Here is a 54539-nt window from a genome sequence, read left to right as displayed (position 1 = left end):
GGCGTGGCTGACGCTCTTCGTGCTTCTGATGATCCTGCCGGCCATCCTGATCACCTTGACGGCGAAGACGGCGAAGGAACTCATCCTGGCGCTGCAGCTGACCAGCCTGGGCGGGCTCGCCTACGCGGTCATCCTCGGGGCGGCGCTGGCGTTCTAGAGCGACGGCTCGCACGAGGCGGGCTCGGGTGGGCCGGGTTCGGAGGAGACCGGCTGATGCGCGCCGGGCCTGGTGCGAGCGGGCGCGCGTCCGAGGGGAGCCCTCGCCGGCGGGAGCGCCCGGCTCAGCGGTCGTCGCGGGTCGCGTCGACCGCGGCGTCCTCGACGTCGTCGTCGGTCGGGGCGCGCGGGACGTCCTTGCGGCGCTCGTAGATCGCCTCCGCGATGCGCTCGCGGGGCTTCCTCAGCAGGATGTAGGAGAGGGACAGGCTCGCGATCGCGGCGACGAAGCCCGCGGTGACCGCTGCCGTCAGCTCCGAGTCGACGAAGGTGCGCGCCGGCAGGTACACCAGCACGAAGACGCCGGCGAACATCGCCAGGCGCAGGAGCGAGTAGACGACGACCGCGCGGCTCAGTTTCACCGGTACAGTGTACGTCGGCCCCTGCACGCGCTTCCGTGAGCACCGTGGGAGCCTCCTGTCCAGCGTCCGTGCGGACCCTCCCCGACGGGGGTGCCGGACGTAGACTCGTGTCCATGATCCGCCTCGTCATCGGCCTGCTCGTGGCCCTCGCCGTCTTCACGGTCTACACCGTGATCGACGTCGCGATGAGCAACCGTCACGCCGTGCGGGCGATCCCGAAGTGGTCCTGGCTCCTGGTGGTGCTGATCCTCCCGGTCATCGGTGCGGGACTGTGGTTCTGGATCGGCCGCCCTCGCAAGCAGCGCGCCGCCGGCCGCCGCTACACCGCTCCGGACGACGACCCCGACTTCCTCGGCACCCTCCGCACCGAGCGCGACCCCGAGGAGGAGCGCCTGCAGGCCGAGCGCATCGCCCAGCTCGAGCGCGACCTCGCCGAGATGGACGAGCAGGGCGAGGCCGACGGCCCCGGCCGCCGGGATGCCTGAGCACCGGCCGGTCGCCCCCTCCACCCGATTCGCGGTCGACCTCCTCACCCGCTTCGTCGCGCTCGGCGTCCGCGACGTCGTCGTCGCTCCGGGCTCCCGCTCGCAGGCGCTCGCCCTGGTGGCGGCCGAGCTCGAGACCCGCGGCGACATCCGGCTGCACGTGCGGATCGACGAGCGCTCCGCGGGGTTCCTGGCGCTGGGCCTCGCCCTCGAATCCCGGATGCCGGCGCTCGTGATCACGACCTCCGGCACGGCGACCGCGAACCTGCACCCGGCCGTGCTCGAGGCGGACGCCTCGGACGTGCCGATGATCGTGCTGACCGCCGACCGGCCCGACGAGCTGCGCGGCATCCGCTCGAACCAGACGGCCGAGCAGCGCGAGCTGTACGGGCGTGCCGTGCGGCTGTTCGAGGACGTCGCTGCTCCAGACGACGGCTCCCGGCCCGAGGACGCGCGGGCGCTCGCCGATCGTGCCGTCACCGCGGCGCGACGCGGGCCGGTCCACCTGAACCTCTCCTTCCGCGACCCGCTCTCCTCCGCTCTGCCCTACATGGAGCGGATCGGACCGGTCTCGTCGCCCGCTGTCGGATCCGGGATCCCGCGTGCCGTCGTGACCGCCGGTCCCGGTGAGCCGCTCACGGTCGTCATCGCCGGGGACAAGGCGGGCGCCGCGGCCGAGGAGATCGCTCGCGCCGGCGACTGGCCGCTGCTGGCCGAGGTCTCCTCCGGCGCCCGCTTCGGACCGCAGCTCGTCGTCGCCTGGCGGCGCCTGCTCGGCGAGCCCGACTTCGGCGGACGCATCCGCCGGGCGATCGTGCTCGGACACCCGACGCTCTCCCGCGAGGTCCCCGAGCTGCTGCGGCGCGAGGACGTCGAGGTGATCGTCGTGGACGCCGTGCGCGAGCAGTTCTACAACCCCGGCCGGCGCGCCCGCCGCGTCGGAGGCGTCGACGTGGTCCGCCCCGAGGGATCGCCGCGTCCCGAGCGCGGCGAGCGCGCCTGGGCCGGATCCTGGGTGTCCGCGAGCCGCGCCCTGACGGTCGACCCCGACGAGCTGGACGAGGTCCCCGACGCCGGGTCGATGTCGGTCGAGGACCGCCGCGGCTACGCGCGCAACGCCCTCGCCGCGATCAGGGCACCGCTCACCCGCGACTTCGTCGTCGCCGCGGTCTGGAAGGTCACCTGGCCGCACGACCGGCTGCTGTTCGGAGCGTCGCGGCTGATCCGCGTCGCGGACGGGGCCCTGCCGGGCAAGCGGATATCCGTCCTGGCGAACCGCGGCCTCGCCGGCATCGACGGCACGATCTCGACGGCTCTCGGGATCGCGGTGGCTTCGCAGGCGACCGAGCAGGGAGCCGGCGGAGTCACCCGGGCGGTCCTCGGCGATCTCACTCTGCTCCACGAGGCCGGCGGCCTCCTCCTCCCGCCCGGAGAACGGCGCCCGCGCATGCAGCTCGTCGTCGTGAACGACGGGGGCGGCACGATCTTCGACGGACTCGAGGTCGCATCGAGCTCGCATCCCGATGCGTTCGACCGCGTGCAGTTCACCCCGCAGAACGCCGATCTGGAGGCTCTCGCGCGCGCCTACGGGTGGGGCCACCGTCGTGCGGCGACGCGCGGCGAGCTGGAGCAGGCGCTGACCTCGCCGGGTGACGGGCCGGGCATCGTGGAGATCCGGCTCGAGCGCTGAGTCCGCGCGGGTCCGGTCGGACGGTCCTCCACAGGTCGTCGTCGGACGCTGTTCTCCCGGGGATGCCTCGTTCGAGCTCCGCAGCTCGTCTGCTGCTGCTTCGCTGGAGGCATGGCTGATGCGGAGACGGTGCGAGGAGAGGTCCTCGCCCTCGGCGACCGGGCGTCGGCGCTCGCGAGGAGCGCCTCCCCGGTGCTCCTGTCCGCGGCGGAGGCGCTGCACGCGGGACACTGCGCGGCGCTGACCTGTCCCGACGCGTTCGCCCGAGGCTCCTCGGCGGACAGCGAGGATGCGACGGACCTCGTCGAACGGTCGATCCGAGCGGAGTTCGCCGTCGCCCTCGGGGTCTCCGAGCGCACCGCCGCCAGGGAGCTGCTGCACGCCTCGCTCCTGATGGAGGAGCTGCCGCGGACCCGCTCCGCGCTCGCCGACGCCAGAATGCGCTGGGAGGCCGGCCAGCTCATCTGCTCCGTCGCGGCGACCCTCCCGGCAGCGGCGCGCGCGGCCTACGACGACCGGGCCGTCGACCTCGCGGAGACGCTGACTCCGGGGCAGCTGCGCCACGCCCTCGCGCGGGTGCGGGAGGAGCTGCACGACGAGCCCCTCGCCGAGCGGCACGCTCGCGCCCGCGAGGACCGCCGGGTGTGGATGACAGCCGGGATCGACGGCATGGCGACGGTCTGCGCGCACGTCCCCGCGCCCGAGGCCGTCGGAGCGCTCGCCCGGCTCGACCGCATCGCGAGGGATCTGCGGGACGGCGCCGAAGGGGACCGCGATCTGCGGACGCTGGCGCGGCTCCGCGCCGACGCGTGGGCCGACCTGCTCTGCCACGGGGACGTGGCGGGGACCACTCCGGAGGGAGCCGCGGCGCCCTCGATCGGGCTGCGGGCCGAGGTGAGAGTCACCGTGGCGGCGAGCACCGCCGCGGGTGACGACGAGGCGGCCGCCGAGCTCGACGGCTACGGGCCGATCCCCGCCGAGGCGGTGCGAGCGCTCATCGACGACGCCGCCGCCTTCACTCCCGTGCTGACCGACGAGGAGACCGGCGCGGTCGTCTCCGTCGGGCGCCGCCACCGCCTCCCGCCGCCGAGGATGAGGCTGCTGGTCCGCCTCCGCGACCAGACGTGCCGCTTCCCGGGCTGCATCCGGCCGGCGTCCTCGACGGAGACCGACCACAGCGTCGAATGGCGGAACGGGGGAGAGACGACTCCCGACAACCTCGCCTCCCTGTGCGTCGCCCACCACCACGTGCGCCACGGCGACCGCTGGACGTATCTGCTCCATCCGGACGGCACAGCGGACTGGACCACACCGACCGGCCGCCGCGTGACGACCCGGCCGCCGGCGCTGCCCGGGCGACCGCCGGTGGGCGCAGGACGACGGCCGGGGGTTCCCCGGCTCGACGGGGACCGGGCGGGGTAAGCGGCGGGTAGCCGACGGCTTCAACGATTCCCGACGTGCGTCAGGCCAGAGCGTCGGTGATCGGGCGGAACTTCATGCGGGTCTCGGCGAGCTCGGACTCGGGAACGCTGTCGGCCACGATGCCGGCGCCCGCCCAGGCCGTGACCGCGCCCTCGGCCGTGACCTCGGCGCTACGGAGTCCGACGGCCCACTCGCCGTCGCCGTTGCCGTCGATCCAGCCGACGGGTCCTGCGTACCGACCGCGGTCGAAGGGCTCCAGGTGCTCGATGAGCGCAAGGGCGTCGGCGGTCGGAGTGCCGGCCACTGCCGCGGTCGGGTGAAGAGCATCGACGAGATCGAGCGCGGTGGAGGAGTCGCCCAGAATTCCTCGCACGTCCGTCGCGAGGTGCCAGAGATTCGGCAGGCGGAGCGTGAACGGGGCGGCGCCCGCCGTCAGCTCCCGTGTGTGGGGCTCGAGTTCCCGGACCAGACTGGCGAGAGCGAAAGCGTGCTCCGAGCGGTCCTTCGGACTCTCGAGCAGAGCGGCCTCCACGTCCGCGTCGGCGAGGGGATCCTCGCCTCGTGCGGCCGTGCCGGCCAACACCCTCGCCGAGATCTCGCCCCGATCGACCGCGACCAGCGTCTCCGGACTGGCGCCGAGGAATCCGTCCACGGCGAAGCCCCAGCAGTCCGGGTAGCGCTCGGTGAGCGCACCCAGCATCCGACGCAGGTCCGCCCCCGGCGGGAGCCGCCCCTGCAGATCGCGCGCGATCACGACCTTGGACAGCTCACCCGCCCGGATCGTCTCCACCGCGGCAGCGACCGCCGCGCGGTACCCGTCCGGCGGCAGCGCACCCGGCGAGAGCGGCACGTGGTACTCCGCCCCCAGCGGCTCCTCGCTCGGCGTATACGGTCTCTCCGCCTCGCCGATCGTGATCCGCGTCAGCCATGACCGGCCGTCGCGCGTCCCGATCACGGTGCGCGGCACGATCAGCACGCTCGTCGCCTCGGATCGGCTCGAGAAAGCGAAGGTCCCGAACGCGACCAGCCCCGTCCCGGGCAGTCCGACCCGGTCCTCCACCGTCGCCGCGTCGCAGAGCCGCCGCCAGGCCGCCGCCGCCTCCCGCAGCCGTTCCGGGCCCGAGAACTCGAGGCGCAGGGCCTCCCCGCGTCCGCTGAGCCCGGCGCCGTCGCGCTGCCAGAGGAGGGGCCGCCTCGGGTCGGAGTGGGAGAGGAGCGACGGCGGAGAGTCCAGTGGAGTCGTCTCCGCACGCAGCAGGGGGGTTCCAGCGCCGATGAGCGTCACCTCAGCAGGGTACGCCCGCGCCAGAGGATGGGACGTCCCATGCCGCGGGGCTCGGGGCGCAGGGCTCCGTTGCTACCGTGATCCGGTCCGGGGCCGCCGCGCGAGGCGGAGCGGGGCGGTCCCGGCGCTTCCCCAGGGGGGAGCGCGCCGACCGGGCGCGGGACGGCGGATGCACAGCCGCCGTCCCTCGTCTCGCCGTAGACTTGCGGATCGTGACGAAGGCAGACCTCACCAAACGGCCCGACGAGGTCGCCTCGATGTTCGACACCGTGGCTCCCGCCTACGACCTGGTGAACGGACTCCTCTCGGTGGGGAACGACCGGCTCTGGCGGATCGCGACGACTCGCGCCGTCAACCCTGCTCCCGGTGAGCGCATCCTCGACATCGCGGCCGGCACCGGAACGTCGAGCGCGTCGCTGGCGCGGTCGGGCGCCCAGGTCGTCGCAGCCGACTTCTCCCCGGGGATGATCGCCGTCGGCCGTCGCCGTCAGGCGGGCAACGACCGGATCGAGTTCGTCCAGGCCGACGCGATGGACCTCCCGTTCGAGGACGAGTCGTTCGACGCCGTGACCATCTCGTTCGGTCTGCGCAACGTGGCCGAGCCGAGGACGGCGCTCGCCGAGTTCCTGCGTGTGCTGAAGCCCGGCGGCCGGGTCGTGATCTGCGAGTTCTCGACTCCGCCGATCGCTCCGCTGGCCGCCGCGTACGACTTCTACCTGTCGACGGTCATGCCCGCCGTCGTGCGCCTCGCGTCGTCGAACAATCCTGCGTACGACTATCTCGGCGATTCCATCCGGGCCTGGCCGGAGCAGAGCGTCGTCGCCGCCTGGCTCCGCGCGGCGGGCTTCGAGCGCGTGGCCTACCGCGATCTGACCGCTGGCATCGTGGCGCTGCACCGCGGCGTCAAGCCGATCGCGGCGACCCGATGACGACCGGGGTCCGCACAGGCCGAGACGTTAGGGTTTCCCTGTGAACGCCACTGCGCCCGTCGCCCGTCGCAGCCCGTCTCTGACGGCGCAGCTCGGCCTCTCCGAGCGCATCTTCTCCTCCTCGTCGGACCGGGCTCTCGCCCGCGCGATCGACGCGGGTCTGGAGCAGGTCGAGGAGGGTCTCGTCCGGCAGCTGTCCTTCGCGGACGCTGTGGCCGATGTCTCCACCCGGTACCTCCTCGAGGCGGGCGGCAAGCGTGTGCGCCCGATGCTCACCCTCCTGGCCGCGTCGCTGGGCCGCGGCAACACGCCGCAGGTCCTGCTCGGTGCGCAGGCGATCGAGATCACGCATCTCGCATCGCTCTACCACGACGACGTCATGGACGAGGCGGAGAAGCGCCGCGGCGTCCCGTCGGCGCAGACCGTGTGGGGCAACAACGTGGCCATCCTGACGGGCGATCTGCTCTTCGCCCGCGCGAACCAGCTGATGGTCGAGCTCGGAGACAAGGCGATCCGGCTCCAGGCCGACACGTTCGAGCGGCTCGTCCTCGGGCAGCTGCACGAGACGGTCGGCCCGACCGACGGCGAGGACCCGGTCGAGCACTACCTGTCCGTCCTGGCCGACAAGACCGGGTCCCTGATCGCCGCGGCGGGCCGCACGGGAGTCGCGTTCTCGGAGGCTCCGGAGGAGTACGAGGAGGCCATGCGCGTCTTCGGCGAGAAGATCGGCGTCGCCTTCCAGATCGTCGACGACGTCATCGACCTCTCTCCCCAGCCGGAGGAGACCGGCAAGAACCCCGGCACGGACATCCGCGCCGGCGTGTCGACGCTGCCGATCCTGCGCCTGCGCGAGCGCGCCTCCTCCGATAGGGAGGCCGCGGCTCTCCTCGCCCGCATCGAGAGCTATGTGAGCCGCTCGAACGACGCCATCGCGCACACGGAGGAGCAGAGCGCCGACATCTCGGACGCCATCGCTCAGCTGCGCGATCACGACGTCACCGCGCAGACCCTCGCCGAGGCCCACCGGTGGGCCGACGAGGCCGTCGCCGCCCTCGCTCCGCTGCCCGACGGCTCCGTCCGCAAGGCGCTGACGCGCTTCGCCGACACCGTCGTCGAGCGCAACGGCTGACCCCGATCGTCGCGGCGCGCCCTGCGCCGCAGGAATGAGACCGGTTGTGCGCTGCGGCGCCCCGGCAGGAGGAACGCAATGACCAAGCTCAGGCTGGCCATCGTCGGCGCGGGTCCCGCGGGCATCTACGCCGCCGACCTCATGATCAAGGCCGAGAAGAAGTACGACGTCTCGATCGATCTGTTCGAGCACCTGCCCGCGCCCTACGGCCTGGTCCGCTACGGCGTCGCGCCCGATCACCCGCGCATCAAGGGGATCATCACCGCGCTGCGGGAGGTGCTCGACCGGGGCGACATCCGCATCTTCGGCAACGTGCACTTCGGGACCGACATCACGCTCGAGGATCTCAAGCGGCACTACCACGCCGTGATCTTCGCGACCGGCGCCGTTCGGGACGCTCCGCTCGACGTCCCGGGTGTCGAGCTCGAGGGCTCCTACGGTGCGGCCGACTTCGTCAGCTGGTTCGACGGCCACCCCGACGTGTCGCGCACCTGGCCGCTGGAGGCGTCCTCCGTCGCTGTCATCGGCAACGGCAACGTCGCGCTCGACGTCTCGCGGATGCTGGCGAAGCACGCCGAGGACCTCCTGCCCACCGAGGTCCCGCCGAACGTCTACGAGGGGCTGAAGGCGTCTCCTGTCACCGACGTGCACGTCTTCGGGCGCCGCGGTCCCGCTCAGGTGAAGTTCACGCCGCTGGAGCTGCGCGAGCTGGGCGAGCTGCGCGACGTCGAGATGATCGTCGCCGACGAGGACTTCGACCTCGATCCCGCTTCGGAGGCCGCCATCGCGACCAACAAGCAGGTCATGGTCATCAACCGGGTGCTCAACCAGTGGCGCACCCGTGAGGTCGGGAGCGCCTCGCGTCGTCTCCACCTGCACTTCTGGGCGAAGCCGCTCGAGTTCGTGGACGACGGATCCGGTCGGGTCGGCGCGATCCGGTACGAGCGCACCGAGCCGGACGGCGAGGGCGGAGTGCGCGGCACGGGTGAGATCCGCGAGGTCCCGGTGCAGGCCGTGTACCGCGCGGTCGGCTACTTCGGCTCGCCGCTCGACGGCCTCCCGTTCGACGAGATGCGCGGCGTGATCCCGAACCGCGAGGGCCAGGTCCTGGACGACGAGGACCAGCAGGTCCACGGCGTCTACGCGACCGGCTGGATCAAGCGCGGACCGGTGGGCCTCATCGGGCACACCAAGTCCGACGCCATGGAGACCGTTGCGCACGTGCTCAACGACCAGGCGTCCTGGTGGACGCCCGAGCACCCCGAGGAGGCGGCCGTGGTCGCCCTGCTCGAGGAGCGGGAGATCGCCTACACGGATCTCGACGGCTGGCACCGGCTGGACGAGCACGAGATGGCGCTCGGCGAGCCCGAGGGCCGTGCGCGCGTGAAGGTCGTTCCTCGCGAGGACATGATCGCGATCTCGCGGGCGGAGCCGGTCGCGCTCTGACGCGTGCTCTCCGAACGGCCCTCCGGTGCACTCCGGGGGGCCGTTCGTCGTTCCGGCGCGGACGCCGCGCACCTCCTCTAGGATTCGGGCACCGCTCTGGACGGAGACAGCATGACCACGGCCTCGCCCCACGACGTCATCCGGGTGCGCGGTGCGCGCCAGAACAACCTCCGGGGGATCGACGTCGACATCCCGAAGCGGAGGATCACCGTGTTCACCGGGGTCTCGGGCTCCGGCAAGTCGTCGCTCGTCTTCGGCACCATCGCGGCCGAGTCCCAGCGCCTCATCAACGAGACCTACTCCGCCTTCGTGCAGCAGTTCATGGGGTCGCCGGCCCGCCCGGACGTGGAGTCGCTCGACGGACTGTCGGCCACGATCGTCGTCGACCAGGAGCGGATGGGGTCGAACGGCCGGTCCACGGTCGGCACGGCGACCGACGCGTACACGATGCTGCGGATCCTCTTCAGCCGGATCGGCGATCCGCACGCGGGCACGAGCGGTGCGTTCTCCTTCAACCTGCCGGAGGGGATGTGCCCGCGGTGCGAGGGGACGGGCCGGGTGTCGAGCATCGACCTCGACGCGCTGATCGACCGCTCGAAGTCGCTCGAGGGCGGCGCTCTCGACGCGATCCCCAACTTCGTCGTCGGCGGCTGGTACTGGAAGGGCCTCGCCGAGTCGGGCCTCTATCCGGCCGATGTGCCGATCGCCGACTTCACGCCCGAGCAGATGGACGCGTTCCTCCACCGTCCGGCCACGAAGATGGCCATCGCCGGGATGACGATGACCTACGAGGGCCTCCTGGTGAAGGTCACCCGCCTCTACCTGGCGAAGGAGGCGGCGCAGCCGCACATCCGCGCCTTCGCCGAGCGGGTGGCCACCTTCGCCGCCTGTCCCGAGTGCGGAGGCGGCCGGCTCACCCGCGCGGCACTGGAGTCGCGCATCGGGGGCCGGAACATCGCCGAGTGCGCCGCGCTGCAGGCGACCGACCTCGCCGCGTGGCTCCGCGGGCTGCAGGCGCCGTCCGTCGCTCCTATCGTCGAGACCCTCCTCGGGACGCTCGACGCCCTCGTCCAGGTCGGGCTGGGCTACCTGTCGCTCGATCGGGAGTCGGGCACCCTCTCGGGCGGTGAGGCGCAGCGGGTCAAGATGGTGCGGCATCTGGGATCGAGCCTCACGGACGTGACGTACGTCTTCGACGAGCCGACGGCGGGTCTGCATCCGCACGACGTCTCGCGGATGATCGAGCTGCTGCGCCGCCTGCGGGACAAGGGCAACACCGTCCTGGTGGTCGAGCACAAGCCGGAGATCATCGAGATCGCCGATCACGTGGTCGACCTCGGTCCGAGGGCCGGTGCGCACGGCGGCGAGCTGCGGTTCGAGGGGACGGTGGCGCAGCTGCGCACGTCCGACACCCTGACGGGCCGTCATCTCGGTCACCGCGTCCCGCTGAAGGAGGCCGTGCGCCGTCCGACCGGGGCGGTGGAGATCCGCGGGGCCTCCACGCACAACCTCCGCGGCGTCGACGTGGACGTCCCGCTGGGCGTGCTGACCGTCGTCACCGGAGTCGCAGGGTCGGGGAAGTCGTCGCTCCTGCACGGCTCGCTCGCGGGTCGGCCCGGCGTGGTGGTGGCCGACCAGTCGCCGATCCGCGGCTCGCGGCGCAGCAATCCGGCGACCTACACCGGGGTCCTCGACGCGATCCGGGCGGCCTTCGCGAAGGCGAACGGTGTGAGACCGGCGCTCTTCAGCGCGAACTCGGCAGGCGCCTGCCCCGTCTGCAAGGGGGCCGGGATGATCTTCACCGAGCTGGGCCCCGCCGCGACGGTCTCGTCGGTCTGCGAGGAGTGCGACGGCAAGCGGTTCACCGCTGAGGTGCTCGAGTACCGCCTCCGCGGGAGGAACATCCACGAGGTGCTCTCGATGCCGATCGTCGACGCCGCGGAGTTCTTCGCGAGCGGACCGGCGCACACGGTGCTCGCCCGTCTCGTCGACGTCGGTCTCGGCTACCTCACGCTCGGACAGCCGCTGAACACGCTGTCCGGGGGCGAGCGTCAGCGCCTCAAGCTCGCGATCAACATGGCCTCGTCCGGATCCGTCTACCTGCTCGACGAGCCGACCACGGGCCTGCACCTCGCGGACGTCGACACGCTGCTCGGACTGCTCGACCGGCTGGTCGACTCCGGGAACTCGGTCGTGGTGATCGAGCACCACCGCGCCCTGATGGCGCACGCGGACTGGATCATCGACGTGGGGCCCGGAGCCGGGCACGACGGAGGGACGATCGTCTTCGAGGGGACTCCGGTCGGGCTCGCGGCGGCGGACACGCTGACCGGACGCGCCCTCGCCGAGTACGCGCGCTGACGCGTCCGCAGCCGCGACGCTCGCGCGTCAGCGCGAGAACGGCCCGGACAGGGCCGCCCACTGCAGGAGCATGATCGTCTTCGCGTCGACGATCTGCACGCCGATCTGGGTCAGCGCCTCGTCGAACGAGAGCTCGAGTACCTCGATGTCCTCGCCCTCGTCGGCGAGTCCCGCGAACGCTCCGCTGCGGGTGCCCGCGCGGTAGCGGCCGGCGTAGAAGTGCAGCTTCTCGGTGACCGAGCCAGGGCTCATGAACGCGTCGAACACGTGCTCGAGCCGGCCGACCTCGAGTCCGGTCTCCTCGGACGCCTCGCGGCGGGCGCCCTCCTCGGGCCCGTCCTCGTCCAGGAGACCGGCGGGCACTTCGAGGAGCATCCCGTCGAGGTCGCCGTTCACGTACGCGGGGTAGCGGAACTGCCGGATCAGGACGACGGTGCGCGCGTCGGCGTCGTAGAGCAGGACCGCCGCGCCGTTCCCCCGGTCGTACGTCTCGCGCTGCTCGCTCGTCCAGCTGCCGTCGCGGTGCCGGTAGTCGAAGCGGGTGGTGCGGAGGACGTACCAGTCGCTCGAGAGGAGGGTGACCTCCTTCACGACGACGTCGGGGTTCCCGACGAGGTCGAGCCCGTCCCTATCGAGTCCGGTGCGGCCCCGCCGGTCGGGGTCGTCGATTCCGGCGGTCACGCGCGTGCTCCCGTGTGCGTCATTCCTCAGCGGAAGTTGACGAACTGGAGGTCGAGCTCGAGGTCGGCTCCGCGCAGGAGCGCCATGGTCGCCTGGAGGTCGTCGCGGCTCTTCGAGGAGACGCGGAGCTCGTCGCCCTGGATCTGCGACTTGACCGACTTCGGCGCCTCGTCGCGGATGAGCTTGTTGATCTTCTTCGCGTGCTCCTGGTCGATGCCCTCCTTGAGGGTGGCCTCGATCCGGTACTCCTTGCCGGACGCGAAGGGCTCGCCCGCGTCGAGGCTCTTGAGGCTGATGCCGCGCTTGATCAGCTTCGACTGGAAGACGTCGAGGATGGCGTTCGCCCGCTCCTCGGTGTTGGCCTTGATCAGGATCTTCTCGCCGCTCCAGGCGATAGAGGCGCCGACGTTCTTGAAGTCGTAGCGCTGCTCGACCTCCTTGTGGGCCTGGTTCAGGGCGTTGTCCGCCTCCATCTTGTCGATCTTGCTGACGACGTCGAACGTTGAATCTGCCATGGCTCCGAGTTTAGCTTTCAGGCGTGGCGGAGCCCGGCCCCAGGCGCGGCTGGTACCTCTGAGGGGTGCGCCGCCTCCCCGTTCTCGTCCTCGTCCCGCTCGCCGGCCTCCTCCTGGCCGGCTGCGGCCAGCGGCCGCCCGCGCTGACGGTCGAGGAGGGCCTGTCCACCGTCCCTCCCGCGGCGACCGCTCCCGTCGCGGCCGACCCCGTCGTGCTGGAGGATCCCGAGCAGGCCGCGGCGACGCCGGTGCGACTGCTCGCCGACGAGGCGTGGCTGGGCACGGCGTCCGAGGGGAGCGGCATCCCGCTGCGTGCGCTCACCGCCTACGCGGGCACGGCCCTCCTCACGGCGTCGGTCGACCCCGACTGCCGGTTGGACTGGGCGACCCTGGCCGGCATCGGCTACGTCGAGAGCAGGCACGGCACGATCGACGGCGGCGAGCTGGGCGAGGACGGGCGGCCGACGGAGCCGATCTACGGTCCGCGCCTGGACGGAGCGCGCTTCGACCGGGTCCCCGACAACGACGGCGGGGCTCTGGACGGCGACGCCGAGGTCGACCGGGCGATGGGTCCGCTGCAGATCATCCCGGCGACGTGGATGGCGTGGGCGTCGAGCGGATGGGATCCGCAGAACGTGGACCAGCAGGCGGTGACCGCCGCCCGGTACCTCTGCGACGCCGGCGGCGACCTCTCGACGGAGTCGGGATGGCGGGCGGCGATCGCGGCCTACAACCCGGCCGGGAGCTACGCGGGGAAGGTCGCGGAGGCGGCGTCCCGCTACGCGGCGGAGGCGGACTGAGGCCGCGCGGCACCGATTTCCGATCCGCCGGTCGCGTGGGTATCCTTGCTGAGCGCCTCCGGTTGTGAACACGCGGTCGGGTGCGCCACGGCGAGTTACCCTAGCGGCCAAAGGGATCTGACTGTAAATCAGACGGCGTAGCCTTCGGGGGTTCGAATCCCTCACTCGCCACCGAGCAGGAACATCCAGCAGACGCCCCGGCATCACGAGATGCGCGGGGCGTTCCGCATGTCGGGGGATCGCCGTTCCGGCGGAGTGCCTTTCCGGGGGAGCACCGGTCCGGCCCGCGCCGTCGCCTCAGCCCCGCGCCTCCTGCTCCAGGAACCCCGCGAGGGAGAGCGGCGGCCGTCCGGTCAGCCGCTCGACGTCGCCCGAGACGTGCTCCAGCTGTCCGGCGGCGATCGCGGAGTAGGTGCTGACCCAGGCGTCCAGCTGCCAGCCCGGTGCGTTCCAGCGGCGGCGTGACGCGTACGCCTCCCCGAGGGTCTCGTCGACGTACACGGCGGGGCGGCCCGCCGCCGTCAGGGTCGCCGCGACCTCGTCGAGGGTGAGGGCCTCGGGCCCGGTCAGCTCGTAGGCGGCTCCGCGGTGCTCGGAGGGGGAGCGGAGGACAGCCGCGGCCGAGCGGGCCACATCCTCGCGCGCGACGACGGCGGCCCGGCCCGTTCCCGCGGGTCCGCGGATCGCGCCGTCCTCGCCGAGCATCGCGGGCAGGAAGTCGAGGTAGAGGTTGTCGCGGAGGAACGTCCAGCCCATGCCCGAGCGGCGGATCGCGTCCTCGGTGGCCGCGTGGTCTCGGGCGAGGGTGAAGACCGCGTCGGGTGCGGCTCCGGCGAAGGAGGTGTAGACGACGTGCTCGATACCCGCGGCGGCGGCTGCACCGACGAACGCGAGGTGCTCGGCGCGGCGCTCTTCGTTCTCGGAGGCGGAGACCATCAGGAGGAGGCGCACGCCCTCGAGCGAGTCGCCCGCGTCGGCGAAGGAGGAGCGCACCACCTCGGCCCCGGGGAGCTCGGGCGCGCGGGACGGGTCGCGGACCAGCAGGCGGAGGGCGTGACCGGCGTCGGCGAGCTCGCGCGCGACGCGACCGCCCACGGCTCCGGTGGCTCCCGTGAGGGCGATAGGGGTGCTCATCCCCCCATGATGGGCCCGATCCCTAGGCTGGGGCCATGAGCGACAACGCCCCCCTCCTCGCCATCGCCCGCTCGATCGCCGTCGAGGCGGCGCACCTCGCCCGCCAGCGGCGGCAGGACGGTGTCGAGATCGCCGCGTCGAAGTCGTCCCCGGAGGACGTGGTGACGGCCGCGGACCGGGAGGTCGAGGAGCTGATCCGCCGGCGCCTGGCCGAGGCGCGTCCGGACGACGGCTTCCTCGGCGAGGAGTCGGGGTCGGGGGGCGGCACGAGCGGGCTGACCTGGGTCGTCGATCCGATCGACGGGACCGTCAACTACCTCTACGGCATCCCCTCCTACGCGGTCAGCATCGCTGTGGTGGAGGGGGAGCCGGATCCCGCGACCTGGACCGCGCTCGCCGGCGCGGTCGTGAACGGAGCGACGGGCGAGGTGACCACGGCCAGCCGAGGCGGGGGAGCCGAGCGGGACGGAGTCGCGCTGCAGGTCTCGGCTCCCTCCTCCCTCTCGCTCGCGCTGGTCGGCACCGGCTTCGGCTACGACGCGGGCCGCCGGATGCGCCAGGGCGCCGTGGTGCAGGAGCTCCTGGGCTCGGTCCGCGACATCCGCCGCATCGGCTCGGCGGCGCTCGACCTGTGCTCGGTGGCCACCGGGCAGCTGAACGCGTACTACGAGCGGGGCCTGAACCCGTGGGACCTCGCTGCGGGCGCCCTCATCGCCGAGGAGGCGGGCGCGCGGGTCGCGGGACTCGACGGCGCGCCCTTCGGCTCCGGCCTGCTCATCGCGGCACCGGATCCTCTCTTCGCCGAGCTGGAGGATCTGCTGCGCCGCCTGCGCGCGGACGAGGTGTAACCGCTCTCCCAGGCCGGGCCGACAGGGATTCCGTGCGCCGAGAGGCGGATCGGCGCAGGATCCCGCCGGGGCTCGCCGCGGGTCGTGCCCCGATCGCGCCTGTGCGCGGCGGCCTCTGGCCGGATCCCGCCGGCCGTGGTTATCCTTTATGAATTCGTGATGTTCGCACAGGCTGCGCTCACGGAACCGAGCGGTGCCTCTCCCTGGAGGCCCGCTCGTCCCCTGCCCCCGACGGAAGACATCGATTTCGTGAGCCCCGATTCGCCCGCCCCCGCTGCCCCTGCATCGACCCCCGGCGAATCGACTCCACCCCTCTCCCGTCGCGAGCTCCGCGAGCGCGAGCGCGCTCTGGCCCTCGCCTCCGACGTCTCGCTCGCGAGCGGCTCCGACGACCTCCTCGCGGCTCCCACGGCGGAGCAGCTGCGCGAAGCGGAGCGCCGCGTCGCCTCGGTCCGCAGCGCCCCGGCCCCCGTCCCCGCTCCGCGCGCGACGCCGCTCCGGCCCGTGCGCCGGGCCCGGGTCGGCGGACTCGTCGCCCTCTCCTTCGTCGCGGCCATCGTGGCGGCGACCTCTCTGCCGGCCACATCGCTCCTGACCGCGGAGGACGTGCAGGCGCAGAGCCTCTCGACCCCCTTCGGCGCCGACGCCCGCCGCGGCGCGCAGTCGTTCGTCGCCGGCGAGGTCAGCGCCGAGACGGTCGCCCGCGACGGCTTCGGCGTGCAGGAGCGCAAGACGCAGACCAACGTCGCCGACATCGTCCGCACCTCCGACACAGGCTTCACGAACGACCCGAACGCGTCGATCCAGTGGCCCTTCGCCGTCGGCGTGCCGGTGGGCGACCGCTTCGGCTACCGCAACTGCGCGGGCTGCTCGGTGAACCACGGCGGCACCGACTTCAACCCGGGCGACGGCTCGCCCATCCAAGCGATCGCCGACGGCGTCGTGCGCACGGTCATCGACGGCGAGGGCTCGCTCGGCGTGCACGTGATCGTCGACCACGAGATCGACGGGCAGCTCGTCTCGAGCGTGTACGCGCACATGCAGCACGGCTCGGCGGCCGTGAACGAGGGCGACCCGGTGAAGGTCGGCCAGCTGCTCGGCCTGGTGGGCACGACCGGCATGTCGACCGGCCCGCACCTGCACTTCGAGATCCGCCTCGACGGCGTGACGAAGGTCGACTCCTACCTCTGGCTCAAGGCCAACGCCGGGCGCTGACCCGGCGGCGGGACGCGGGAGTCGCCGGGCGGACCCCGCGGCCCGCTACTCCGCGCGCAGCCAGACCGTGGTGTCGGCCGGCAGCGCCGGCTCGTGCAGCTCCTCCGAGGACAGCACCACGGAGCCGACGGGCAGCTCGACCGGAGCCTCGCCGAGGTTCGCGATCACCGTGACCGTTCCGTTGCGGAACGCCACGACGTCCTCCGGGTAGCCCTCGAGCCACTCGACGGCGCCGGAGCCCAGGTCCTCGGCGCGGCGCACCGCGAGCAGGGACCGGTACAGCTCGAGCGTCGAGCCCTCGAGACCGCGCTGGCGGTCGCGGGCGAGCGGCGCCCAGTCGCCGGGCTGCGGCAGCCAGGAGTCGCCGGAGCCGCTGAAGCCGTACGCGGGCGCGTCCGCCTCCCACGGGATCGGCACCCGGCAGCCGTCGCGGCCGTAGCGCTCGCCGCCGGTGCGGAACCAGGTCGGGTCCTGACGCGCCGAGTCCGGCAGGTCGATCGCCTCGGGGAGCCCGAGCTCCTCGCCCTGGTAGACGTAGGCGGAGCCGGGGAGCGCGAGCATGAGGGCGGTCGCGGCACGAGCGCGGCGCAGCCCCAGGACGGGGTCGGGGAGTCCGGGCGTGCGCGGGCCGATGCCGTAGCCCTGCGGGTTGTCGGACGTCAGGGCCAGGCGGCTCGCGTGGCGCACGACGTCGTGGTTCGACAGCACCCACGTCGACGGGGCGCCGACGGCGGCGAAGGCCTCGACGGAGGAGTCGATGATGTCGCGGAGGGCGGGTGCGCTCCACGGGGTCTCGAGGTAGGCGAAGTTGAAGGCCTGGTGCATCTCGTCGGGGCGGACCCAGCGGGCGAGCTTGGAGAGGGGCTGCACCCACGCCTCGGCGCAGAGCACGCGGTCGTCCGGGTACTCGGCGAGCAGGGAGTGCCAGTCGCGGTAGATCTCGTGGACGCCGTCCTGCGCCCAGTAGGGGGCGGTGGCGGGCTCCTCGCCGTCGGCGGGAGCGACTCCGCCCATCGACCCGCTGTCGGCGGGCGGCGTGTAGTCGGGCAGCCCCTCGGCCTTGATCATCCCGTGCGCGACGTCGACGCGGAAGCCGTCGACGCCGCGGTCGAGCCAGAAGCGGAGGACCTCCCGGAAGCGCTCGCGCACCCACTCGTTCGTCCAGTCGAAGTCGGGCTGCGAGGTGTCGAAGAGGTGCAGGTACCACTGGCCGGCCGAGCCGTCGGGCTCCATGACGCGGGTCCACGCGGGGCCGCCGAAGACCGACTCCCAGTTGTTCGGGGGCAGCTCGCCCGACTCGCCCCGGCCGTCACGGAACAGGTAGCGCGCCCGCTCGGCGCTGCCCGCGGGAGCGGCGAGCGCCTCCTGGAACCAGCGGTGGGCGCTGGAGGAGTGGTTGGGGACGAGGTCGACGATGATCCGGATGCCCAGGGCGTGAGCGCGGGCGAGCATCGCGTCGAAGTCGGCGAGGGTGCCGAAGAGCGGATCGACGTCGCAGTAGTCGGCGACGTCGTAGCCCGCGTCCTTCTGCGGCGAGGTCATGAAGGGCGAGAGCCAGATCGCGTCGACGCCGAGCTCGGCGAGGCTCTCGAGGCGCGAGGCGATGCCGGGCAGGTCGCCGATGCCGTCGCCGTCCGCGTCCGCGAAGGAGCGCGGGTAGATCTGGTAGATGACGGCGGTGCGCCACCACTCGGCTGCCCGGCGGTGCTCGGCCTCGGAGTCGGGGCCGGGGGAGTTCTCGGGCGCGCCGGAGAGAGCGGAGTCCAGGGTCATGGGGTCGAGTTTATCGGGCGGCTCAGGGGCGCCGGGGGCACACCCTCCGCCGTCCCGTACAGTCGACGGGTGATCGATGAGACGCCGGACGAGGCCCGAGCCCGACGCCGACGGGCGCTGCTGTGGGTGGTGCCGCTGCTGGTGCTGCTGGTCGGCGGCCTGGTCGCCGTCACCCTCGCGATCGGCGGATTCGCGCTGCGCAGCATGACCGGGGCCTCCGCCGTGCAGCTCGTCCTCGTCGCCTAGGCGGTCGCGGCCGGGCCGTCCTCGTCCTCGGGCGGGGGCGCGGAGGAGGTGCGCGCCCGCTCCTCGGACGCGTGCGCGGTCTCGGGCCCGGTCGCGCGGGCCTGCTCGTCGGCGCGGGTGACCGCCTCCGCGAGCTCGTCGGCGACGAGGTACCCGGGAGAGACGGCCTCGGCCCGGTAGGCCGCCCGGCCGACCATGTGCGCCGAGACGGGCACGGTCAGCAGCTGGAAGCCGATCACCAGCACGATGGTCCCCGCGGCGGCGAAGCCGGGGTTCCGGATGGCGACCGCGAGCATCACGCAGATCAGTCCGAGCACCTGCGGCTTCGTGCCCGCGTGCATCCGGGAGAGCAGGTCGTCGAACCGCATCAAGCCGATCGCGGCCAGCAGCGAGAGCAGGGCGCCGACCAGCAGCAGCACAGCGGTGAGCACGTCGAAGAACAGGTCCATGTCAGTCCTCCTCGCGGTTGGCCATGAACTTGGCGACGCTGATCGATCCGAAGACGGCGAACAGCGCGAGCCCGAGCGCGACGGGCAGGGTCCGCGCGTGGTGGTTGACCGCCATCTCGGCGCCGATCCCGCAGATGATCGTCGCGACGAGCACGTCGGCCGCGACGACCCGGTCGAGCACGGACGGACCGCGGAGGATCCGCACGAGCGCGAGCAGGCAGGCGGCGCCGAAGACCGGCACCAGGATCCAGATCAGCCAGTCGATCACCGGACCACCCCCGATCCGGCCTCGATCGGCCGATTCACGCGCTGCACGTCCTCGCGGGAGCCGATGGCCCGGACGATGCGCGCTTCCGTCCGGAGGACCGTCCGGCGCACCTCGTCGATCCGCTCGCCCTCGTCGTGGGTCACGCCGAGCACGTGCAGGTAGAGGACGTTCAGCTGCGGGTCCACGTCGATCACGAGGGAGCCCGGGACGAGCGAGACGGCCTCCGTCGTCCAGACGAGCATCCCCTCGGAGCGGCTGCGCAGGTGCACGGCGACGATGGCGTTGTGCACCGGGACCGGCAGGGTCAGGATCTGCCAGGACACCCGCACCGAGGCCACCGCGATGTCGGCCAGCAGGCGCAGGAGGAAGAGGAGCACGAACCACGGGTTGATGCGGTTCGAGAACTCGACCGGCGGCAGGTAGAACACCCGGGTGATCAGCAGGGCGACCAGGAAGCCGGTGACGATCGACAGCACCGAGACGTCGTCCCAGAGCAGCACCCAGATGCCGACGAGGGTCACGAACATCGCGACGCGGTTCCAGATGTCGACGCGGCGGCGGGGGCTCATCGCGGCCCCTCCTCTCCGAAGGACGAGTCGCGGTAGACGGTCGCGATGTAGGTCGCGGGGTCGGCGACCGCGCTCGCCGCTCGCTCGCTCGCGTCGTAGAGGGGACCGGCGCCGACGGTCAGCACGACGCCGACCACGACCATCCCCGCGGTGGCGAGCACCATCATCGGCGGCGAGTGGCGGGTGCGGATGCTGCCCGTGTCGTGGGGGTCCTCCTGCAGCTGGTCGATCAGGGGCGACTCGTAGCCGGGCACCTCCTCCTGCCTGCGCCAGAAGACCATGTTCCAGACGCGCGCGACGGCGTAGAGGGTCAGGAGCGAGGTGACGGCTCCGGCGGCGATGACGGCCCAGATCAGCCACGACGGCTGGTCGACGGCCGCCTCCGTGCCGGCGACGAAGAGCCCCACCTTGCCGAGGAAGCCGGTGAACGGCGGGATCCCGCCGAGGTTCATCGCGGGGATGAAGTAGAGCAGCGCCAGCAGCGGCGAGGCCTTGAGCAGCCCGCCGAGGCGCAGGATCGAGGTGGTACCGCCGACGCGCTCGATCAGGCCGGTCGCGAGGAAGAGCGTCGTCTGCACCGTGATGTGGTGGATGACGTAGAAGATCGTCGCCGCGTAGCCGGCCGGGGTGCCCACGGCGATCCCGAAGACCATGTAGCCGATGTGCGAGACCAGCGTGAAGGACAGCATCCGCTTGATGTCGGCCTGCGCGACCGCACCGAGGATGCCGACGATCAGCGTCAGCAGCGCCACCACCAGCAGCACTTCGCTCAGCCTCCCGCCGGGGAAGAGCAGGGTCTCGGTGCGGATCAGCGCGTACACGCCGACCTTGGTGAGGAGTCCGGCGAAGACGGCGGTGACCGGCGCCGGAGCCGTGGGGTACGAGTCCGGGAGCCAGAACGACAGGGGGAACACGGCCGCCTTGATGCCGAAACCGAGCAGCAGCACCACGTGGAGCACCAGCTGCACGTCGGCGGGGAGCTCGGCGATGCGGATCGAGAGCTGCGCCATGTTGACCGTGCCGGTGGCGCCGTAGAGCAGGCCGATGGCCGAGAGGAAGAACACGCTCGAGACCAGGCTGACGACCACGTAGGTCGTGCCGGCGCGGATCCGCGGCGCGGTGCCGCCCAGGGTGATCAGCACGTAGCTCGCGGCCAGCAGGATCTCGAAGCCGACGTAGAGGTTGAAGAGGTCGCCCGCGACGAAGGCGTTGAGGATGCCCGCCGAGAGGATCAGGTAGGTCGGGTGGAAGATCGTGACCGGCGTCTCGCGGTTGCCGTCGACGAGGCCCTGGCCGACCGAGAACAGCAGGACGCCCAGCAGGGTGATCGAGGTGATCACGAGCATCAGCGCGGCGAGCGGATCGACGACCAGCACGATGCCCCACGGCGGCTCCCAGCCGCCCACGTAGACGGCGCTGCCGCCTCCGTCGCCGGTGAGGACCAGCACGAGCATCACCGAGGAGATCACCAGAACGCTCGAGAGCGTCACGATGTTCACGGTGATCTGCGCGCGCCGGTGGCGTCCGAGGATCAGCGCGACGGCCGCTCCCAGGAGGGGCAGGGTGACGACGAGCGGGATCAGGGCGTTCATCGGTCCTCCTTCCTGTCGTCGGTCATGGCGCTCTCCCCGTGCTTGGCGGCGGTGCCCTCGTCGCTGGACTCGAGCAGGACGTCGAGCGCCCGGTCGTCGGCGGTGGTCTGGGCCGAGATGCCCGCCGCGTCCTCGCGGACGGAGGCGTCGGTCTCGTCGTCCTCCACCTGGTCGGCGTTGGCGAGGCGCCAGCGCCGGTAGATCATCGCGAGGAGGAAGGCGGACACCCCGAAGGTGATCACGATCGCGGTGAGGATCAGCGCCTGCGGCAGCGGGTCGGCCATCTCGGCGGCGATCTGCTCGTAGGAGCGCCCGTCGTCGGTGACGAACGGCGCGATGCCCGAGCGGCCGGCCATCAGCAGGATGAGGATGTTGGTCGCGTTCCCGACGAGCAGGAACCCGATCAGGATGCGGGTGAGGCTGCGCTCGAGCATCTGGTAGACGCCCGCCGCGTACATCACCGCCATCACGACGACGAGGACGAGGGTGATGCTCATGCGCCGTCCCCCCTGCCCGGTCCGCCGACGACCGTGGAGCCGGTGGGGAGCGAGGTCTCGAGCCCGTCGACCGTGCCCTGGCCGGGGCCGGGGGTGCTGTCCGTCGAGTGCGTGACGCCGTCGCCCGAGGGGGAGCCCTGCTCGGCCTCCTCGCCGTGGCGGTCGACCTCGCCGCCGAGGCTGCGGAGGATGTCGAGGGCGAGGCCGATCACGATCAGGTACACCCCGATGTCGAAGAGGGTGGACGTGCCCAGGTGGAGCTCGCCCAGCACCGGCACCTCGAGGTCGAGCCAGCTCGACTCGAGGACCTCGAGGCCGAAGGCGAGGGAGGAGACGGCGGTGCCGACGGCGAAGAAGAGGCCGAGTCCGAGGACCTTGCCCGCGTCGATCGGCGCGGCCTCGCCGAGCTCGAAGCGGCCGCCGGCGAGGTAGCGCGCGACGAGGGCGAGACCGGCGAGCAGGCCGCCCGCGAAGCCTCCGCCCGGGGTGTTGTGTCCGGTGAAGAGCAGGTAGACCGACACGATCATCGCGGGGTGGAAGAGCAGGCGCACCAGCACCTCGAGCACGATCGAGCGGTTCTCCGGCCGGAGCGTGCGCCCGGCGACGAGCCAGGAGCCGCGGTCGCCGTCGCGCTCGGCGTCGGCGGAGGAGGTGGTCAGGTCCATCGCGCGCTCGCGGCGGTCGTCGGCGCTCTGCGACTCGAGGCGGGGAGCGCCTCCGGCCCGGCTGGAGAGGAAGATCAGGCTCGCGACGCCGGTGGCGACCACGACGAGGACCGAGATCTCGCCCATCGTGTCCCAGGCGCGGATGTCGACGAGCAGGACGTTGACGATGTTGCGGCCCTTGCCCTCCTCGTAGGCGAGGCGGGGCAGCTCGGCCGAGATCGGCGTCGCGGTCCGGGCGCCGAGGGCGATGGTGGCGGCGAGGGCCATGACCGCTCCGACCGCGATGCCGATGACGGCGCGCAGGCGCTTGCGCATCGGCTGGTGCTTCGCGGCGATGCGGGTCGGGAGGCGGCGCAGCACCAGGACGAAGACCACGAGGGTCACCGTCTCGATGAGCGCCTGGGTGAGGGCGAGGTCCGGTGCACCCTGCAGGGCGAAGAGGGCCACCATCCCGTAGCCGGTGGCGCCGGCCAGCAGCACGGCGGCGACGCGGTTGCGGGCGATCGCGCACAGCACCGCCGCGAGGATCATCACGGCCGCGACCGCGAGCTGGCCCGGGCTGTCCCAGAAGACGAGATCGCCCGGCCAGGTGCGGTTGAGGGCGGCCGCACCGCCGACGCCGAGGACGAAGACCGCGAAGATCACCGTCAGGTAGCGGGGGAGCGAGCCGCGCTGGACGGACTCAGTGACCGTGCTGGCGACGCGGTCGAGCCAGCGGACGGTGGCCCAGTAGCCCTCGGCCGAGTCGATCCGGTTGGGCAGCATCGACTGCGCGCGCGCGACGGCGACGCGCTTGGCGAAGAGCAGTAGTCCGACGGCGATCACGAGGGCGCTGAGTGCCAGCGCGGGCTCGAAGCCGTGCCAGAGCGCGAGGTGGTAGCCGCCGTGGTCGGAGGCCTCCGCGGCGGCGGCGAGCTCCGGGTCGGCGTCCGGGGCGGCGTAGGGGAGGGTGTCCGCGTAGACGGCGACGAGCGGGTCGAGCACGGAGGCGGCGATCCCGCCGATCACGCTGGCGGCGGCCAGCAGCACCGGGGCGGCGGTGAAGGTCCACGGCTCGGCGTGCAGGTGCGTGTCCTCGAGCCCCTTCTTCCGGGCGAAGGCGCCCCAGAAGAAGCGCGCGGAGTAGGCCACGGTGAGGATCGAGCCGAGGACGAGGCCGACCAGCGCGACCCAGGCCCAGAACGAGCCCTGCTCGATCGCCGAGATCAGGCTCGTGAACACGGCCTCCTTGGCGACGAAGCCCAGCAGCGGCGGGATGCCCGCCATCGACAGCACGCCGACGAGGGCGGCGCTCGCGAGCACCGGCGCCTGCCGTCCCAGGCCGCTGAGCTTGCGGAGGTCGCGCGTGCCGGCGCGGTGGTCGACGATGCCGACGGTGAGGAAGAGCAGCGCCTTGAAGAGAGCGTGGGCGACGAGCAGGGTCAGTCCGGCCAGCGCGGCGTCGCGCGAGCCGAAGCCGACGGCGACGGTCAGGAAGCCGAGCTGGCTGACGGTGCCGTAGGCCAGCACGAGCTTGAGGTCGTACTGCCGGAGCGAGCGCCAGCCGCCGACGAGCATGGTCCAGACTCCGACGCTCACCACCACGGGCAGCCAGACGGAGTCGTCGGCGAAGCCCGGCGCGAGGCGCGCGACGAGGTAGATGCCGGCCTTCACCATCGCGGCGGCGTGCAGGTAGGCGCTGACCGGCGTGGGAGCGGCCATCGCGGCCGGCAGCCAGAAGTGGAACGGCACCAGGGCCGACTTCGAGAACGCGCCGAGCAGCACCAGCACCAGGGCCGTCGACACGATCGGGCCGGAGGGGGCGGCGGCGACGATCCCGGAGAGGCTGGTGGTACCGGCCTGCACGATCAGGACGATGATCCCGACCAGCATTGCCAGCCCGCCGAGAGTCGTGACCAGGAGCGCCTGGAGCCCGGCACCCCGGCTCTCCTTGCGCCCGCTGTAGTGGCCGATGAGGAGGTAGGAGAGGACGCTCGTCGCCTCCCAGAAGACGAAGAGGATGATCACGTCGTCGGCCGTGACCAGCCCGTACATCACTCCGGCGAACGCGGACAGGAGCGCTGCGAACCGGCCCAGCGAGGGCTCGTCGCGGCTGAAGTACGTCGCGCAGTAGGCGAGGACCAGGGCGCCGACTCCGCTGACCACGAGGGCGAGGACGATCGAGAGCGCGTCCAGGCGGAAGGAGAGGGCGATGTCGAGCGCGGGGATCCACGGCACGGACTCGCGGATCTCGCCGCCGTCGAGGATCGTCGGCAGGGCGGTCGCGGTGGCGACGAAGCTCGCGGCCGGGATCAGCGCCAGCGCGTAGAACGTCTTCGGCCCGAACCGGTCCACCAGCCAGGGGGTCACCACGGCGATCGCGAACGAGATCACGAGGATGAGGAGCATCACATGTTCCTCCCAAGGTGTACCCAGCGCATAAGTCGGTCAAGAATATCGGAGCGCCCTCCCGCGGAACCTGAGTGCGCGAAGGCTTGACGGCCCCGTCGTGATCCGCCAGGGCCCTACCGTGGGGAGCATGGCCCGCTCGCTCCTCCCCGACCAGCTCTGCCGACTCCGCGTCCACGACCTCGCGACGGGGGAGTCGACGACCGTCTTCGAGTCCGACTCCGTCCTCGTGGAGGCGCCGAACTGGACTCCGGACGGCTCCGCCCTGATCGTGAACGGCGACGGCGGCCTCTTCCGGCTGCCGCTCGAGGGGGCGGCCGTGCTCGAGCCGATCCCGCTCGACGGGGTGCCGGCCGAGCTCAACAACGACCACGTGCTCGCCCCGTCCGGCGGGCTCTCCTACGTCTCGGCGCGCGACGGGCACCTCTACGCCGTCGAGCTCGACGGCTCCGCCCCCGCCCGCCGTCTGACCGCCGAGCGCGAGGGCGCGCGCTTCAAGCACTACCTGCACGGCGTCTCGCCCGACGGCGCGACCCTCGCGCTGATCGGCGGCGGCGACGCCTCCGGGCGGTGGCGGACCGACGTCTACACGATGCCGGCCGCAGGAGGCGCGCTCACCGCCCTGACCGACGACGAGCCGGCGGACGACGGCGTCGACGTCTCGGCCGACGGCCGCACCCTCGTCTTCAACTCCGAGCGGGCCGGAGGAGGGGCGCAGCTGTTCCGCATCGGCCTCGACGGCTCCGCGCTCTCCCGCCTGGTCGAGTCGGACACGGTCGACTGGTTCCCGCACGAGTCGCCCGACGGCGCGCACCTGCTCTACCTCGCCTATCCGGAGGGGACGGCCGGGCACCCCGAGAACGTCGACGTCGAGCTGCGGCTGCTCGACCTCCCCGGGCGCTCGACGCTCGAGCCCGGCCGCGTGCTGGAGCGCCTCCACGGCGGGCAGGGGACGATCAACGTCTCCGGCTGGGCGCCGGACTCGACGCGCTTCGCCTACGCCGACTACCCGCGGCGCTGAGAGCCTGAGTCCTTGCCGCGCATGCGCGGGAGGGGGATCGATCACGGCGGGGAGCGGGTCTTGAATCGGGGTATGAGCATCGACAGCGCAGCATCCTCCTCCGTCACCCGCTCGCCGCTCGGCGACTCCGGCATCGACGTCTTCCCGCTCTCGCTCGGCGGCAACGTCTTCGGCTGGACCGCGGGCCGGCAGACCTCCTTCGACGTCCTCGACGGCTACACGGCCGCGGGCGGCGACTTCATCGACACCGCCGACGCCTACTCCGCCTGGGTCCCGGGCAACACGGGCGGCGAGTCCGAGACGATCATCGGCGAGTGGCTCGCGCAGCGCTCGGGGGACCGGGACGACGTGGTGATCGCGACGAAGGCGGGCCGCCACCCGCAGTTCACCGGCCTCGCGCCCGACACCGTGCGCGCGGCCGCCCGCGCCTCCCTCGAGCGCCTCGCGACCGACCGGATCGACCTCTACTACGCCCACTTCGACGACGAGGCCGTGCCGATGGCCGACATCGCCGCCGTGTTCTCCGAGCTCGTGGACCAGGGCCTCGTCCGCGCGATCGGAGTGTCGAACTTCAGCGCCGAGCGCGTCGCGGAGTGGCTGCGCATCGCGGGCGAGGAGGGCCTGCACTCGCCCGTCGCGCTGCAGCCGCACTACAACCTCGTGGAGCGCGGGATCGAGGCCGACCTGCTGCCCCTCGCCCGCGAGGCGGGGCTGGCCGTCGTCCCCTACTCCGCCCTGGCGTCAGGATTCCTGACCGGCAAGTACCGCGACGGATCGACGCCCGAGGGTCCGCGCGCCGACGGCGCCTCCCGCTACCTCGACGGCCGCGGCCGCCGGGTGCTGGCGGCGCTCGACGCGGCGGCGGAGGCGCACGGCGCCGAGGTGGCGACGGTGGCGCTCGCGTGGCTCCGCTCGCAGCCCGGAGTGGTCGCGCCGATCGCCAGCGCCCGCGTGATGGAGCAGCTGCCGGCGCTGATCGCCTCGGCCTTCCTCGAGCTGAGCGCCGAGGAGCTCGCCGCGCTCGACGAGGCGAGCCGGGCGTAGCCGCAGACGGGCGGCCGCGGGGGCGCGTCCCCCGCGGTCATCGACGCTCCGCGGAGGTGCTATCGTCTAACGGTGCCAAATCGCGGGCACGCCCCGAGAGGGGCTGGCAGACCCGCAGGTGCGCCCCCTTAGCTCATTGGTAGAGCACTTCCTTGGTAAGGAAGAGGTAGTGGGTCCGATTCCCACAGGGGGCTCCGTTCCCCGCAGGCCAGACCTGCGAAGAACGCGCGGCGGGGTAGCTCAGGTGGTTAGAGCACACGGCTCATAATCGTGGTGTCGCGGGTTCAAGTCCCGCTCCCGCTACAGCGAGAAGGCCCCGGTTCGCGCGTCGAACCGGGGCCTTCTCCGTTCCCGGGCGAGGTCCTGCCCGCGGGAGAGGTCTCAGACCGCGCAGCCCGCGAAGAGCACGTCGTCCGAGGAGACCAGGTCCTCCAGGGTCAGCAGGCGGTCGAGGTCGTGGCCGGCGGCCAGGGCGTTGGCGCGCTCCGGTGCGGTCTGGGGGGCGAGGCGCCCCTCCATCACCCCGCCGAGGGCGCGGACGGCGCAGGCGGCGACCACTCCCTCCGGGGTGCCGCCGATGCCGAGGACGAGGTCGACGCGGCCCGCGGGATCGGCCGCCTCGATCGCGACCGACACGTCGCCCTCGCCGCGCAGCTCGAGCGCGACCCCGGCCGCGCGCAGAGCCGCGATGAGCCCGGAGTGACGCGGCTTGTCGAGCACGACGACGACCAGCTCCGCGACGGGCTTCCCAAGCGCCGCCGCCAGCCGTGCGGCGTTCTCGGCGGGAGGGAGGTCGAGCGAGACGGCGCCCCGGCCCGCTCCGGAGCAGACCAGCTTGTCCATGTAGAAGACGTCACGCGGGTCGAACAGCGTGCCTCGCGGGGCCAGCGCGATCACGCTCACCGAGCCGGGGAGCCCCTCCGCCGTGAGCCGGGTCCCGTCGAGCGGATCGACCGCCACGTCGCAGGAGGGAGCGGAGGCGCGGCCGAGGCGCTCGCCGTTCGCGAGCATCGGGGCCTCGTCCTTCTCGCCCTCGCCTATCACGACGACGCCGTCGAACGGAGCGTCGGCCAGCACGGCGCGCATCGCCGCGACCGACGCCTCGTCCGCCGCGACCTTGTCGCCGCGCCCGTACCAGCCGCGCGCCGCCTCGGCCGCCGCGCGCACGGCTGCGGCCACCGCCTCCTGCAGCTCGGCCGGGTAGGCGGGCGACGCGATCAGCCGCAGGCCGCTCATGCGCGCGCGGGCTGAGCGGTCGCGGTGCGGACCAGCCGCTCCAGGGTGCGCAGGCCGTCGGAGGAGAGCACCGACTCCAGGTGCCCCTGCACCGACGCGACGTGCTCGCCGCGCAGGGCGTTGACCACTCCCGTCTCCGGGTCGACCGACACCTCGAGCCCCAGCCGGGGCGTGCGCGCGACGCCGGGGGCGACGGAGGAGAAGGTGTTGTAGAAGCCGATCGCGGCGTCCTCGCCGAACACGTCCACCGCCAGGCGCACGCCCTGGCGGGGCGCGGGCAGCGGCTCGACCGGGAGGCCCGCCAGCAGTGAGAGCATCTGGTGGCTGAGGCAGACGGCGAGCATCGGCCGCTCCGCCTCGAGGCGGGTGGTCATCAGCGAGCGCAGGTGCGCGATCCGCGGGTCGGAGTCGTCGCGGGGGTCGCCCGGGCCGGGGCCGAAGACGACGAGGTCGTCGCTCAGCACGTCGGCGACCTCCGACCAGCGCTCGACCCGGGCGTCCATCCCGAGGTGGCGCAGCTGGTGGGCGAGCATCGTCGTGAACTGGTCCTCGTTGTCGACGATCAGCGCGGTGTGCCCGGCGAGGCCGGCGATGTGCTCGGGCGCCTGGGGCCGGAGCCAGAACGAGGCGAGCCGCTCGTTGCGCGCCTCGAGCGCCTCCTGCACGCCCGGCTGCGCGTTCAGGTCGAGGGCCGGCGGCACCTCGCGGTGCGGCAGCAGGCCGAGGGCGGAGAGGACGCCCGACGCCTTCGCCCGCGTCTCGGCGACCTCGCCCTCGGGGGTGGAGTGGCGCACGAGCGTCGCGCCGGCCGGCACGGTGAGGCGGCCGTCCGCGCGGAGGTAGGCGGTGCGGATGAGGATGGGGGCGTCGACCGTGTAGCCGTGCTCCTCCGGCTCGAAGAGGGCGAGCACGCCGGAGTAGTAGCCGCGCGGCTCCTTCTCGTACTCGGCGATCACGGCGCACGCGTTCTCCATCGGCGAGCCGGTGACCGTGGGCGCGAACATCGTCAGCCGCAGGACCTCGCGCACGTCGAGTCCGGTGCGGCCCTCGAGCAGGTATTCGGTGTGGCTGAGCCGCGACATCTGCTTGAGGAACGGCCCGAGGATGCGGCCGCCGTCCGGGCAGACCGCGCTCATCATCTTCATCTCCTCGTCCACGACCATGAAGAGCTCCTCGCTCTCCTTGACGTCGGCGAGGAACGCGAGCACCTCCTCCCCGGTGGGTCCGGCCGCGGGGTGGCGGAAGGTGCCGCTGATCGGGTTCATCATCGCGACGCCGTCGCGCACCGAGACGTGGCGCTCGGGGGTCGCGCCGACGGCGGTGACCGTCTGCGCGCCGTCGACGCCGGGGGTGTGGATCGCGAAGGTCCAGTACGCGCCGGACTCGTCGGTGAGCAGGCGGCGGAACCAGGCCAGGACCGCCTCGACGGGCGGCGCGTCGGTCTGCGCGACGAAGGCGCGGTTGATGACGAAGTTGGCGCCCTCGCCGCGGCCGATCTCGTCCTCGATCACCCGGCGGACGATGTCGGCGTACTCGTCGTCCGGCACGTCGAAGCCGCGCTCCTCGACCGGGATCTCCCGCTCGGGCAGGAGCCGCAGCACCTCCGCCAGGGGGACGCACTCGCGCTCGCGCACCACGAGGTTGCGCAGCGGGGCTCCGTCGTCCTTCGCCGCGAAGCCGCGCTCGCGCACCTGCCGGTAGGGCACGAGGGTCAGCACGTCGTCGCCGTCGAGCGGGATGTCGGCCAGGCCCTCGACGTCGAGCACGTCGCCCGTGAACACGTCGACGGCGTCGCGGCCCTGGCGGAGGACCACCGCGAACGGCAGCGTCCCGTCGGAGGCGAGGATGCGGGAGAGGAGCGAGGTCATCGTGGTCCTTGTATCGGGTCGTGCCCCACCCGGGCCCTGACATGCAGAACGACCGCCCGGAGGAGGCGGTCGCGTGCGAGGGGTCTGCGCGTCGGTCCGCCTAGGAGGCGGGCCACCAGGGGCTTCGGATCGACGTGCGCACGCGGCGAGTCTAGGGGAGAGCCGGGCGGCGGCCAAGCGGTGTCAGGCGGCCGGCCGCTCGGTCGGCTCGCCCCGCAGGGTCCGGAGCAGGAGGGTCGCGCCGGCCGTGGCGGCGGGGGTGGCGACGACCGCGCCCCCGGGGACGAGGAACGCCAGGTAGACGGCGATGCCGAAGCCGAGCGAGACCGCGCGGTGCTCGCCGAGGAGGCGGCGGCGGTCGCGGAGGGAGAGCCCCCGGGCGTCGCCCGCGAACCCGGTCAGCTCGAGCGCGAGGGCCCTCCCGCCGACCAGGGCGCCGGCGACGAGGCCGACGATCGAGCCGACCACCGGCACCAGGCCCAGCAGCACCAGGACCACGCCGATCCCGAGGGAGGTGACGACCAGCACGGCGGAGTCGCGGAGGCCGCGGCCGACCCCCTGCCAGAAGGTGCTCTCGCGCTCGTCGGGCACGCCGCCGAGGTCGTCCTCGACCCGCCGCCAGATCCGCTCGTAAAAGGGGTCGCCGACCAGCAGGGTCACCGCGGCGAAGAGGACCACGCCGAGGGCGAGCACGGCGCCGACCACCGCGATCGAGAGCACCAGGCGGACGGTGGCGGCCGTGCCCTCGTCCCAGCCGCCGGCGAACGGGGTGAGCGCGGTCACCGCGTCCTGCACCCGCGTGAGCACCAGGACCAGCACGCCGACGAAGACCAGGCCGACGATCAGGGGCGGGATCGCGCCGAGGAGCATCGCCCGCGGCGAGCGGACCCAGGTGCGGAAGCCGCGGAGGAAGAGCCGGGCACCGAGGCCGAGATCGCGGAGGACGCTCATCCCCCGATCCTCGCAGGTGGGTCCGGCCCGGCGGTCCGGTAGAACACCCGACCGTGCGGGGTGCGGAGCCTCAGACCCGCTCGAACGGAGCGAGCAGCCCCGCCATCGCCTTCGTCCGCGGCGCGGCGTACTCGTCGCGCCGCGAGGTGCTGACGCCCATCGCGACGAGCCCCTCCACCAGGCGCACCGCCGAGGCGACGCCGTCGATCACGGGCACGCCCAGCTCCCGTGAGAGGTCGCGGCACAGGTCGGCCATGCCCGCGCAGCCCAGCACGATCGAGTCGGACCCGTCGACGGCCAGCGCTTCGGCGCACTCCGCCAGGATCGCGCGGCGGGCGTCGGAGCGGGGGTCGTCGAGTTCGAGCACGGGGATGTCGCAGGCGCGCACCTGACGGCAGGCGTCGCCGAACCCGGCGCGGCGGGCGATGTCCCAGGCGCGGCCGCTGGTGCGCGAGAGCGTGGTGACCACGCTGAAGCCCCGGCCGACGAGCGCGGCCATGTGCATGGCGGCCTCGGCGATCCCCACGACCGGGCCGCTCGCGATCTCGCGCGCGGCGTCGACGCCCGGGTCGCCGAAGCACGCGATGACCGCGCCGTCGCTGCCGGCCGCCTCCGCCCGGGCGATCTCGTGCAGGACGCCGGGCACGGCGAGCGCCTCGTCGTAGTGGCTCTCGATCGATGCCGGACCCATCGGCGGGGTGACGGCCGTGATCTCGGTGCCGAGCGAGGCGACGGAGCGGGCGGCCCGGCCGATCGCCGCGGTCATCGCAGTGCTGGTGTTCGGGTTGACGACGGTGATGCGCATGGTGGTTCCTCGGTTCGGGTGCCGGGAGGGGGAGGGACCCGCCCGGCCGCCGGTCCGCGGGATGCGGAGCGGCCGGAGCGGATCCCTCCTCCGTGCCGGCCGGTTCAGACGGTCGAGCCGTCGCTGACGTGCTCGAGGTCCTCGTCGAGGCGCCCGATCCGCGGCGCGCGCCGCTCGAGCACGGCCATCGCGACGAACCCGAGCCCGCAGCCGAGGAACCAGCTGTAGTCGCCGAGCCAGGTGAACTCCGCGCCTCCCGCCTCCGCGATCCAGCGCGGCACGAGCACCGAGGCGACGGAGGGGACTCCGCCGATCACGGTCGCCCAGACGGCGTTGGGGTTGAAGCCGCGCGAGAACCAGTAGCGGCCCTTCTCGCTCATCGTGTAGAGGTCGTCCACCCAGACGCGCTGGCGGCTGATCAGGTAGTAGCCCGCGATGAGGACGCCGAACAGCGGTCCGATCAGCGCGCCGAGGATGCCGAGCGTGTAGTGGATGGCGGTGTCGTTCGAGTACCAGTTCCACGGGGTGAGCAGCACCGAGCCGACGGCGGCGATCATGCCGCCCATCCGCCAGCTGATCTTCTTCGGGTTGACGTTCGAGAAGTCGAACGCGGGGGAGATGAAGTTGGCGACGATGTTGATGCCGATCGTCGCGATGACGAAGGTGAGCCCGCCGAGGAGCACGGCGAACCAGGTGTCGATCCGCTCGACGGTCTCGATCGGGTCGGTGATCAGCTCGCCGAAGACCGGCACGGTCGCCGAGGCGGTGATCACGGTGAGGAGGGAGAAGAAGAGGAAGTTGATCGGGAGGCCGAGCAGGTTGCCGCGCTTCACGGCGCCGTAGCTGCGGGCGTACCGGGAGAAGTCGCCGAAGTTGAGCATCGGGCCCGAGAAGTAGGAGACGACCAGGGCGACGGCCGAGATCATCACCGGCACCGCGGCGGCGAGGTCGAGCGGCTCGCCGGAGCCGAGGGTGAGCGAGATGTTCTCCCAGCCCGCCTGCGACACCAGGTAGACGGCCAGCACGAGCATCACCACGTAGACCGCCGGTCCCGCCCAGTCGATGAAGCGGCGGATCGACTCCATGCCCCGCCAGAACAGCGCGGCCTGCGCGACCCAGAGGATCGCGTAGGAGAGGTAGCCCAGGGCCGAGAGGCCGAGGAACGACGCCTCGGGCGTGTTCAGGGCGGCCATGCCCGGGAAGAACTTGAGGAAGACGATGTTCAGCGACTGCGCCGCCAGGTAGGTCTGCACGCCGTACCAGGCGATCGCGATCAGTCCGCGGATGATCGCCGGGATGTTCGCGCCGCGGATGCCGAAGATCGCCCGGTTGATGACGGGGTAGGGCACGCCGGTGACCTGGCTGGGCTTGGCGACGAGGTTGCAGAAGACCTGCACGATCACGATGCCCACCACCAGGGCGACGAGCACCTGCCAGCCGGCCAGGCCCAGCGCGAAGAGCGAGCCCGCGGTCACGTACCCGCCGACGCTGTGCACGTCCGACATCCAGAACGCGAAGATGTTGTAGCTCGACCAGCGCTGCTTCCGGAGCGGGGCGAGGTCCTCGTTGGAGAGGCGGTCGTCGTAGCCGGCGCTCGCCGCGGCGGCGGGATCCGGATCGACGGGGGGAGCGGTGACTCGGGGTGCGGTGACGCGGTCGGACATGGGTGGATCCACCTCTCGGGCGGTCGTGCGCAGAGCGGCACGGAGCGGATGTGTCAGGGTGGTCGGGACGTCCGGCCGAGGAGGCGGGGCGTCGCGGAGAGCGTTCCGAGTGAAGTGATCACTTCACGCGGGCCACGCTACGAGTCGGGAGGCCGCCGCTCGTTTCGGCTCCGTTACGGCTGTGTGACGATCCGCGAGAGGGGACGGGCCATGCCCTCCGACGACACCGCGCCCGACGAGGCGGCCGCCCGGGCGATCGCGGACGGGGCCGGACTCGGCGCCCGGCTGCGGGAGCTGCGGCTCTCGGCGGGCCTGTCGCTGAAGGCCCTCGCCGGGCGACTCGGCATCTCCGTGAGCGCCGTCTCGCAGATCGAGCGCGGAGCGATGCAGCCCTCGGTCGGCCGGCTGATCGCCCTCGTGGACGCGCTGGGGGTCCCGCTGTCCGCCGTGTTCGACCAGGGCGCGTCGGCGCCGGTCGAGACCGAGGTCGTCCGGGCGCGCGAGTCGGCGCCCGTGGCGCTCGAGGGCGGAGTGCTGTTCCGCCGTCTGGCGCCGCGTCCGCTGGACGCCGTCGACTTCTTCGAGTCGACCTACCCGCCGGGCTCGACCTCGACGGCGCACCGGCAGCTGCTCCGCCACGACGGGTTCGAGATGGGGACGGTGACGCTCGGAGAGCTGACGGTCGAGTTCGAGGACGAGTCGGTCGTCCTCGGGCCGGGCGACGCCATCACGTTCCCGTGCGAGCGGCCGCACCGCATGGTCAACACGGGCTCGACCACGGCGATCGCGACCTGGCTGATCGTCCACCGCTGACACCGCGCCGGTGCTTCGTGCCGGACCCCTGGCGGCACCACCTGCGTATGGGACCCTGGTCCTCGCTCCTCCACAACGGGCGGACGACCGTCTCCTGTCCACACCCCGGTCGGGATCGGGGCGCGGCGGGCCCTCGGTGTCGGTACCGCCTGGTGGGCTGGTCTCCTCGACCGAGGGGTGCGGAACGTGGAGGAGCGGATGGACGGCAGGAACGACGAGGGGTGCCCGCGCTGGTGCGCGGGCGAGCACGACGAGCTGGTCGCGGCGGGGGAGCGGCTGCACCGCTCCGCGGCGAGCTCGCTCCCGGTGGTGCTCTGGGCGGGCCGAGACGGGGCCGCGGGCGCGACGGTGCACGTCTCCCTGTGCCGCCCGGGGGAGTCGGGGGAGGACAGGCTCCGCCTGGAGGCCGACGGGCTCGGCGAGGTCGACCTCGATCTCAGCTCGGGGTCGCGGCTGGCCGGCGCGGTGCTCCGGCTACTCGGCGCCTCGTGAGGTGCGCGGCGGATCGGGCGGCAGGAGGTCCGTCAGCTCGATCTCGAGCGCCTCGCAGAGCGCGAGGAGGGTGTGCAGCGTGGGGTTCGCGGGCGAGCCGGGCTTCGACTCGCCCTTCTCGAACTTCTGGTAGGTGTAGCCCGCGAGCCCGGCCGCGTGGGCGATCCGCTCCTGGCTGGCGCCCTTGGCGATGCGGGCCCGGTGCATGTTGGTGCCGAGCTCGCGGGCGTAGGTCGCCCAGTCGCGCTCGGGAGTGGGTGTCGACATGCCCGCCAGCTTCGGAGAAGTTCGGCCGCGGGTCAGCCATACACGGATGGGAAATTCTCGGTGGTCATACCCGGGTGACCACCGGCCGCGCCTCCGGAGCCCCGAGGGCCCCGCGACGGCAGCGCCTAGTATGGCCGGGTGCCAGTGAACCCCGAACTCGTCGGGCGCGTCTTCGCGCCCACGGAGCCCTATCAGGTGGGGCGCGAGAAGGTGCGCGAGTTCGCCCGCGCCGTCTCCGCGACCTCCCCCCTGCACCACGACGTCGAGGCCGCCCGCGCCGCCGGGCACCCCGACCTCGTCGCTCCGCCCACCTTCGCCGTCGTCGTGCAGGAGTTCACGCTCCAGCAGCTGCTCGCCGAGCCCGACGGCGGGATCGACTTCAGCCGCGTCGTGCACGGAGACCAGCGCTTCGTGCTGTCCCGTCCGGTCGTCGCCGGCGACGAGCTGACCGCGACCCTCTCGGTCGCCGCCATCAAGAAGCTCGGCGCCCACTCGATGGTCACCACCGAGTCCCGCATGGTCGACGCGAGCGGCGAGCACGTCGTCACCGCGATCTCGACCCTCGTGGTCAGGGGAGACGAATGAGCACCGCACTGCCCGCTCTCGCCGAGCTGAGCGTCGGCCAGGTCGTCGCCGAGAGCCGCTTCCCGATCGACCGCGGCACCCTGGTGCGCTATGCGGGCGCCTCGGGCGACTTCAACCCCATCCACTACCGCGACGACGTCGCCGCCGAGGTCGGCCTGCCCGGCGTGCTCGCGCACGGCATGCTCACGATGGGCACCGCGGTGCAGGTCGTCGTCGACTGGGTCGGCGACCCCGGACGCGTGGTCGACTACCAGGTGCGCTTCACCCGCCCCGTCGTGGTGGACCCGCGCGACGGCGCCGCGATCGACGTGGTCGCCAGGATCGGTGCTGTGAACGCCGAGGAGGGCTGGGTCCGCGTCGACCTGGCCGCCTCGGTCGAGGGCCAGTCCGTCCTCGGCAAGGCCCAGGCACGGGTCCGACTCGCGTGACCTCCGCGCCGCTGCTCTCCGCCCTGACCACCCTCCGCGTCGGCGGACCCGCCGAGCGCCTCGTCGAGCCCGCCACCGAGGCGGAGCTGGTCGAGACGCTCGTCGGCCTGTGGTCGGACGACGAGCCGTGGCTGCTGCTCGGCGGCGGCTCCAACCTCCTCGTGGGCGACGACGGGGTCGAGGGCACGGTCGTGCGCGTGCGCACCACCGGCGTCGAGCGGCTCCCCTCCGACGAGCCGGGGCGCGTGCTCCTGCGGGTCCAGGCGGGCGAGTCGTGGGACGGCCTCGTCGCGACGACCGTGGGGCGCGGCTGGGCGGGCCTCGAGGCCCTCAGCGGCATCCCCGGCACGGTCGGTGCGTCGCCCGTGCAGAACATCGGCGCCTACGGCCAGGAGCTCTCGGACACGCTGGTCGCGGTCGACTTCCTCGACGAGGGCGCCCGCGAGCCCGTCCGGCTGACGGCGGAGGAGCTGCAGTTCGCCTACCGCACCTCCGTGATCAAGCAGGGCCGCCGGGGCGCGGTGCTGGCCGTCGAGTTCGCGCTCGAGGAGGTCGGCGCCGAGGGCGACGGCACTCCCGTCGCCTACGGTCAGCTGGCGTCGGCGCTCGGAGTCGCGCTCGGCGACCGCGTGCCGCTCGCGCGGGTGCGCGAGACCGTGCTGGCGCTGCGTGCGGGCAAGGGCATGGTCCTCGATCCGGAGGACCCGGACACCGCGAGCGCCGGCTCCTTCTTCACCAACCCCCTCGTCACGAGCGCGTTCGCCGACTCCCTGCCGCCCGAGGCGCCGCGCTGGCCGGTCGAGCCGACGGCGGAGGCGCCCGTCATCACCCCGCTCGCCGCGGTCGAGGCAGGAGCGCCCGTCGGGCTGCCCGTGCCTCCCCGCGCCGACGGCCTGGTGAAGCTCAGCGCCGCGTGGCTGATCGAGCACGCCGGCGTCTCGCGCGGTTTCGCCCTGCCCGGCTCGCGGGCCGCCGTGTCGAGCAAGCACACCCTCGCCCTGACCAACCGCGGAGGAGCGACGGCCGAACAGGTCGCCGAGCTCGCCCGGTACGTCCAGGGCCGCGTCCTGGCGGAGTTCGGCGTGCTGCTGCACCCCGAGCCCGTCGTGGTCGGCACCGCGGTCTGAGTCCGCGCGGTCTGCGCGCGCAGGCCCCGCGCTCGCGGGGACGCGCGCCCTCCGGCCGCGGCCTCCTCCGGCTCAGCTGTCGCGGCGGATCCAGCGGAAGCCGAAGCGGCAGGCGACGAGCCCCACGACGAGCCAGATACCGAGCACCAGCGCGACGCCGCCGAGGTCCCACGACCCGTTCACCTCCGCCTCTTCGAACCCGCTCGGCAGGAACACGGCGCGCATGCCCTGCGCGATCCACTTGAGCGGGAAGACGCTCGCCGTGTTCTGCAGCCAGTCCGGCAGCGTCGTGAACGACAGGTACGACCCCGAGATGAACTGCAGCACGAGCAGCGGCGGCACGATCACGGCGGTCGCGCTCTTGCCCGAGCGGGGCAGCGCGGAGACGGCGATGCCGAGGATGGCCGACGTCGCGACTCCTGCCAGGTAGACCCAGGCGAAGGTCGCCCAGCGCCCGCTGTCGGTGGGCAGCTCTACCGAGAACACCGTCGCCGCGACGAGGAGCAGCAGGGCCGTCTGCGCGAGGCTCGTCACGAGCACCTGGCCGAACTTGCCGATGAAGTAGCTGAAGACCGGCAGCGGTGCCCCCGCGAGGCGCTTGAGCGTGCCGTCGCCGCGCTCGACCGCGATGTCGACGCCCAGGTTCTGGACGCCCGAGAGCAGGATCCCGGCCGCGGCGAGGCCCGGCACGTAGTACTCGGCCATCGGGATGCCCGGGTCCTGCGGGTTCGCCTGCATCACCGCGGTGTCGCCGAACGCGACCGAGAAGATCGTCAGGAGCAGCACCGGGAAGAGGAAGGTGAAGAACACCTGGTCCGGAGCGCGGAAGTACGAGCGGATCTCGTAGCGGGCGCGGGCGAGTCCGAGGCGGACGGTGCGTCCCGGGCCGGTGGAGAGGGTGCGGGGGCGGGTGGCGACGGCGGTCACGCGGGCTCTCCGATCAGGTCGACCGCGTCGCGGTCCTCGCGGATGAGGTCGAGGTAGATGTCCTCGAGGCTGGGGCGGACGACCTCGAGCGCCGTCGGCTCCCCGATCCGGGCGTGCAGCTCGGCGACGGTCCGGGCGGGCTCGGTGGTGCGCAGCCGGTGCAGCACGCCGTCCTCGCGCCACTGCACGATCGGGACGCGCGCCTCGTCCCCTCCGATCGCGCTCATCGGGCCGATGGCCAGGAGCCGCCCGCCGGAGATCACGGCGGCGCGGTCGCCGAGGCGGGCGGCCTCGTCGAGGTAGTGGGTGGTGAGCAGGATGGTCGTGCCCTCGCTCTTGAGCAGAGCGATCAGGTCCCAGAAGGAGTGGCGGGCCTCGGGGTCGAATCCCGTGGTGGGCTCGTCGAGGAACACCAGCTCGGGACGGCCGATGATGCCGAGGGCGACGTCGACACGGCGGCGCTGGCCGCCGGAGAGGCGCCCGATGCGCGAGCGGGCCTTGGACGTCAGCCCGACGGCCTCGATGGTCTCGTCGACGTCGCGCGGTCGCGGATAGAGGCTGGCGAAGTGCGCGATCTGCTCGCGGACCGTCGCGTTGCCGGACTCGCCGCTGGACTGCAGGACGATCCCCAGACGCGCCTTCCACGCCAGGTCGCCGTGGCGCGGGTCGACCCCGAGCACCGACACCTCGCCGCCGGAGCGGTCGCGGTAGCCCTCGAGGATCTCGATGGTCGTCGACTTGCCGGCGCCGTTAGGGCCGAGGAGCGCGAAGGTCTCGCCCCGGTGGATGTCGAAGGAGACTCCCGCGACCGCCGGAGCGCCCCCGTAGTCCTTCCGCAGGTCGCGGACTCGGACGGCGTGGTCTTCGCTCATCGTCACAGCGTGCCCTGTCGCACCCCTCCGGCGACAGTGATCCCCGATTTCCGCCTCCCTCTTGCCCTCCCCGCCCCGAGATGCCAGGCAGCCCTCACCTGTCGGACAGGCCCGTCGCAGTACCCGCCGGTCACCGTGAGGCACGGTCGAGCGGCGACCGGCGATCCGCGTGTCGGCGGATCGTCGTCCGCGCTGCGCACCCCGCTCTCTGCGACGCACCCCCGTCGTCGAGCCGCCGCTGCCGATCGACGGCGCAGGCGGAGGAGGGCTAAACGGTGCCGAAGAGCCGCTGCAAGCGGCGCACGCCCTCGAGGAGCGCGTCGTCGCCGAGGGCGTAGGACAGGCGGAGGTAGCCGCTCGGACCGAAGGCCTCGCCGGGGACGGTGGCGACCTCGGCCTGCTCGAGGACGAGGTCGGCGAGCTCGAGGGAGGTCGTCGGGGTGGTGCCGTTCCACTCGCGGTTCAGCAGCCCGTTCACGTCGGGGTAGACGTAGAACGCGCCGCCGGGGGTGGGGCACTCGATCCCGTCGATCGCGTTCAGCTCGGCGACGATGGTGCGGCGGCGGCGGTCGAAGGCCAGGCGCATCTCCTCGGCCGGCTCCTGCGGGCCGGTGAGGGCGGCGATCGCGGCGCGCTGCGAGATGTTCGAGACGTTGCTCGAGAGGTGCGACTGGAGGTTCGAGGCGCCCTTGATCGCGTCGGCCGGGCCGACCATCCATCCGACGCGCCAGCCGGTCATCGCGTAGGTCTTCGCGACGCCGTTGACGAGGATCGTCCGGTCGCGCAGGGCCGGCACCGCCTCGACGATCGAGGTCGCGTGCTCGAGCGGGCTCGCGTCGTCCTGGTCGCCGGTGGAGTAGACGAGGTTCTGGTAGATCTCGTCGGCGATGATCCAGAGGCCGTGCTCCTCGGCCCACTCGCCGATCTCGCGGGTCTGCTCGGCCGAGTAGACGGCGCCGGTGGGGTTGGAGGGGGAGACGAACAGGAGCACCTTGGTGCGCTCGGTGCGCGCGGCCTCCAGCTGCTCGACCGTGACCAGGTAGCCCTGGTCGGCGCCCGCGAACACGTCCACCTGCACGCCGCCGGCGAGCTTGATCGCCTCGGGGTAGGTGGTCCAGTACGGGGTCGGCACCAGCACCTCGTCGCCGTCGTCGAGGAGGGTCTGGAAGGCCTGGTAGACGGCCTGCTTGCCGCCGTTGGTGACCACGACCTGCGAGGGGTCGACGGCCCATCCGGAGTCGCGCGCCGTCTTCTCCGCGATGGCCGCGCGGAGGTCGGGGAGGCCCGCCGCGGGGGTGTAGCGGTAGTTCCCCGGGTCGAGCACGGCGGCCGAGGCGGCCTCGACGATGTGCTCGGGAGTGAGGAAGTCGGGCTCGCCGGCGGCGTAGGACACGACCGGGCGGCCCTGGGCCTGGAGGGCCTTCGCCTTGGCGTCGACCTTCAGAGTGGCGGACTCGGCGATGGCGGCGATGCGGGCGGAGATGCGGGTGGTGGAGGACACGACGGCCAGCGTATCCTGCGCGCGCACGGGGCTCCGAGGCCCCCCGCCGCTCGGCTGGACACGCCCAGCGGGTCCACGTACACTCGTCCGAGGTAGTCGATCTCTGCCCTCATCCACAGCGCCCGCGAGGGTCGCGGCGGTGGGGCGGCGGGTCGGTCTCCTCCTCGGATGCTCGCAACGGCATCCATAGGGCGGTGGCTCAATTGGTAGAGCAGCGGTCTCCAAAACCGCAGGTTGCAGGTTCGAGCCCTGTCCGCCCTGCACATCGATGCCCGTCGCACGCGGTCCCCGCGACGCTGCGGTCATCGGTCCAGGGCCGCCCATGACGGGCGGTCGGCCACACCGGAGGTTCCGGTGCGGGAAAGGTGCGTGCAGGTGGCCGGGAAAGCAGTCGACGAGCCGAGCGAGGACGTCGTCGCGATCGCCAATCAGCAGCGAGCCGCGCGGCGCAACCCGTTCGCGCGCATCGCCCTCTTCATCCGGCAGGTCATCGCCGAGCTGAAGAAGGTCGTGACGCCCACCCGCAAGGAGCTGGGCAACTACGTCGTGGTCGTGCTGATCTTCGTCGTCATCATGATGGCGCTGGTGTCCTTCCTCGACTGGGTGTTCGCCCTGGCCGTGACGTACGTGTTCGGCACACCCGCCGCCTGACCCGAGAGCATCCGGGCCGCGCGAGCGGAGGGTGCCGGCGACAGCGGGACGCGCCCCGAGGGGCGCGACCGATCGATCGAGAGAGAGTTGTGACGAGTGTCTGACAGAAACCGCGACGACGTCGACTGGGCGACGGCTGCCGAGCAGTCGTCGGAGGTCGAGGAGGAGCAGGAGGGCGACGTCCAGTCGCAGGCTGAGGACGCCGTCGAGCCCGCCGAGCAGGGTGCGCTGAGCATCATCGACGAGAACGAGTCCGAGGACGACCTCGCCTCCGACCTCGAGGCAGCGCTGGACGCCATCGGCTCCGTCGACGACCCCGAGGCCGACTCCGCGGTCGACGAGGCCGCGCACATCGACACCGTCGAGGAGGCCGAAGCGGCCCTCGAGGCCGTCGAGGACGAGGTCGAGGTCGCCGCCGAGGACGCCGAGGCCGCCGGTGAGGACCTCGCCGACATCGACCCGTACGAGGCCTTCCGCACCGAGCTGCGCGGCAAGCCGGGCAAGTGGTACGTCATCCACTCCTACGCCGGCTTCGAGAAGCGCGTGAAGTCCAACATCGAGAACCGCAAGGTCTCGCTCGAGGCCGAGGACTACATCTTCGAGGTCCAGGTCCCGATGGAGGACGTGGTCGAGATCAAGAACGGCCAGCGCAAGATGGTCACCCGCGTGCGCATCCCCGGCTACGTGCTGGTGCGCATGGACCTCAACGAGGACTCGTGGTCGGTCGTCCGCCACACGCCGGGCGTCACCGGCTTCGTGGGCAACGCCCACAACCCGACCCCGCTGCGCTTCGAGGAGGCCTTCACGATGCTGAAGAGCCTCGTCGAGATCAAGGACGTCGCCCCCTCGAAGACCTCCGGCGCCAAGGGCCAGAAGCAGGCCCAGCGCGTGCTGCCCGCCGAGGTCGACTTCGAGATCGGCGAGACCATCACCATCAAGGAGGGCTCGTTCGCGGGTCTTCCCGGCTCGATCAGCGAGATCAAGCCCGAGAGCGGCAAGCTCACCGTGCTCGTCTCGCTCTTCGAGCGCGAGACCCCGGTCGAGCTGTCGTTCGACCAGGTCACCAAGCTCTGACGCGTCGCCTCCGCGCCGCGTGAACGCCCCCTCCGCACGTCGGAGGGGGCGTTCGCCGTTCCGGGCGGCGCCCCCTCCGGCACCGCCCCACGCGCCCCCGGGCGTCGGCCCCTCCTCCGCCCTGTCGGGGGTGGCCCCGCTCGTGTAAGCTCGTACGGGTTTTCGTGTCGGCGCCCGCCTCTGTGCGCGCCGGACGACCCTCCTCCACCGCGATCCGGCACCGTCGGATGCGCGGGAGAGCGGCCGGGAGCCCCCGACCGCTCGAACCCTGAGAAAAGGAATCAGAATGGCCCCCAAGAAGAAGGTCACCGGCCTGATCAAGCTCCAGATCAAGGCCGGCGCGGCCAACCCCGCGCCCCCGATCGGTCCGGCGCTCGGTCAGCACGGCGTCAACATCATGGAGTTCTGCAAGGCGTACAACGCGCAGACCGAGTCGCAGCGCGGCAACGTCATCCCCGTCGAGATCACCGTCTACGAGGACCGCTCGTTCACCTTCGTGCTGAAGACCCCGCCCGCGGCGGAGCTCATCAAGAAGGCCGCCGGCGTCGCCAAGGGCTCCTCGACCCCGCACACCGTGAAGGTCGCGAAGCTCACCCAGGCGCAGGTCCGCGAGATCGCCGAGGCGAAGCAGGTCGACCTGAACGCCAACGACATCGACGCCGCCGCGAAGATCATCGCCGGCACCGCCCGCTCGATGGGCATCACGGTCGAGTAGCGCGACGCGCTGCTCGACGGCGGGAGCGACGCGCCCACCGGCGCGGACCCACCGCGGAAGCCTCGAGAACCCGACGGCGGCCCCTCAGTGGGGTCGCACGCCCGGTCCGGATACGCCTCCGCAGGACCTCCCCGCCTCCCGCGAGCAGCAGTCACGGCCGCGATCGCGGCACCACCAGAACTCCATCACCCCCGTGGGAGAGCCCGCCAGGCTCTAGAACCACATTCTCGTTTCAAGGAGAAACAACATGGCACAGAAGTCGAAGGCCTACCGGGCCGCCGCGGCCAAGCTCGAAGAGGGCAAGTTCTACACGGCCGACGAGGCCGTCGCGCTCGCCCGCGAGACCGGTTCCGCCAAGTTCAACAGCACCGTCGAGGTCGCCCTCAAGCTCGGTGTCGACCCCCGCAAGGCCGACCAGATGGTCCGCGGCACGGTCATCCTGCCCCACGGCACGGGCAAGACCGCCCGCGTCATCGTGTTCGCGACCGGTCCGGCCGCCGAGGCCGCGCTGGCCGCCGGTGCCGACGAGGTCGGCGGCGCCGAGCTCATCGAGAAGGTCGCGGGCGGGTACACCTCGTTCGACTCCGCCGTCTCGACCCCGGAGCTCATGGGCCAGGTCGGCCGTCTCGGAAAGGTGCTCGGCCCCCGCGGCCTCATGCCCAACCCGAAGACCGGCACCGTGACCCCGGACGTGGCGAAGGCCGTGACCGAGATCAAGGGCGGAAAGATCGAGTTCCGCGTCGACAAGCACGCCAACGTGCACCTCGTCGTGGGCAAGGCCGCGTTCACCGAGGAGCAGCTCCAGGAGAACTTCAAGACCGCGCTCGACGAGATCCTCCGCCTCAAGCCGTCCTCCTCGAAGGGCCGCTACATCCAGAAGGCCGCCGTCTCGACGACCTTCGGCCCCGGCATCCCGCTGGACGTCAACGTCTTGGCCTGAGCCGAGCACGCACTGACGTGAGGAGGGGGTCCGCTTCGGCGGGCCCCCTCCTTCGTCGTCCCGGCATACTGGACCGGTGATCCGCCGCTCCGCTCCGCCGCACCTCCCGTGACCGTCCGCCGCGCGTCGGCCGCCGATGCCGAGGCCCTGGCCGAGCTGGCCGCCGCGACCTTCCCGCTGGCCTGCCCGCCGCACACCACCGCGGAGGCGAAGGCCGAGTTCGTGCGCACCGTGCTCTCGGTCGAGCGCTTCCGCGACCACCTCGCCGATCCGCTCCGCTCGCTCCTGGTCGACGACGACTCCGGCGCGCTGACCGGCTACGCGATGCTCGTGCGCGGGGAGCCCGCCGACGCCGACGTCGTCGCGGCGATCCGGCTGCGTCCGACCGTCGAGCTCAGCAAGTTCTACCTCCTGGCCGGCCGGCACGGCTCCGGAGCGGCGGCCGCGCTGATGGCCGCGACCCTCGAGGAGGCGCTGGATCACGGTGCCGCGGGCGTCTGGCTCGGCGTCAACGAGGAGAACGCGCGTGCTCAGCGGTTCTACTCCAAGCACGGCTTCGCGGTCGTCGGCCGCAAGCGCTTCCTCGTCGGCGACCGCTGGGAGGACGACTTCGTCCTCGAGCGCTCTCTCGCCTGACCCTCCCCGCGAGACGCCGCCCGGGTACGCGACACGCTCCGCGTGGCGTACCGGAGCGGCATCTCGCCGAGGTCAGCCCTCGGAGACGGTGAGGACGATCTTGCCGCGGGTGTGGCCCGTCTCGAGCTGCTCGTGCGCCTCGCAGGCGCGGGCCAGGGGGAAGATGCCGTCGATGAAGACGCGGACGTCGCCCGACTCGAGAAGGCGCGAGACCACGCCGAGGGTCGCCCCGTCGGGAGCGACGCGGTAGGTGGAGGCGCGGACGCCCGCAGCGGCCGCCTCCTCGAAGAACCCGGGCCAGCTCCCGGTGGGCGCGTTCACGATCAGGCCCCCGGGGCGGAGGACCCTCAGCGAGCGCGAGCCCGTGTCGTCGTGGACGTTGCCGACCAGATCGATGACCACGTCGACGCCGGACAGCAGCTCGTCGAAGCGCTCGGCCGTGTGGTCGATCACCTGCGCGGCGCCGAGCTCGTGCAGCCACTGCAGGTTGCGGGTCGAGCCGGTCGCGATCACTGAGGCGCCGAAGTAGGCGGCGAACTGCACCGCGAAGTGGCCGACTCCGCCCGACCCGGCGTGGATGAGGATCCGCTGGCCCTCGTGCGCCTTGGCGAGCTCGACGACCATGCCCCAGGCGGTGAGCGCCGCGAGCGGGACGCCGGCCGCCTCCACGTGCGAGAGCGTCGACGGCTTCCGCGCGATGGAGACGCTCGGCACGCTGACGTACTCCGCGTAGGAGCCCGAGTAGCGCGGCACCATGACGAAGCCGTAGACCTCGTCGCCCGGCCGCAGCGGATGCGCCGGGTAGGGGCTCGAGACGACGACGCCCGAGAAGTCGTGGCCGAGGACCGCCGGGTAGGAGGCGATCTGGGAGGCGACCCCCTGGCCCGCGCGCGTCTTCGCGTCGAGCGGGTTCACGCCGGCCGCGACCACCTTCACGGTGAACTCGGCGTTGATGGCGGAGGGGGTCGGCACGGTCGCCAGGTGCAGGGCGGAGGCGTCGCCCGGCGCGTCGATCACCGCCGCCGTCATCGTGTCGGGGAGGACGACCTCCTCCGGGATCTCGCCGATCGCGAGGCCGTGCCCGAGCGCGCTGGTGTGCATCGTCGCCTTTCCTGTCGCTGAGGCGTGCGGGTGGAGCGTGCCGAGGACGTCGCCCCCGATCCCCGCATCCGACGCCGCGACCAGTCAATCGAGGCAATGAGTCGGCGCTGTTACGGGGGTGTCACCCTCGGGAGAAGATTGGCGCGCGGAGCCGCGGGCGCCCGGTCTGGCACGATGAGGGGATGCGACGCCGACGTACCCTGCTGGTCGGCGGTGCCCTCCTTGTCCTGGCCGGGCTCGTGGTCCTCCTGGCCGCCCGGATCAGCATCGGCACCAGCCGCTGGGTCTACGTCAGCGAGATGGGCGCGCCGGACCTGCCGACGGCGGGCGCCTTCGAGGCCGCTCTTCTGCTCGTGGCGGCCGGCGGCGCGCTGATCGCCGCGGGCGCCTGGCCGGTGCGCGCCCGCCTGCTGCCCGCCCTCCGCCCGGCGGGCGCGATCCTCCTGGCGGCCGCCTGCTTCGCGCTCGCCTCGCAGGTGACCTGCACGGCGGGCTGCCCGCTGCCGGTCGGGCCGGCCTTCCGCTGGCAGGACCTCATCCACACCTCGGCCGCCGTGCTCGGCTTCGGGGCCGCCTGCGCCGCGATGCTCCAGCTGGCGACCGTGCGGGGGCGCCCTGCGGTCGCGCGGCTCTCGCTCGCCGCCGGGATCTCGGTGGCGGTCGTCGCCGGGACGGGTGGGATCCTGTCGCTCCTGCGCGTGTGGCTGCGGCTCGGCGGCACGCTCGAGTTCGTGGCGACGGCGATCGCGGTGCTCTGGCTCGCGTTCGTCGGCCTGGTGCTCGCGCTCGAGGACCTCAGCGCCGAGCGAGCCAGCCGCGGACGTGCCCGCGGATCCGGTCCTGCTGAGCGGCGAAGCCCTCGTCCCGCGACGGCACCCGCTCGCAGTCCGCATCCGGAAGAGCCCTAGCCCACGCCTCCGCGACCTCGACCGGGTGCACGGGGTCGCGCTCGGCCGCGATCACCAGGGTGCGCGCGATGACCTCGCCCAGCTCTCCGGAGTCGCGGTAGGCGGCGTTCCGCGGGATCTGGGCGAGCCGGACGGCGCGCTCGGCCGCGCGCGGGGAGCGGAACTGCAGCGTCAGCGCCTCCGCCGACGCGGGGGACACCTCGGCGGCGCGCGCGAACAGGCCCGAGGCGCGGAACATCCGCTCGCCGCGCTTCGCGCCGTGGTCGTGCAGCAGCTGCGCGATGACGGGGAACACGGTGAGGTTCTCGGGCAGCGGCTCGGCGGTGAAGGCGGGACGCACGAAGACGGCGCGGTCGATCGGCAGCACGCGTCGGACCGCGAGGCGCAGGGCGATCGCGGCGCCCATCGAGATGCCGAGCACCGTGAGCGGCTTGTGCGCGGCTCCGGCGCGCACGACCTCCTCCGTCACCTCGTCGGCGAGCGCCTCGAGGGCGAAGTCGCCGGGCGCGCCGATCAGCTCGGAGGCGCCGTGGGCGCGGACGTCCGGGGCGATGACCTCGCTGCCGGCGGGGAGGGCGGAGCGCAGCAGCCCCAGCGGCTGGGAGCGGTCGCCGCCCAGGCCGTGCAGGAGGAGGACCGTCACCGGGCGCGCGTCCGCTCGTGCAACTCGGCCATCAGCATCCCCGCCAGCCGCACGAGGATGTGGATCTCGTCCTCGTCGCGGTCGACCCAGCGGGAGTTCGGCTCGCCCTCGATCGGCACGAAGTCGCGGTGCTGCTCCCAGACGACGAGCGTGCGCTCGGCGCCGAGGACGTACTGCTGCCAGAAGACCTGCCGCAGGTAGTGGCGCGGGATGCTCCGCCACGGCTTCGTCGTGGTCTTGATCTCGCAGAGCTCGAGCCGGCCGTCCTCGCGGAGGCCGATGCCGTCGGGCGTGGCGAGGTGGCGCCGCTCCTGGCTCGCGTGGAAGAGGGTGCTGCTGGGCTCGATCGCGTGCTCGCTCCGTACCCAGGCGGCGATCTCGGGCTCGCGGGCGCGGCCGTGGTCGGTGAAGGCGTTGCCGCCGAAGCCGGTGCCGTAGAGCTTGTCGAGCGCTGCCTTGCCGATCGCGGCGGGGGAGGAGAGGCGGGCGACGTCGGTCGCCGTGATGCCGCGCGAGCGGGCGCGGAGCCAGGCGACGCGGTCCGAGGAGTCGGCGACGACCCTCCGGAGGTGCGGGGGCTCGGCGTCCGTGAAGACGGGCTGCGTCTCCCAGGGGAAGGAGAGCTGCAGGTCGGGCACCGATTCATTCTCTGCCCCCTGCGGCGCCCGGTCGAATCGGCACGCCGACCCGCGGCGTATGACCGGGGCGGGACGGCTCGCGCCGGCGGCTCAGGCCTCGAGGAAGGCGTCGACGTGCGCGGGGGAGAGGAGGTGGCGCCGGACCATCAGGGCGGCACCGCGGACGCCTCCGCCCTGGGCCGCGGCCTGCACGATGTCGAGCGCGCGGGTCGCCAGGGGGAGGGAGCGGCGGTAGACGACCTCGCGGACCCCGGCGAGGACCTCGTGGCTGGCCTGGGCGATGCTGCCGCCGACGACGATGACGGACGGGTTCAGGAGGTTCACGCAGGTGGCGAGCACCTCGCCGATGTCGCGGCCCGCGGCGCGCGTGAGCTCGACGGTGGTGGGGTCCCCGCCGGTCAGCAGGGTGACGACGTCGGAGGTGCTGGCGGCGTCGATCCCGGACTCGGTCAGGCGGCGGGCGATCGCCGAGCCGCTCGCGATCGCCTCGAGGTCGGCCTCGCCGCGGTCGCCGGGGACCTGCACGTGGCCCAGGTCTCCCGCCGCTCCGAGGGCTCCGCGCTGCAGGGCCCCGCCGCTGACGATCCCGGCTCCGATGCCGGTGGAGACCTTCACGTAGAGGAGGTCGTCGACGTCGGCGTAGTGGTCGGCGTGCTCGCCGAGCGCCAGCAGGTTCACGTCGTTGTCGACGAGGACGGGCACGGGGAGGCGGCGGCCGACGAACTCCGGGATGTCGAAGCGGTCCCAGCCGGGCATGATCGGCGGCTTCACCGGGCGGCCCGTCGCGTGCTCGACGGGTCCGGGGACGCCGACGCCGACTCCCGCGAGCGGGCCGGCCGCCGGAGTCCGGCCGAGCAGGGCCGCGGCGACGTCGAGGGCGTGGCCGAGGACGGCGAGGGGGCCGTCGGCGATGGCGATGCTCTCGCGGCGGCGGGCGAGGACCGTGCCGTCGAGGTCGGTCAGGGCGACGACGGCGTGCGCGGCGCCCAGGTCGACGGCGAGGAGGCTGCGCGCCCGGGGGTCGAAGGCCACGCGGGCGGCGGGACGGCCGCCGGAGGAGGGGGCGTCGTCCTGCCGGGCGACCAGGCCGGAGGCGGTGAGGACGTCGAGCTGGGCGGAGACGGCCGCACGCGGCAGGCCCGTCTCGGCGACCACGTCGGCCCGCGTCCGGGGCGCCCCGTCGGCCAGCAGGAGCAGCAGCTCGCCGACCGCGCTGACGGTGATGCGGCGGCGCGGGGACATGGCCAGAGTCAACCACAGCGCCCGTGCTTCTGTGCGGCGGGTGCCCGACTTGGCGGGCGCGCAGGGCTAGTTTTGCTTGTCCGTGAGCAAAAGTCCGCGTAGGGTTCGAGGCACACCTTCCGATGCGATCAGGAGCCCCACCGGTGGCCACACCCCCAGACCTCTCTGTCCAGCTGTACTCGGTGCGCGAGCCGCTCGCGGCCGATCTGCCCGCCACCCTCGACCGCCTCGCGGCGATCGGCTTCACCACGGTCGAGCTCTTCGGGTTCGTCGACCTGGCCGACGCCTACCGCGCGGCGCTCCCGGCCAGCGGACTGCGCGCTCCCAGCGCCCACGCCCGCCTCCTCGGCCCGCAGGGCGACGCCACCGTCGACGAGATCCTCGACACGGCCGCCTCGCTCGGCGTCGAGACCGTGATCGACCCCTTCGTCGACCCGACCCGCTGGACCACCGCGGACGACGTCGCCCGCATCGCCGACGATCTGAACGCGCTGGTCGACTCCGCCGCCGCCCGCGGCCTGGTGCTCGGCTACCACAACCACGCCTTCGAGTTCGAGAACCGCGTCGACGGCCGCAGCGCCTTCGAGCACCTCGCGGGCCTGCTCGACCCGCGCATGGTCCTCGAGCTCGACACCTACTGGGCGGCCGTCGGCGGCGACGACCCGGTCGAGGTGCTCGGACGCCTCGGCGACCAGGTGCGCTTCCTGCACGTGAAGGACGGCCCGATCTCGGCCGACACCCAGGAGCAGCTGCCCGCGGGCGAGGGCGCGATGGACGTCCCGGCGATCCTCGCCGCCGCTCCGCAGGCCCTGCCCGTGCTGGAGTTCGACGCCTACGCCGGCGACATCTTCGAGGGCCTGGAGTCGGCCCACCGCTACGTCTCGGGGCTCGGCGCATGAGCGGCACCGGCCGCGTGGGCGTCGGCGTCATCGGCGCCGGCAACATCAGCACCCAGTACCTGACCAACCTCACCGTCTTCCCCGACCTCGAGGTGCTCTTCGTCGCCGACATCGACCTCGAGCGGGCGAGGACCCAGGCCGAGGCCTTCGGCGTCCCCGCCTCGGGCACCGTCGAGGAGCTCCTCGCGCACGAGGGCATCGAGATCGTCGTCAACCTCACGATCCCGGCCGCGCACGTCGAGGTCGCGCGCCGCGCGGTCGAGGCGGGCAAGCACGTGTGGACCGAGAAGCCCTTCTCGCTCGACCGCGACAGCGGGATCGAGCTGCTCGCGCTGGCGAAGGACAAGGGGCTGCGCGTCGCGACCGCTCCCGACACCTTCCTGGGCGCGGGCCTCCAGACGGCGCAGCGCGTGATCGAGAGCGGAGCCATCGGCACGCCGCTCTCGGCCCTCACCCTCTTCCAGGGCCCCGGCCCCGAGTCGTGGCACCCGAACCCGGAGTTCTTCTTCGCCGAGGGCGGCGGACCGCTGCTGGACATGGGCCCGTACTACATCACCACGCTCGTGCAGAACCTCGGCCCCGTCGAGAGCGTCACCGCCGTCTCGTCCCAGGCCCGCGCCACCCGCGTGGTGGGCTCCGGCCCGAAGGAGGGCACCGAGTTCCCGGTGACCATCCCGACGCACATCGGCGGGCTGCTCCGCTTCGAGTCCGGGGCCTCGGCCCAGGGCGTGTGGAGCTTCGAGTCGAGCCTGCCGCGCACCGGCTTCGTCGAGATCAACGGCTCCGAGGGCACCCTCGTCCTCCCCGACCCGAACCAGCACGACGGCGAGATCACCCTGCACCGCCGTGGGTCCGCCGAGCCGGAGGTCATCGCGGCGACCGGCTCGACCGCCTCCCGCGGCACCGGCGTGCTCGAGCTCGCCCGCGCGATCCGGGCCGACCGCCCCGAGGCCGCCTCCGGAGACCTCGCGTACCACGTCACCGACGTGATGCTCTCGCTGCTCGAGGCCGCCGAGACCGGCGAGAAGGTCCTCGTCACGAGCTCCGTGACGCCCCGCCCCGCACTGCCCGAGAGCTGGGACCCGACCGAAGCGACCCTCTCCTGATGCCCGCGCCCCTGCGCGTCGGCGTGCTCGGCGGCGGCTTCATGGCGGCCGTGCACAGCCGCGCGGCCCGCAGCGCCGGAGCGGTGCTCGCCGGAGTCGCCTCCTCCACCCCGGAGAAGGGCGAGCGGGCGGCGGCCGAGCTCGGCGTCGAGCGCGCCTACCCGGACGCCCGGGCCCTGATCGAGGACGAGAGCATCGACCTCGTGCACGTCTGCACCCCGAACGCCACGCACGCCGCACTCGCGCTCGCGGCGATCGAGGCGGGCAAGCACGTGGTCTGCGAGAAGCCGCTCGCCGCGACGCTGCGGGAGGCGGAGTCGCTCGCTGCGGCCGCGTCCTCCGCCGGCGTGGTGGCGACCGTCCCGTTCGCCTACCGCTTCCACCCGATGGTGCGCGAGGCCCGTGCCCGCGTCGCCTCCGGCGAGACCGGCCGTCTGGTCACCGTCCGCGGGAGCTACCTCCAGGACTGGCTGCTGGGCGCCTCCGACGACAACTGGCGCGTCGACCCGGCCGCCGGCGGCCGCTCGCGCGCCTTCGGCGACATCGGCTCGCACCTGGTCGACCTGCTGGAGTTCGTCACCGGCGACCGGATCGACTCGCTCGCCGCGATCACGAGCACCGTCCACGCCGAGCGCGGCGGCCGCCCGGTGAGCACCGAGGACGTGGCCGGCCTGATCGTCCGGCTCGAGGGCGGCGCCGTCGGCACGCTCCTCGTCTCGCAGGTCACCGCGGGCCACCGCAACGAGCTGGTGCTCGAGGTGTCCGGGCTGGAGGAGTCGCTGCGCTTCGAGCAGGAGCTCCCCGAGACGCTGTGGGTCGGCCGGCGCGACAGCGCCCTGCTGGTGCCGCGCGACGCCTCGATCCTCGCGCCCGATGCGGCCCGGCTCTCGATCGTGCCGAGCGGTCATCCGATGGGCTACCAGGACGCCTTCACGGCGTTCGCCCGCGACACCTACGCCGCCGTGGCGGGCGCCGACGTGGAGGGTCTGCCGACCTTCGCCGACGGCCTCCGCGCGGCGCGCATCACCGAGGCCGTGCTCGACGCGGCCGAGACAGGCGCCTGGGTGACCGTGCCCGCCGCCGACGACCGGACGGAGATCGCCGCATGAGCGACGAGAAGACCTACCCCGCCACCCACCCCGTGACGCTGTTCACCGGCCAGTGGGCCGATCTGCCCTTCGAGGAGGTCGCCCGACTCGCCGCCGAGTGGGGCTACGACGGACTCGAGATCGCGGCCTCGGGCGACCATCTCGACCTCAAGCGCGCGGACGAGGACGACGCCTACGCAGCCTCGCGCCTGGAGATCCTCGACCGCTACGGCCTCGAGGTCTTCGCCATCTCGAACCACCTCACCGGCCAGGCCGTCTGCGACGACCCGATCGACTTCCGCCACAAGGCACTCGTGCGCGACTACACCTGGGGCGACGGCGACGCGGAGGGGGTGCGGCAGCGCGCCGCCGAGGACATGAAGCGCTCGGCGCGGGTCGCCCGCAAGCTCGGCGTGGACGTGGTCGTCGGCTTCACCGGCTCGAAGATCTGGCCCTACGTGGCGCAGTTCCCGCCGGTCCCGGCCTCCGTCATCGACGAGGGGTACGAGGACTTCGCGACCCGCTGGAACCCGATCCTCGACGAGTTCGACGCGAACGGCGTGGTCTACGCGCACGAGGTGCACCCGTCCGAGATCGCCTACGACTACTGGTCGAGCGTGCGCACCCTCGAGGCGATCGGGCACCGCCCGGCCTTCGGCTTCAACTGGGACCCGTCGCACATGATGTGGCAGGACATCGACCCGGTCGGCTTCATCGTCGACTTCAAGGACCGGATCTACCACGTCGACTGCAAGGACACCCGCCTGCGCCCGAAGAACGGCCGCGCCGGCGTGCTCGGCTCGCACCTGCCGTGGGGCGACCCGCGCCGCGGCTGGGACTTCGTCTCGACGGGGCACGGCGACGTCCCGTGGGAGGACGCGTTCCGCGCGCTGGAGTCGATCGGCTACTCCGGCCCGATCTCCATCGAGTGGGAGGACGCCGGGATGGACCGCCTCCACGGCGCGAAGGAGGCCGTCGGCTTCATCCGCTCGCTGCTCTGGAGGACCCCGACCGCGTCGTTCGACGCCGCGTTCTCGAACCAGTAGCCGCGCGGCTCCCCTCGGCGGGATCCCGCTCCGGCCCGCAGCGCACGTCGCGCGCGCCGGGTCGGGGTCCCGCAGGCGGGGGTGGGGTCAGTCGGCGGCCTTGGCGGCGCGCTCGGACTTGATTCGGGCCTGCTCGCGGCGGACCTCCGCGTAGCGGTTCTGCTCGACGCGCAGCCACTCGGGGACCTCGTCGAGCAGGGCCTGGATCTCGGGAGTGGTCAGCGCCTCGGTGACGCCGCCGCGGGCGAGCCCCGAGATGGAGACGTTCAGCCGGGAGGCGATGACGGAGCGGGGGTGCGGCCCCTCCTCGCGCAGCTGCACGAGCCAGGCGGGCGGGTTCGCGGCGAGCTCGTCGTACTGCTCGCGCGTGATCGCCGACTCCTGGAACTCCTCCGGAGTCGCGGGCAGGTAGACCTGCAGCTTCTTCGCCGCGGTCGCAGCCTTCATCGTCTGTGTCGCCTTGGCCATGCGGCAACCCTACCGGCGCGGCGCGGACCACCTACCCTGAGGGGATGAGCGAGCAGCCCGAGACCGTCGACCCGCAGGCCGCTCCCGAGGCGGAGGGGCGTCCGGAGGGCGGGGCGGACGCGACGGCGGACGACGCGTCGGCCGGATCGGGTGCGGTCGGCGCCGGAGCCGGAACCGAGTCGGACGACACGGACGGCGCCTCCGAGGACGGCGACTCCGACGACCTCGACTCCGACGACCTCGACTCCGACGATCTCGACTCCGACGATCTCGACGCCGAGGACAGCGACTCCGACGCCGCCGACTCCGACGCCGGGGACGCCGTCCCCGCCGGCCCCGTGCTCGCCGTCGCCCTCGTGCCCGGCGTCACCCCCACCAAGTGGACCCGCGTCTGGGGCCAGCGCCGCTCCGATCTCCCGCTGCGCATCACCGTCGTCGCCGAGCGCGATCAGGAGCAGGCGCTGCTCGACGGCCGCGCGCAGCTGTCGTTCGTCCGCGGCGACGTCTCCTCCTCCGCCCTCAGCTCCATCCATCTCTACGACGAGCAGCCCGTCGCCGTCGTCGGCCGCGAGCACGCCCTGGCCGCCGCGGACGAGCTCGAGGTCGCCGAGCTGGCCGGCGAGCACCTCCTCCAGGATCCGGAGGACGTGCCGGAGTGGGCCGCGGTCGCCGAGGAGCTCGCGGACGGCTCGCGGCGCCCGCTGCCGCGCATGGCCGGCCTCGACGACGCGGTCGAGCAGGTCGCGGCCGGCGTGGGCGTGCTGATCGTGCCGCAGTCGGTGGCGCGCGTGCACAGCCGCAAGGACGTCACCGCGGTG

56 protein-coding genes and 4 tRNA genes (1 of these 60 running past the window's edge) are annotated in these 54539 nt (G+C 72.8%); 34 read left to right on the top strand and 26 right to left on the bottom strand.

Annotation, left to right across the window (positions count from 1 at the left end):
• Window positions 1-157, top strand: partial view of a 1,4-dihydroxy-2-naphthoate polyprenyltransferase gene (locus C5C74_RS02240; RefSeq protein WP_374953484.1) — the end only. Its footprint begins 791 nt before the window's first position; 157 of the gene's 948 nt are visible here — the last part of the coding sequence; the start codon falls outside the window, past its left edge; the stop codon is at window positions 155-157.
• 124 nt (window positions 158-281) lie between these two features.
• On the opposite strand, the gene C5C74_RS02235 is transcribed toward C5C74_RS02240, so the two are convergent.
• Complete coding sequence (locus C5C74_RS02235) at window positions 282-578, bottom strand: DUF4229 domain-containing protein (RefSeq protein WP_104239140.1); 297 nt, start codon at window positions 576-578, stop codon at window positions 282-284.
• A 113-nt stretch (window positions 579-691) separates the two neighbouring features.
• Here C5C74_RS02235 and C5C74_RS02230 point away from each other — a divergent pair, with 113 nt between their 5' ends.
• From C5C74_RS02230 to C5C74_RS02220, 3 genes are all read left to right on the top strand, one after another.
• Entirely contained in the window at window positions 692-1063 is a 372-nt protein-coding gene (locus tag C5C74_RS02230) for a PLD nuclease N-terminal domain-containing protein (protein WP_104262987.1), read from the top strand.
• Window positions 1056-2753, top strand: a complete 1698-nt coding sequence (gene menD, locus C5C74_RS02225) for a 2-succinyl-5-enolpyruvyl-6-hydroxy-3-cyclohexene-1-carboxylic-acid synthase (RefSeq protein WP_104350909.1) — start codon at window positions 1056-1058, stop codon at window positions 2751-2753. The genes C5C74_RS02230 and menD overlap by 8 nt, the downstream gene beginning before the upstream one ends.
• 111 nt (window positions 2754-2864) lie before the next feature.
• Complete coding sequence (locus tag C5C74_RS02220; RefSeq protein ID WP_104350908.1) at window positions 2865-4175, top strand: HNH endonuclease signature motif containing protein; 1311 nt, start codon at window positions 2865-2867, stop codon at window positions 4173-4175.
• Window positions 4176-4215: 40 nt separating this feature from the next.
• Here the strand turns inward: C5C74_RS02220 and C5C74_RS02215 are convergent, their stop codons facing one another.
• Window positions 4216-5460: an isochorismate synthase MenF gene (locus C5C74_RS02215; protein ID WP_374953275.1), complete on the bottom strand. Its 1245-nt coding sequence runs from the start codon at window positions 5458-5460 to the stop codon at window positions 4216-4218.
• 212 nt (window positions 5461-5672) lie between these two features.
• Here C5C74_RS02215 and ubiE point away from each other — a divergent pair, with 212 nt between their 5' ends.
• The 4 genes from ubiE (at window position 5673) to C5C74_RS02195 (ending at window position 11325) form a co-directional block, all read left to right on the top strand.
• The gene (ubiE, locus tag C5C74_RS02210; RefSeq protein WP_104226060.1) at window positions 5673-6389 is read left to right on the top strand and encodes a bifunctional demethylmenaquinone methyltransferase/2-methoxy-6-polyprenyl-1,4-benzoquinol methylase UbiE; all 717 of its coding nucleotides are present in this window, start codon (window positions 5673-5675) and stop codon (window positions 6387-6389) included.
• Between the two features lie 40 nt (window positions 6390-6429).
• Window positions 6430-7518, top strand: coding sequence for a polyprenyl synthetase family protein (locus tag C5C74_RS02205; protein ID WP_104225905.1), 1089 nt, complete (start codon window positions 6430-6432; stop codon window positions 7516-7518).
• Between the two features lie 78 nt (window positions 7519-7596).
• Window positions 7597-8964 carry an FAD-dependent oxidoreductase gene (locus tag C5C74_RS02200; protein ID WP_104350907.1) on the top strand — a complete coding sequence of 456 codons (1368 nt, stop codon included), beginning with the start codon at window positions 7597-7599 and terminating at the stop codon, window positions 8962-8964.
• 111 nt (window positions 8965-9075) lie between these two features.
• Window positions 9076-11325 carry an excinuclease ABC subunit UvrA gene (locus C5C74_RS02195; protein WP_104262959.1) on the top strand — a complete coding sequence of 750 codons (2250 nt, stop codon included), beginning with the start codon at window positions 9076-9078 and terminating at the stop codon, window positions 11323-11325.
• Between the two features lie 27 nt (window positions 11326-11352).
• Here the strand turns inward: C5C74_RS02195 and C5C74_RS02190 are convergent, their stop codons facing one another.
• Both C5C74_RS02190 and C5C74_RS02185 read right to left on the bottom strand, forming a co-directional pair.
• Window positions 11353-12006 (bottom strand): NUDIX domain-containing protein, encoded by a 654-nt coding sequence (locus C5C74_RS02190; protein ID WP_104233413.1) that lies wholly within the window; start codon window positions 12004-12006, stop codon window positions 11353-11355.
• Window positions 12007-12032: 26 nt separating this feature from the next.
• Entirely contained in the window at window positions 12033-12521 is a 489-nt protein-coding gene (locus tag C5C74_RS02185) for a YajQ family cyclic di-GMP-binding protein (RefSeq protein ID WP_104223606.1), read from the bottom strand.
• Between the two features lie 65 nt (window positions 12522-12586).
• Between C5C74_RS02185 and C5C74_RS02180 the strand changes: the two genes are divergently transcribed.
• Window positions 12587-13321, top strand: coding sequence for a hypothetical protein (locus C5C74_RS02180; RefSeq protein ID WP_104254843.1), 735 nt, complete (start codon window positions 12587-12589; stop codon window positions 13319-13321).
• Window positions 13322-13410: 89 nt separating this feature from the next.
• A tRNA-Tyr gene (locus tag C5C74_RS02175) sits at window positions 13411-13492 on the top strand.
• A 126-nt stretch (window positions 13493-13618) separates the two neighbouring features.
• On the opposite strand, the gene C5C74_RS02170 is transcribed toward C5C74_RS02175, so the two are convergent.
• On the bottom strand, window positions 13619-14455 hold the full coding sequence (locus C5C74_RS02170; protein ID WP_104350906.1) for an SDR family oxidoreductase: 837 nt from the start codon (window positions 14453-14455) through the stop codon (window positions 13619-13621).
• A 35-nt stretch (window positions 14456-14490) separates the two neighbouring features.
• On the opposite strand from C5C74_RS02170, the gene C5C74_RS02165 reads away from it, so the two are divergent.
• Together C5C74_RS02165 and C5C74_RS02160 are read left to right on the top strand one after the other, a co-directional pair.
• Window positions 14491-15303, top strand: coding sequence for an inositol monophosphatase family protein (locus C5C74_RS02165; RefSeq protein ID WP_104223609.1), 813 nt, complete (start codon window positions 14491-14493; stop codon window positions 15301-15303).
• 249 nt (window positions 15304-15552) lie between these two features.
• The gene (locus C5C74_RS02160) at window positions 15553-16518 is read left to right on the top strand and encodes a M23 family metallopeptidase (RefSeq protein WP_146076953.1); all 966 of its coding nucleotides are present in this window, start codon (window positions 15553-15555) and stop codon (window positions 16516-16518) included.
• Window positions 16519-16563: 45 nt separating this feature from the next.
• Here the strand turns inward: C5C74_RS02160 and C5C74_RS02155 are convergent, their stop codons facing one another.
• Complete coding sequence (locus tag C5C74_RS02155) at window positions 16564-18291, bottom strand: glycoside hydrolase family 13 protein (RefSeq protein WP_104350905.1); 1728 nt, start codon at window positions 18289-18291, stop codon at window positions 16564-16566.
• 69 nt (window positions 18292-18360) lie between these two features.
• Between C5C74_RS02155 and C5C74_RS17240 the strand changes: the two genes are divergently transcribed.
• Window positions 18361-18537, top strand: coding sequence for a hypothetical protein (locus C5C74_RS17240; protein WP_159939698.1), 177 nt, complete (start codon window positions 18361-18363; stop codon window positions 18535-18537).
• On the opposite strand, the gene mnhG is transcribed toward C5C74_RS17240, so the two are convergent.
• From mnhG to C5C74_RS02125, 6 genes are read right to left on the bottom strand one after another with little or no spacing between them, the layout of a single operon-like run.
• On the bottom strand, window positions 18534-18986 hold the full coding sequence (gene mnhG, locus C5C74_RS02150) for a monovalent cation/H(+) antiporter subunit G (RefSeq protein WP_244229587.1): 453 nt from the start codon (window positions 18984-18986) through the stop codon (window positions 18534-18536). The genes C5C74_RS17240 and mnhG overlap by 4 nt on opposite strands.
• A 1-nt stretch (window position 18987) precedes the next feature.
• On the bottom strand, window positions 18988-19254 hold the full coding sequence (locus tag C5C74_RS02145) for a monovalent cation/H+ antiporter complex subunit F (RefSeq protein ID WP_308470711.1): 267 nt from the start codon (window positions 19252-19254) through the stop codon (window positions 18988-18990).
• Window positions 19251-19823 (bottom strand): Na+/H+ antiporter subunit E, encoded by a 573-nt coding sequence (locus C5C74_RS02140; protein ID WP_104234245.1) that lies wholly within the window; start codon window positions 19821-19823, stop codon window positions 19251-19253. Before C5C74_RS02140 ends, C5C74_RS02145 begins: the two co-directional genes overlap by 4 nt.
• Window positions 19820-21415, bottom strand: coding sequence for a Na+/H+ antiporter subunit D (locus C5C74_RS02135; RefSeq protein ID WP_104319315.1), 1596 nt, complete (start codon window positions 21413-21415; stop codon window positions 19820-19822). Before C5C74_RS02135 ends, C5C74_RS02140 begins: the two co-directional genes overlap by 4 nt.
• Window positions 21412-21912 carry a Na(+)/H(+) antiporter subunit C gene (locus tag C5C74_RS02130; RefSeq protein ID WP_104223614.1) on the bottom strand — a complete coding sequence of 167 codons (501 nt, stop codon included), beginning with the start codon at window positions 21910-21912 and terminating at the stop codon, window positions 21412-21414. The genes C5C74_RS02135 and C5C74_RS02130 overlap by 4 nt, the downstream gene beginning before the upstream one ends.
• The gene (locus C5C74_RS02125) at window positions 21909-24965 is read right to left on the bottom strand and encodes a Na+/H+ antiporter subunit A (protein ID WP_104335860.1); all 3057 of its coding nucleotides are present in this window, start codon (window positions 24963-24965) and stop codon (window positions 21909-21911) included. The genes C5C74_RS02130 and C5C74_RS02125 overlap by 4 nt, the downstream gene beginning before the upstream one ends.
• A gap of 130 nt (window positions 24966-25095) precedes the next feature.
• Here C5C74_RS02125 and C5C74_RS02120 point away from each other — a divergent pair, with 130 nt between their 5' ends.
• The 4 genes from C5C74_RS02120 (at window position 25096) to C5C74_RS02105 (ending at window position 27333) form a co-directional block, all read left to right on the top strand.
• Window positions 25096-25986, top strand: coding sequence for a PD40 domain-containing protein (locus tag C5C74_RS02120; RefSeq protein WP_104350904.1), 891 nt, complete (start codon window positions 25096-25098; stop codon window positions 25984-25986).
• A 72-nt stretch (window positions 25987-26058) separates the two neighbouring features.
• Complete coding sequence (locus C5C74_RS02115) at window positions 26059-27030, top strand: aldo/keto reductase (protein ID WP_104350903.1); 972 nt, start codon at window positions 26059-26061, stop codon at window positions 27028-27030.
• Window positions 27031-27152: 122 nt separating this feature from the next.
• Window positions 27153-27224: transfer RNA gene (locus C5C74_RS02110), tRNA-Thr, on the top strand.
• Window positions 27225-27259: 35 nt separating this feature from the next.
• A tRNA-Met gene (locus C5C74_RS02105) sits at window positions 27260-27333 on the top strand.
• A 78-nt stretch (window positions 27334-27411) separates the two neighbouring features.
• Here the strand turns inward: C5C74_RS02105 and C5C74_RS02100 are convergent.
• The 5 genes from C5C74_RS02100 to C5C74_RS02080 form a co-directional block, all read right to left on the bottom strand.
• A complete protein-coding gene (locus tag C5C74_RS02100; protein WP_104227038.1) occupies window positions 27412-28266 on the bottom strand; it encodes a fructose-bisphosphatase class II family protein in 855 nt (284 codons plus the stop codon).
• Entirely contained in the window at window positions 28263-30134 is a 1872-nt protein-coding gene (locus C5C74_RS02095; RefSeq protein WP_104350902.1) for an anthranilate synthase family protein, read from the bottom strand. Before C5C74_RS02095 ends, C5C74_RS02100 begins: the two co-directional genes overlap by 4 nt.
• 183 nt (window positions 30135-30317) lie before the next feature.
• The gene (locus tag C5C74_RS02090; protein WP_104268593.1) at window positions 30318-31085 is read right to left on the bottom strand and encodes an EI24 domain-containing protein; all 768 of its coding nucleotides are present in this window, start codon (window positions 31083-31085) and stop codon (window positions 30318-30320) included.
• A gap of 70 nt (window positions 31086-31155) precedes the next feature.
• A complete protein-coding gene (locus C5C74_RS02085) occupies window positions 31156-31890 on the bottom strand; it encodes an aspartate/glutamate racemase family protein (RefSeq protein ID WP_104238288.1) in 735 nt (244 codons plus the stop codon).
• A 104-nt stretch (window positions 31891-31994) separates the two neighbouring features.
• On the bottom strand, window positions 31995-33554 hold the full coding sequence (locus C5C74_RS02080; RefSeq protein ID WP_104227042.1) for an NCS1 family nucleobase:cation symporter-1: 1560 nt from the start codon (window positions 33552-33554) through the stop codon (window positions 31995-31997).
• 210 nt (window positions 33555-33764) lie between these two features.
• Between C5C74_RS02080 and C5C74_RS02075 the strand changes: the two genes are divergently transcribed.
• Window positions 33765-34367, top strand: a complete 603-nt coding sequence (locus C5C74_RS02075) for a helix-turn-helix domain-containing protein (RefSeq protein WP_104329242.1) — start codon at window positions 33765-33767, stop codon at window positions 34365-34367.
• Between the two features lie 198 nt (window positions 34368-34565).
• Entirely contained in the window at window positions 34566-34859 is a 294-nt protein-coding gene (locus C5C74_RS02070) for a DUF6907 domain-containing protein (protein WP_104227044.1), read from the top strand.
• On the opposite strand, the gene C5C74_RS02065 is transcribed toward C5C74_RS02070, so the two are convergent.
• Window positions 34842-35126 (bottom strand): helix-turn-helix domain-containing protein, encoded by a 285-nt coding sequence (locus tag C5C74_RS02065; RefSeq protein WP_104223625.1) that lies wholly within the window; start codon window positions 35124-35126, stop codon window positions 34842-34844. The genes C5C74_RS02070 and C5C74_RS02065 overlap by 18 nt on opposite strands.
• A gap of 138 nt (window positions 35127-35264) precedes the next feature.
• On the opposite strand from C5C74_RS02065, the gene C5C74_RS02060 reads away from it, so the two are divergent.
• The 3 genes from C5C74_RS02060 to C5C74_RS02050 are packed head-to-tail and all read left to right on the top strand — an operon-like array spanning window position 35265 to window position 37266.
• Window positions 35265-35711 carry a MaoC family dehydratase N-terminal domain-containing protein gene (locus C5C74_RS02060; RefSeq protein ID WP_104227045.1) on the top strand — a complete coding sequence of 149 codons (447 nt, stop codon included), beginning with the start codon at window positions 35265-35267 and terminating at the stop codon, window positions 35709-35711.
• Window positions 35708-36139, top strand: a complete 432-nt coding sequence (locus C5C74_RS02055) for a MaoC/PaaZ C-terminal domain-containing protein (protein ID WP_104350901.1) — start codon at window positions 35708-35710, stop codon at window positions 36137-36139. Before C5C74_RS02060 ends, C5C74_RS02055 begins: the two co-directional genes overlap by 4 nt.
• Entirely contained in the window at window positions 36136-37266 is a 1131-nt protein-coding gene (locus tag C5C74_RS02050; RefSeq protein ID WP_104350900.1) for a UDP-N-acetylmuramate dehydrogenase, read from the top strand. The genes C5C74_RS02055 and C5C74_RS02050 overlap by 4 nt, the downstream gene beginning before the upstream one ends.
• 72 nt (window positions 37267-37338) lie before the next feature.
• Here C5C74_RS02050 and C5C74_RS02045 read toward each other — a convergent pair whose 3' ends face one another.
• The 3 genes from C5C74_RS02045 to C5C74_RS02035 form a co-directional block, all read right to left on the bottom strand.
• A complete protein-coding gene (locus C5C74_RS02045; RefSeq protein ID WP_104223629.1) occupies window positions 37339-38193 on the bottom strand; it encodes an ABC transporter permease in 855 nt (284 codons plus the stop codon).
• A complete protein-coding gene (locus C5C74_RS02040; protein ID WP_104223630.1) occupies window positions 38190-39065 on the bottom strand; it encodes an ABC transporter ATP-binding protein in 876 nt (291 codons plus the stop codon). The genes C5C74_RS02045 and C5C74_RS02040 overlap by 4 nt, the downstream gene beginning before the upstream one ends.
• A gap of 268 nt (window positions 39066-39333) precedes the next feature.
• A complete protein-coding gene (locus tag C5C74_RS02035; RefSeq protein ID WP_374953058.1) occupies window positions 39334-40575 on the bottom strand; it encodes a pyridoxal phosphate-dependent aminotransferase in 1242 nt (413 codons plus the stop codon).
• A gap of 179 nt (window positions 40576-40754) precedes the next feature.
• Between C5C74_RS02035 and C5C74_RS02030 the strand changes: the two genes are divergently transcribed.
• The 6 genes from C5C74_RS02030 (at window position 40755) to C5C74_RS02005 (ending at window position 44582) form a co-directional block, all read left to right on the top strand.
• Window positions 40755-40827 (top strand) — tRNA-Trp (locus tag C5C74_RS02030).
• 114 nt (window positions 40828-40941) lie between these two features.
• Window positions 40942-41217: a preprotein translocase subunit SecE gene (secE, locus tag C5C74_RS02025; protein ID WP_068208793.1), complete on the top strand. Its 276-nt coding sequence runs from the start codon at window positions 40942-40944 to the stop codon at window positions 41215-41217.
• 96 nt (window positions 41218-41313) lie between these two features.
• Window positions 41314-42291, top strand: coding sequence for a transcription termination/antitermination protein NusG (gene nusG, locus C5C74_RS02020; RefSeq protein ID WP_104350899.1), 978 nt, complete (start codon window positions 41314-41316; stop codon window positions 42289-42291).
• 286 nt (window positions 42292-42577) lie between these two features.
• Window positions 42578-43006, top strand: coding sequence for a 50S ribosomal protein L11 (rplK, locus tag C5C74_RS02015; protein ID WP_104223632.1), 429 nt, complete (start codon window positions 42578-42580; stop codon window positions 43004-43006).
• A 247-nt stretch (window positions 43007-43253) separates the two neighbouring features.
• Complete coding sequence (rplA, locus tag C5C74_RS02010) at window positions 43254-43946, top strand: 50S ribosomal protein L1 (RefSeq protein ID WP_104223633.1); 693 nt, start codon at window positions 43254-43256, stop codon at window positions 43944-43946.
• A 108-nt stretch (window positions 43947-44054) separates the two neighbouring features.
• A complete protein-coding gene (locus C5C74_RS02005) occupies window positions 44055-44582 on the top strand; it encodes a GNAT family N-acetyltransferase (protein WP_104350898.1) in 528 nt (175 codons plus the stop codon).
• A 72-nt stretch (window positions 44583-44654) separates the two neighbouring features.
• Here C5C74_RS02005 and C5C74_RS02000 read toward each other — a convergent pair whose 3' ends face one another.
• The gene (locus C5C74_RS02000; RefSeq protein WP_374952914.1) at window positions 44655-45683 is read right to left on the bottom strand and encodes an NADP-dependent oxidoreductase; all 1029 of its coding nucleotides are present in this window, start codon (window positions 45681-45683) and stop codon (window positions 44655-44657) included.
• A gap of 182 nt (window positions 45684-45865) precedes the next feature.
• Between C5C74_RS02000 and C5C74_RS01995 the strand changes: the two genes are divergently transcribed.
• On the top strand, window positions 45866-46591 hold the full coding sequence (locus C5C74_RS01995; RefSeq protein ID WP_104223635.1) for a DUF998 domain-containing protein: 726 nt from the start codon (window positions 45866-45868) through the stop codon (window positions 46589-46591).
• Here C5C74_RS01995 and C5C74_RS17235 read toward each other — a convergent pair.
• The 3 genes from C5C74_RS17235 to C5C74_RS01985 all read right to left on the bottom strand — a co-directional run bounded on the left by C5C74_RS17235 (window position 46479) and on the right by C5C74_RS01985 (window position 49114).
• Window positions 46479-47234 carry an alpha/beta fold hydrolase gene (locus tag C5C74_RS17235; protein WP_181134632.1) on the bottom strand — a complete coding sequence of 252 codons (756 nt, stop codon included), beginning with the start codon at window positions 47232-47234 and terminating at the stop codon, window positions 46479-46481. The two genes, C5C74_RS01995 and C5C74_RS17235, sit on opposite strands and share 113 nt — an antisense overlap.
• Window positions 47231-47863 carry a YqaJ viral recombinase family protein gene (locus C5C74_RS17230; RefSeq protein ID WP_104223661.1) on the bottom strand — a complete coding sequence of 211 codons (633 nt, stop codon included), beginning with the start codon at window positions 47861-47863 and terminating at the stop codon, window positions 47231-47233. The genes C5C74_RS17235 and C5C74_RS17230 overlap by 4 nt, the downstream gene beginning before the upstream one ends.
• A 99-nt stretch (window positions 47864-47962) precedes the next feature.
• Complete coding sequence (locus C5C74_RS01985; RefSeq protein ID WP_104350896.1) at window positions 47963-49114, bottom strand: ROK family transcriptional regulator; 1152 nt, start codon at window positions 49112-49114, stop codon at window positions 47963-47965.
• 143 nt (window positions 49115-49257) lie between these two features.
• Here C5C74_RS01985 and C5C74_RS01980 point away from each other — a divergent pair, with 143 nt between their 5' ends.
• The 4 genes from C5C74_RS01980 to C5C74_RS01965 are packed head-to-tail and all read left to right on the top strand — an operon-like array spanning window position 49258 to window position 53253.
• Window positions 49258-50013, top strand: a complete 756-nt coding sequence (locus C5C74_RS01980) for a sugar phosphate isomerase/epimerase (protein WP_258064080.1) — start codon at window positions 49258-49260, stop codon at window positions 50011-50013.
• Window positions 50010-51119, top strand: a complete 1110-nt coding sequence (locus tag C5C74_RS01975; RefSeq protein WP_104223639.1) for a Gfo/Idh/MocA family protein — start codon at window positions 50010-50012, stop codon at window positions 51117-51119. Before C5C74_RS01980 ends, C5C74_RS01975 begins: the two co-directional genes overlap by 4 nt.
• Window positions 51119-52228, top strand: coding sequence for a Gfo/Idh/MocA family protein (locus C5C74_RS01970; RefSeq protein ID WP_104223640.1), 1110 nt, complete (start codon window positions 51119-51121; stop codon window positions 52226-52228). The genes C5C74_RS01975 and C5C74_RS01970 overlap by 1 nt, the downstream gene beginning before the upstream one ends.
• Window positions 52225-53253 (top strand): sugar phosphate isomerase/epimerase, encoded by a 1029-nt coding sequence (locus tag C5C74_RS01965; protein WP_167299019.1) that lies wholly within the window; start codon window positions 52225-52227, stop codon window positions 53251-53253. The genes C5C74_RS01970 and C5C74_RS01965 overlap by 4 nt, the downstream gene beginning before the upstream one ends.
• Window positions 53254-53340: 87 nt before the next feature.
• Here the strand turns inward: C5C74_RS01965 and C5C74_RS01960 are convergent, their stop codons facing one another.
• On the bottom strand, window positions 53341-53721 hold the full coding sequence (locus tag C5C74_RS01960; protein WP_104223641.1) for a DUF5997 family protein: 381 nt from the start codon (window positions 53719-53721) through the stop codon (window positions 53341-53343).
• Window positions 53722-53765: 44 nt separating this feature from the next.
• Here C5C74_RS01960 and C5C74_RS01955 point away from each other — a divergent pair.
• On the top strand, window positions 53766-54539 hold a 774-nt coding region (locus C5C74_RS01955; RefSeq protein WP_146083000.1), incomplete at its 3' end, for a LysR family transcriptional regulator substrate-binding protein.

It is taken from the genome of Rathayibacter sp. AY1E8, assembly GCF_002931415.1.
Taxonomy (GTDB): Bacteria; Actinomycetota; Actinomycetes; order Actinomycetales; family Microbacteriaceae; genus Rathayibacter.
This window is presented reverse-complemented; position numbering and strand designations above follow the sequence as displayed.

What these genes read in the sequence shown, in the direction of transcription:
- C5C74_RS02230 (WP_104262987.1), top strand. Translation starts at nt 692, where the DNA reads ATGATCCGCCTCGTCATCGGCCTGCTCGTGGCCCTCGCCGTCTTCACG.
- menD (WP_104350909.1), top strand. Translation starts at nt 1,056, where the DNA reads ATGCCTGAGCACCGGCCGGTCGCCCCCTCCACCCGATTCGCGGTCGAC.
- C5C74_RS02220 (WP_104350908.1), top strand. Translation starts at nt 2,865, where the DNA reads ATGGCTGATGCGGAGACGGTGCGAGGAGAGGTCCTCGCCCTCGGCGAC.
- C5C74_RS02200 (WP_104350907.1), top strand. Translation starts at nt 7,597, where the DNA reads ATGACCAAGCTCAGGCTGGCCATCGTCGGCGCGGGTCCCGCGGGCATC.
- C5C74_RS02195 (WP_104262959.1), top strand. Translation starts at nt 9,076, where the DNA reads ATGACCACGGCCTCGCCCCACGACGTCATCCGGGTGCGCGGTGCGCGC.
- C5C74_RS02185 (WP_104223606.1), bottom strand. Translation starts at nt 12,521, where the DNA reads ATGGCAGATTCAACGTTCGACGTCGTCAGCAAGATCGACAAGATGGAG.
- C5C74_RS02170 (WP_104350906.1), bottom strand. Translation starts at nt 14,455, where the DNA reads ATGAGCACCCCTATCGCCCTCACGGGAGCCACCGGAGCCGTGGGCGGT.
- C5C74_RS02165 (WP_104223609.1), top strand. Translation starts at nt 14,491, where the DNA reads ATGAGCGACAACGCCCCCCTCCTCGCCATCGCCCGCTCGATCGCCGTC.
- C5C74_RS02155 (WP_104350905.1), bottom strand. Translation starts at nt 18,291, where the DNA reads ATGACCCTGGACTCCGCTCTCTCCGGCGCGCCCGAGAACTCCCCCGGC.
- mnhG (WP_244229587.1), bottom strand. Translation starts at nt 18,986, where the DNA reads ATGGACCTGTTCTTCGACGTGCTCACCGCTGTGCTGCTGCTGGTCGGC.
- C5C74_RS02140 (WP_104234245.1), bottom strand. Translation starts at nt 19,823, where the DNA reads ATGAGCCCCCGCCGCCGCGTCGACATCTGGAACCGCGTCGCGATGTTC.
- C5C74_RS02135 (WP_104319315.1), bottom strand. Translation starts at nt 21,415, where the DNA reads ATGAACGCCCTGATCCCGCTCGTCGTCACCCTGCCCCTCCTGGGAGCG.
- C5C74_RS02130 (WP_104223614.1), bottom strand. Translation starts at nt 21,912, where the DNA reads ATGAGCATCACCCTCGTCCTCGTCGTCGTGATGGCGGTGATGTACGCG.
- C5C74_RS02125 (WP_104335860.1), bottom strand. Translation starts at nt 24,965, where the DNA reads ATGCTCCTCATCCTCGTGATCTCGTTCGCGATCGCCGTGGTGACCCCC.
- C5C74_RS02120 (WP_104350904.1), top strand. Translation starts at nt 25,096, where the DNA reads ATGGCCCGCTCGCTCCTCCCCGACCAGCTCTGCCGACTCCGCGTCCAC.
- C5C74_RS02115 (WP_104350903.1), top strand. Translation starts at nt 26,059, where the DNA reads ATGAGCATCGACAGCGCAGCATCCTCCTCCGTCACCCGCTCGCCGCTC.
- C5C74_RS02100 (WP_104227038.1), bottom strand. Translation starts at nt 28,266, where the DNA reads ATGAGCGGCCTGCGGCTGATCGCGTCGCCCGCCTACCCGGCCGAGCTG.
- C5C74_RS02095 (WP_104350902.1), bottom strand. Translation starts at nt 30,134, where the DNA reads ATGACCTCGCTCCTCTCCCGCATCCTCGCCTCCGACGGGACGCTGCCG.
- C5C74_RS02090 (WP_104268593.1), bottom strand. Translation starts at nt 31,085, where the DNA reads ATGAGCGTCCTCCGCGATCTCGGCCTCGGTGCCCGGCTCTTCCTCCGC.
- C5C74_RS02085 (WP_104238288.1), bottom strand. Translation starts at nt 31,890, where the DNA reads ATGCGCATCACCGTCGTCAACCCGAACACCAGCACTGCGATGACCGCG.
- C5C74_RS02080 (WP_104227042.1), bottom strand. Translation starts at nt 33,554, where the DNA reads ATGTCCGACCGCGTCACCGCACCCCGAGTCACCGCTCCCCCCGTCGAT.
- C5C74_RS02075 (WP_104329242.1), top strand. Translation starts at nt 33,765, where the DNA reads ATGCCCTCCGACGACACCGCGCCCGACGAGGCGGCCGCCCGGGCGATC.
- C5C74_RS02070 (WP_104227044.1), top strand. Translation starts at nt 34,566, where the DNA reads ATGGACGGCAGGAACGACGAGGGGTGCCCGCGCTGGTGCGCGGGCGAG.
- C5C74_RS02065 (WP_104223625.1), bottom strand. Translation starts at nt 35,126, where the DNA reads ATGTCGACACCCACTCCCGAGCGCGACTGGGCGACCTACGCCCGCGAG.
- C5C74_RS02055 (WP_104350901.1), top strand. Translation starts at nt 35,708, where the DNA reads ATGAGCACCGCACTGCCCGCTCTCGCCGAGCTGAGCGTCGGCCAGGTC.
- C5C74_RS02040 (WP_104223630.1), bottom strand. Translation starts at nt 39,065, where the DNA reads ATGAGCGAAGACCACGCCGTCCGAGTCCGCGACCTGCGGAAGGACTAC.
- rplK (WP_104223632.1), top strand. Translation starts at nt 42,578, where the DNA reads ATGGCCCCCAAGAAGAAGGTCACCGGCCTGATCAAGCTCCAGATCAAG.
- rplA (WP_104223633.1), top strand. Translation starts at nt 43,254, where the DNA reads ATGGCACAGAAGTCGAAGGCCTACCGGGCCGCCGCGGCCAAGCTCGAA.
- C5C74_RS02000 (WP_374952914.1), bottom strand. Translation starts at nt 45,683, where the DNA reads ATGCACACCAGCGCGCTCGGGCACGGCCTCGCGATCGGCGAGATCCCG.
- C5C74_RS01995 (WP_104223635.1), top strand. Translation starts at nt 45,866, where the DNA reads ATGCGACGCCGACGTACCCTGCTGGTCGGCGGTGCCCTCCTTGTCCTG.
- C5C74_RS01985 (WP_104350896.1), bottom strand. Translation starts at nt 49,114, where the DNA reads ATGTCCCCGCGCCGCCGCATCACCGTCAGCGCGGTCGGCGAGCTGCTG.
- C5C74_RS01975 (WP_104223639.1), top strand. Translation starts at nt 50,010, where the DNA reads ATGAGCGGCACCGGCCGCGTGGGCGTCGGCGTCATCGGCGCCGGCAAC.
- C5C74_RS01970 (WP_104223640.1), top strand. Translation starts at nt 51,119, where the DNA reads ATGCCCGCGCCCCTGCGCGTCGGCGTGCTCGGCGGCGGCTTCATGGCG.
- C5C74_RS01965 (WP_167299019.1), top strand. Translation starts at nt 52,225, where the DNA reads ATGAGCGACGAGAAGACCTACCCCGCCACCCACCCCGTGACGCTGTTC.
- C5C74_RS01960 (WP_104223641.1), bottom strand. Translation starts at nt 53,721, where the DNA reads ATGGCCAAGGCGACACAGACGATGAAGGCTGCGACCGCGGCGAAGAAG.